This is a genomic window from Sulfurovum sp. AR (assembly GCF_000296775.1).
Taxonomy (GTDB): Bacteria; Campylobacterota; Campylobacteria; order Campylobacterales; family Sulfurovaceae; genus Sulfurovum; species Sulfurovum xiamenensis.
Genome location: NZ_AJLE01000003.1, coordinates 1 through 55,888, shown reverse-complemented (window position 1 = coordinate 55,888; position 55,888 = coordinate 1). Strand labels below are relative to the sequence as shown.

Annotated in this window: 63 protein-coding genes (1 of these 63 cut by a window edge); 26 read left to right on the top strand and 37 right to left on the bottom strand. The window is 38.5% G+C overall.

Translation table 11 applies throughout. The features are described from left to right. Together SULAR_RS03535 and SULAR_RS03530 are read left to right on the top strand one after the other, a co-directional pair. Positions 1-534: the 3' portion of a slipin family protein gene (locus SULAR_RS03535; protein ID WP_008243043.1), read on the top strand. Its footprint begins 228 nt before the window's first position; 534 of the gene's 762 nt are visible here — the last part of the coding sequence; its start codon lies off the left edge, out of view; its stop codon occupies positions 532-534. Between the two features lie 151 nt (positions 535-685). After that, positions 686-1,399 (top strand): alpha/beta hydrolase, encoded by a 714-nt coding sequence (locus SULAR_RS03530; RefSeq protein ID WP_188084876.1) that lies wholly within the window; start codon positions 686-688, stop codon positions 1,397-1,399. A gap of 36 nt (positions 1,400-1,435) precedes the next feature. Here SULAR_RS03530 and SULAR_RS03525 read toward each other — a convergent pair whose 3' ends face one another. Next, complete coding sequence (locus tag SULAR_RS03525; RefSeq protein WP_008243039.1) at positions 1,436-3,889, bottom strand: DJ-1/PfpI/YhbO family deglycase/protease; 2,454 nt, start codon at positions 3,887-3,889, stop codon at positions 1,436-1,438. Between the two features lie 139 nt (positions 3,890-4,028). Between SULAR_RS03525 and SULAR_RS03520 the strand changes: the two genes are divergently transcribed. The 3 genes from SULAR_RS03520 (at position 4,029) to SULAR_RS03510 (ending at position 6,124) form a co-directional block, all read left to right on the top strand. Next, a complete protein-coding gene (locus tag SULAR_RS03520; RefSeq protein WP_008243038.1) occupies positions 4,029-4,466 on the top strand; it encodes an Hsp20/alpha crystallin family protein in 438 nt (145 codons plus the stop codon). Between the two features lie 124 nt (positions 4,467-4,590). Continuing rightward, positions 4,591-5,148 carry a CDP-alcohol phosphatidyltransferase family protein gene (locus SULAR_RS03515; protein WP_008243036.1) on the top strand — a complete coding sequence of 186 codons (558 nt, stop codon included), beginning with the start codon at positions 4,591-4,593 and terminating at the stop codon, positions 5,146-5,148. A gap of 25 nt (positions 5,149-5,173) precedes the next feature. Then, a complete protein-coding gene (locus SULAR_RS03510; protein WP_008243035.1) occupies positions 5,174-6,124 on the top strand; it encodes an MBL fold metallo-hydrolase in 951 nt (316 codons plus the stop codon). Positions 6,125-6,147: 23 nt separating this feature from the next. On the opposite strand, the gene SULAR_RS03505 is transcribed toward SULAR_RS03510, so the two are convergent. The 4 genes from SULAR_RS03505 to SULAR_RS03490 all read right to left on the bottom strand — a co-directional run bounded on the left by SULAR_RS03505 (position 6,148) and on the right by SULAR_RS03490 (position 8,542). Continuing rightward, positions 6,148-6,912 (bottom strand): RMD1 family protein, encoded by a 765-nt coding sequence (locus SULAR_RS03505; protein WP_008243032.1) that lies wholly within the window; start codon positions 6,910-6,912, stop codon positions 6,148-6,150. A gap of 72 nt (positions 6,913-6,984) precedes the next feature. Further along, on the bottom strand, positions 6,985-7,818 hold the full coding sequence (locus SULAR_RS03500) for a thioredoxin fold domain-containing protein (protein ID WP_008243031.1): 834 nt from the start codon (positions 7,816-7,818) through the stop codon (positions 6,985-6,987). Continuing rightward, positions 7,815-8,012: a hypothetical protein gene (locus tag SULAR_RS03495; protein WP_008243029.1), complete on the bottom strand. Its 198-nt coding sequence runs from the start codon at positions 8,010-8,012 to the stop codon at positions 7,815-7,817. Before SULAR_RS03495 ends, SULAR_RS03500 begins: the two co-directional genes overlap by 4 nt. Beyond that, positions 8,009-8,542: a carboxymuconolactone decarboxylase family protein gene (locus SULAR_RS03490; protein ID WP_008243027.1), complete on the bottom strand. Its 534-nt coding sequence runs from the start codon at positions 8,540-8,542 to the stop codon at positions 8,009-8,011. Before SULAR_RS03490 ends, SULAR_RS03495 begins: the two co-directional genes overlap by 4 nt. Positions 8,543-8,647: 105 nt before the next feature. Between SULAR_RS03490 and SULAR_RS03485 the strand changes: the two genes are divergently transcribed. Continuing rightward, positions 8,648-9,325 (top strand): MerR family transcriptional regulator, encoded by a 678-nt coding sequence (locus tag SULAR_RS03485; protein WP_008243026.1) that lies wholly within the window; start codon positions 8,648-8,650, stop codon positions 9,323-9,325. A 28-nt stretch (positions 9,326-9,353) separates the two neighbouring features. Here the strand turns inward: SULAR_RS03485 and SULAR_RS03480 are convergent, their stop codons facing one another. Further along, positions 9,354-10,121: an endonuclease/exonuclease/phosphatase family protein gene (locus tag SULAR_RS03480; protein WP_038000050.1), complete on the bottom strand. Its 768-nt coding sequence runs from the start codon at positions 10,119-10,121 to the stop codon at positions 9,354-9,356. 103 nt (positions 10,122-10,224) lie between these two features. On the opposite strand from SULAR_RS03480, the gene ppsA reads away from it, so the two are divergent. Continuing rightward, positions 10,225-12,636 carry a phosphoenolpyruvate synthase gene (gene ppsA / locus SULAR_RS03475; protein WP_008243024.1) on the top strand — a complete coding sequence of 804 codons (2,412 nt, stop codon included), beginning with the start codon at positions 10,225-10,227 and terminating at the stop codon, positions 12,634-12,636. Positions 12,637-12,649: 13 nt separating this feature from the next. Here ppsA and SULAR_RS03470 read toward each other — a convergent pair whose 3' ends face one another. Both SULAR_RS03470 and mgtE read right to left on the bottom strand, forming a co-directional pair. Beyond that, positions 12,650-13,813 (bottom strand): calcium:proton antiporter, encoded by a 1,164-nt coding sequence (locus SULAR_RS03470; protein ID WP_008243023.1) that lies wholly within the window; start codon positions 13,811-13,813, stop codon positions 12,650-12,652. A 12-nt stretch (positions 13,814-13,825) separates the two neighbouring features. After that, complete coding sequence (mgtE, locus tag SULAR_RS03465) at positions 13,826-15,187, bottom strand: magnesium transporter (RefSeq protein WP_008243019.1); 1,362 nt, start codon at positions 15,185-15,187, stop codon at positions 13,826-13,828. Between the two features lie 297 nt (positions 15,188-15,484). Between mgtE and SULAR_RS03460 the strand changes: the two genes are divergently transcribed. Further along, on the top strand, positions 15,485-16,885 hold the full coding sequence (locus tag SULAR_RS03460; protein WP_008243017.1) for an MBL fold metallo-hydrolase RNA specificity domain-containing protein: 1,401 nt from the start codon (positions 15,485-15,487) through the stop codon (positions 16,883-16,885). A 57-nt stretch (positions 16,886-16,942) separates the two neighbouring features. Here the strand turns inward: SULAR_RS03460 and SULAR_RS11225 are convergent, their stop codons facing one another. After that, positions 16,943-17,089, bottom strand: a complete 147-nt coding sequence (locus tag SULAR_RS11225; RefSeq protein WP_008243014.1) for a hypothetical protein — start codon at positions 17,087-17,089, stop codon at positions 16,943-16,945. Positions 17,090-17,190: 101 nt separating this feature from the next. Then, positions 17,191-18,366, bottom strand: a complete 1,176-nt coding sequence (gene nhaA, locus SULAR_RS03455) for a Na+/H+ antiporter NhaA (protein WP_008243013.1) — start codon at positions 18,364-18,366, stop codon at positions 17,191-17,193. 123 nt (positions 18,367-18,489) lie between these two features. On the opposite strand from nhaA, the gene SULAR_RS03450 reads away from it, so the two are divergent. The 6 genes from SULAR_RS03450 to SULAR_RS03425 all read left to right on the top strand — a co-directional run bounded on the left by SULAR_RS03450 (position 18,490) and on the right by SULAR_RS03425 (position 22,202). After that, a complete protein-coding gene (locus tag SULAR_RS03450) occupies positions 18,490-18,684 on the top strand; it encodes a hypothetical protein (RefSeq protein ID WP_008243010.1) in 195 nt (64 codons plus the stop codon). Between the two features lie 4 nt (positions 18,685-18,688). Beyond that, positions 18,689-18,880 carry a hypothetical protein gene (locus tag SULAR_RS03445; RefSeq protein WP_038000063.1) on the top strand — a complete coding sequence of 64 codons (192 nt, stop codon included), beginning with the start codon at positions 18,689-18,691 and terminating at the stop codon, positions 18,878-18,880. A gap of 60 nt (positions 18,881-18,940) precedes the next feature. After that, on the top strand, positions 18,941-19,372 hold the full coding sequence (locus SULAR_RS03440; RefSeq protein WP_008243005.1) for a DoxX family protein: 432 nt from the start codon (positions 18,941-18,943) through the stop codon (positions 19,370-19,372). Then, the gene (locus SULAR_RS03435) at positions 19,373-21,103 is read left to right on the top strand and encodes an FMN-binding glutamate synthase family protein (RefSeq protein ID WP_008243003.1); all 1,731 of its coding nucleotides are present in this window, start codon (positions 19,373-19,375) and stop codon (positions 21,101-21,103) included. It begins immediately after the preceding gene. A gap of 100 nt (positions 21,104-21,203) precedes the next feature. Then, positions 21,204-21,773 (top strand): DUF2202 domain-containing protein, encoded by a 570-nt coding sequence (locus SULAR_RS03430; RefSeq protein ID WP_008243001.1) that lies wholly within the window; start codon positions 21,204-21,206, stop codon positions 21,771-21,773. Positions 21,774-21,779: 6 nt separating this feature from the next. Next, positions 21,780-22,202, top strand: coding sequence for a hypothetical protein (locus tag SULAR_RS03425; protein ID WP_155993749.1), 423 nt, complete (start codon positions 21,780-21,782; stop codon positions 22,200-22,202). A 9-nt stretch (positions 22,203-22,211) separates the two neighbouring features. Here the strand turns inward: SULAR_RS03425 and SULAR_RS03420 are convergent, their stop codons facing one another. Continuing rightward, positions 22,212-23,378 carry a HAMP domain-containing sensor histidine kinase gene (locus SULAR_RS03420; RefSeq protein WP_008242997.1) on the bottom strand — a complete coding sequence of 389 codons (1,167 nt, stop codon included), beginning with the start codon at positions 23,376-23,378 and terminating at the stop codon, positions 22,212-22,214. After that, the gene (locus SULAR_RS03415; protein ID WP_008242995.1) at positions 23,378-24,052 is read right to left on the bottom strand and encodes a response regulator transcription factor; all 675 of its coding nucleotides are present in this window, start codon (positions 24,050-24,052) and stop codon (positions 23,378-23,380) included. Before SULAR_RS03415 ends, SULAR_RS03420 begins: the two co-directional genes overlap by 1 nt. Positions 24,053-24,161: 109 nt before the next feature. On the opposite strand from SULAR_RS03415, the gene SULAR_RS10865 reads away from it, so the two are divergent. Both SULAR_RS10865 and SULAR_RS03410 read left to right on the top strand, forming a co-directional pair. Continuing rightward, on the top strand, positions 24,162-24,548 hold the full coding sequence (locus SULAR_RS10865) for a hypothetical protein (RefSeq protein WP_008242993.1): 387 nt from the start codon (positions 24,162-24,164) through the stop codon (positions 24,546-24,548). An 83-nt stretch (positions 24,549-24,631) separates the two neighbouring features. Continuing rightward, on the top strand, positions 24,632-24,895 hold the full coding sequence (locus SULAR_RS03410) for a hypothetical protein (protein WP_008242990.1): 264 nt from the start codon (positions 24,632-24,634) through the stop codon (positions 24,893-24,895). Between the two features lie 97 nt (positions 24,896-24,992). Here SULAR_RS03410 and SULAR_RS03405 read toward each other — a convergent pair whose 3' ends face one another. Further along, a complete protein-coding gene (locus tag SULAR_RS03405; protein WP_008242988.1) occupies positions 24,993-25,298 on the bottom strand; it encodes a c-type cytochrome in 306 nt (101 codons plus the stop codon). A 140-nt stretch (positions 25,299-25,438) separates the two neighbouring features. Between SULAR_RS03405 and SULAR_RS03400 the strand changes: the two genes are divergently transcribed. From SULAR_RS03400 to mrtJ, 3 genes are all read left to right on the top strand, one after another. After that, positions 25,439-26,722 (top strand): hypothetical protein, encoded by a 1,284-nt coding sequence (locus SULAR_RS03400; protein WP_008242986.1) that lies wholly within the window; start codon positions 25,439-25,441, stop codon positions 26,720-26,722. Between the two features lie 82 nt (positions 26,723-26,804). After that, positions 26,805-28,700, top strand: a complete 1,896-nt coding sequence (locus SULAR_RS03395) for a choice-of-anchor F family protein (protein ID WP_008242984.1) — start codon at positions 26,805-26,807, stop codon at positions 28,698-28,700. 8 nt (positions 28,701-28,708) lie between these two features. Then, on the top strand, positions 28,709-29,137 hold the full coding sequence (mrtJ, locus tag SULAR_RS03390; protein WP_008242982.1) for a JDVT-CTERM system glutamic-type intramembrane protease: 429 nt from the start codon (positions 28,709-28,711) through the stop codon (positions 29,135-29,137). A 1-nt stretch (position 29,138) separates the two neighbouring features. Here the strand turns inward: mrtJ and SULAR_RS03385 are convergent, their stop codons facing one another. The 12 genes from SULAR_RS03385 to SULAR_RS03330 form a co-directional block, all read right to left on the bottom strand. Further along, positions 29,139-29,399 carry a hypothetical protein gene (locus SULAR_RS03385; RefSeq protein ID WP_008242980.1) on the bottom strand — a complete coding sequence of 87 codons (261 nt, stop codon included), beginning with the start codon at positions 29,397-29,399 and terminating at the stop codon, positions 29,139-29,141. A gap of 8 nt (positions 29,400-29,407) precedes the next feature. Beyond that, positions 29,408-29,797: a fluoride efflux transporter CrcB gene (gene crcB, locus SULAR_RS03380; protein WP_008242978.1), complete on the bottom strand. Its 390-nt coding sequence runs from the start codon at positions 29,795-29,797 to the stop codon at positions 29,408-29,410. Next, positions 29,763-30,473 (bottom strand): 1-acyl-sn-glycerol-3-phosphate acyltransferase, encoded by a 711-nt coding sequence (locus SULAR_RS03375; RefSeq protein ID WP_008242975.1) that lies wholly within the window; start codon positions 30,471-30,473, stop codon positions 29,763-29,765. The genes crcB and SULAR_RS03375 overlap by 35 nt, the downstream gene beginning before the upstream one ends. Then, positions 30,451-31,494, bottom strand: a complete 1,044-nt coding sequence (locus tag SULAR_RS03370) for a hypothetical protein (protein ID WP_008242973.1) — start codon at positions 31,492-31,494, stop codon at positions 30,451-30,453. The genes SULAR_RS03375 and SULAR_RS03370 overlap by 23 nt, the downstream gene beginning before the upstream one ends. Then, positions 31,494-32,165 carry a phosphoribosylformylglycinamidine synthase subunit PurQ gene (gene purQ / locus SULAR_RS03365; protein ID WP_008242971.1) on the bottom strand — a complete coding sequence of 224 codons (672 nt, stop codon included), beginning with the start codon at positions 32,163-32,165 and terminating at the stop codon, positions 31,494-31,496. The genes SULAR_RS03370 and purQ overlap by 1 nt, the downstream gene beginning before the upstream one ends. A gap of 1 nt (position 32,166) precedes the next feature. Next, a complete protein-coding gene (gene purS / locus SULAR_RS03360; protein ID WP_008242969.1) occupies positions 32,167-32,406 on the bottom strand; it encodes a phosphoribosylformylglycinamidine synthase subunit PurS in 240 nt (79 codons plus the stop codon). A 9-nt stretch (positions 32,407-32,415) separates the two neighbouring features. After that, positions 32,416-33,129, bottom strand: a complete 714-nt coding sequence (purC, locus tag SULAR_RS03355) for a phosphoribosylaminoimidazolesuccinocarboxamide synthase (RefSeq protein ID WP_008242967.1) — start codon at positions 33,127-33,129, stop codon at positions 32,416-32,418. Beyond that, entirely contained in the window at positions 33,129-34,487 is a 1,359-nt protein-coding gene (locus SULAR_RS03350; protein ID WP_008242964.1) for a S41 family peptidase, read from the bottom strand. The genes purC and SULAR_RS03350 overlap by 1 nt, the downstream gene beginning before the upstream one ends. A gap of 125 nt (positions 34,488-34,612) precedes the next feature. Then, positions 34,613-35,380 carry a transglutaminase family protein gene (locus SULAR_RS03345; RefSeq protein WP_238536353.1) on the bottom strand — a complete coding sequence of 256 codons (768 nt, stop codon included), beginning with the start codon at positions 35,378-35,380 and terminating at the stop codon, positions 34,613-34,615. 20 nt (positions 35,381-35,400) lie between these two features. Further along, positions 35,401-36,537 carry a DUF3488 domain-containing protein gene (locus SULAR_RS03340; protein WP_081501829.1) on the bottom strand — a complete coding sequence of 379 codons (1,137 nt, stop codon included), beginning with the start codon at positions 36,535-36,537 and terminating at the stop codon, positions 35,401-35,403. Continuing rightward, entirely contained in the window at positions 36,506-37,375 is an 870-nt protein-coding gene (locus tag SULAR_RS03335) for a DUF58 domain-containing protein (protein ID WP_008242958.1), read from the bottom strand. Before SULAR_RS03335 ends, SULAR_RS03340 begins: the two co-directional genes overlap by 32 nt. Further along, positions 37,341-38,264 (bottom strand): MoxR family ATPase, encoded by a 924-nt coding sequence (locus SULAR_RS03330; RefSeq protein ID WP_008242956.1) that lies wholly within the window; start codon positions 38,262-38,264, stop codon positions 37,341-37,343. The genes SULAR_RS03335 and SULAR_RS03330 overlap by 35 nt, the downstream gene beginning before the upstream one ends. Positions 38,265-38,498: 234 nt before the next feature. Here SULAR_RS03330 and SULAR_RS03325 point away from each other — a divergent pair, with 234 nt between their 5' ends. Continuing rightward, positions 38,499-41,072 carry an ATP-dependent Clp protease ATP-binding subunit gene (locus SULAR_RS03325; RefSeq protein WP_008242954.1) on the top strand — a complete coding sequence of 858 codons (2,574 nt, stop codon included), beginning with the start codon at positions 38,499-38,501 and terminating at the stop codon, positions 41,070-41,072. A gap of 81 nt (positions 41,073-41,153) precedes the next feature. On the opposite strand, the gene mltG is transcribed toward SULAR_RS03325, so the two are convergent. Continuing rightward, entirely contained in the window at positions 41,154-42,167 is a 1,014-nt protein-coding gene (gene mltG / locus SULAR_RS03320) for an endolytic transglycosylase MltG (RefSeq protein ID WP_008242953.1), read from the bottom strand. Between the two features lie 136 nt (positions 42,168-42,303). On the opposite strand from mltG, the gene SULAR_RS03315 reads away from it, so the two are divergent. Further along, positions 42,304-42,882: a class I SAM-dependent methyltransferase gene (locus SULAR_RS03315; RefSeq protein ID WP_008242952.1), complete on the top strand. Its 579-nt coding sequence runs from the start codon at positions 42,304-42,306 to the stop codon at positions 42,880-42,882. A gap of 12 nt (positions 42,883-42,894) precedes the next feature. On the opposite strand, the gene SULAR_RS03310 is transcribed toward SULAR_RS03315, so the two are convergent. The 3 genes from SULAR_RS03310 to SULAR_RS03300 are packed head-to-tail and all read right to left on the bottom strand — an operon-like array spanning position 42,895 to position 44,032. Then, positions 42,895-43,341 carry a YaiI/YqxD family protein gene (locus tag SULAR_RS03310; RefSeq protein WP_008242950.1) on the bottom strand — a complete coding sequence of 149 codons (447 nt, stop codon included), beginning with the start codon at positions 43,339-43,341 and terminating at the stop codon, positions 42,895-42,897. Beyond that, on the bottom strand, positions 43,338-43,532 hold the full coding sequence (locus SULAR_RS03305; protein ID WP_008242948.1) for a YwbE family protein: 195 nt from the start codon (positions 43,530-43,532) through the stop codon (positions 43,338-43,340). The genes SULAR_RS03310 and SULAR_RS03305 overlap by 4 nt, the downstream gene beginning before the upstream one ends. A 2-nt stretch (positions 43,533-43,534) precedes the next feature. After that, complete coding sequence (locus tag SULAR_RS03300) at positions 43,535-44,032, bottom strand: hypothetical protein (protein WP_008242947.1); 498 nt, start codon at positions 44,030-44,032, stop codon at positions 43,535-43,537. Between the two features lie 79 nt (positions 44,033-44,111). On the opposite strand from SULAR_RS03300, the gene SULAR_RS03295 reads away from it, so the two are divergent. Further along, on the top strand, positions 44,112-44,765 hold the full coding sequence (locus tag SULAR_RS03295) for a TrmH family RNA methyltransferase (RefSeq protein WP_008242945.1): 654 nt from the start codon (positions 44,112-44,114) through the stop codon (positions 44,763-44,765). A 56-nt stretch (positions 44,766-44,821) separates the two neighbouring features. Continuing rightward, positions 44,822-45,640 (top strand): hypothetical protein, encoded by an 819-nt coding sequence (locus tag SULAR_RS11220; RefSeq protein ID WP_008242943.1) that lies wholly within the window; start codon positions 44,822-44,824, stop codon positions 45,638-45,640. A gap of 68 nt (positions 45,641-45,708) precedes the next feature. On the opposite strand, the gene SULAR_RS03285 is transcribed toward SULAR_RS11220, so the two are convergent. The 3 genes from SULAR_RS03285 to upp all read right to left on the bottom strand — a co-directional run bounded on the left by SULAR_RS03285 (position 45,709) and on the right by upp (position 48,051). Then, positions 45,709-46,017, bottom strand: coding sequence for a hypothetical protein (locus tag SULAR_RS03285; protein ID WP_008242941.1), 309 nt, complete (start codon positions 46,015-46,017; stop codon positions 45,709-45,711). Further along, positions 46,017-47,222, bottom strand: coding sequence for a molybdopterin-dependent oxidoreductase (locus SULAR_RS03280; RefSeq protein WP_008242939.1), 1,206 nt, complete (start codon positions 47,220-47,222; stop codon positions 46,017-46,019). Before SULAR_RS03280 ends, SULAR_RS03285 begins: the two co-directional genes overlap by 1 nt. 205 nt (positions 47,223-47,427) lie before the next feature. Further along, on the bottom strand, positions 47,428-48,051 hold the full coding sequence (gene upp, locus SULAR_RS03275; protein ID WP_008242938.1) for a uracil phosphoribosyltransferase: 624 nt from the start codon (positions 48,049-48,051) through the stop codon (positions 47,428-47,430). Positions 48,052-48,172: 121 nt separating this feature from the next. On the opposite strand from upp, the gene SULAR_RS03270 reads away from it, so the two are divergent. Further along, positions 48,173-49,519: an AAA family ATPase gene (locus SULAR_RS03270; RefSeq protein ID WP_008242937.1), complete on the top strand. Its 1,347-nt coding sequence runs from the start codon at positions 48,173-48,175 to the stop codon at positions 49,517-49,519. A 22-nt stretch (positions 49,520-49,541) separates the two neighbouring features. Here the strand turns inward: SULAR_RS03270 and SULAR_RS03265 are convergent, their stop codons facing one another. Continuing rightward, on the bottom strand, positions 49,542-50,201 hold the full coding sequence (locus tag SULAR_RS03265; RefSeq protein ID WP_008242935.1) for a DUF2459 domain-containing protein: 660 nt from the start codon (positions 50,199-50,201) through the stop codon (positions 49,542-49,544). 119 nt (positions 50,202-50,320) lie between these two features. On the opposite strand from SULAR_RS03265, the gene SULAR_RS03260 reads away from it, so the two are divergent. Next, positions 50,321-51,520, top strand: a complete 1,200-nt coding sequence (locus SULAR_RS03260; RefSeq protein WP_008242934.1) for a cation:proton antiporter — start codon at positions 50,321-50,323, stop codon at positions 51,518-51,520. A 52-nt stretch (positions 51,521-51,572) separates the two neighbouring features. Here SULAR_RS03260 and SULAR_RS03255 read toward each other — a convergent pair whose 3' ends face one another. Then, positions 51,573-53,201 carry an inorganic phosphate transporter gene (locus SULAR_RS03255; RefSeq protein ID WP_008242933.1) on the bottom strand — a complete coding sequence of 543 codons (1,629 nt, stop codon included), beginning with the start codon at positions 53,199-53,201 and terminating at the stop codon, positions 51,573-51,575. Positions 53,202-53,387: 186 nt separating this feature from the next. Between SULAR_RS03255 and SULAR_RS11105 the strand changes: the two genes are divergently transcribed. Further along, the gene (locus SULAR_RS11105; protein ID WP_155993745.1) at positions 53,388-53,528 is read left to right on the top strand and encodes a hypothetical protein; all 141 of its coding nucleotides are present in this window, start codon (positions 53,388-53,390) and stop codon (positions 53,526-53,528) included. 50 nt (positions 53,529-53,578) lie between these two features. Here SULAR_RS11105 and SULAR_RS03250 read toward each other — a convergent pair whose 3' ends face one another. From SULAR_RS03250 to carB, 3 genes are all read right to left on the bottom strand, one after another. After that, a complete protein-coding gene (locus SULAR_RS03250; RefSeq protein WP_008242931.1) occupies positions 53,579-53,944 on the bottom strand; it encodes an HIT family protein in 366 nt (121 codons plus the stop codon). Next, on the bottom strand, positions 53,944-54,375 hold the full coding sequence (locus SULAR_RS03245) for a Sua5/YciO/YrdC/YwlC family protein (protein WP_008242929.1): 432 nt from the start codon (positions 54,373-54,375) through the stop codon (positions 53,944-53,946). Before SULAR_RS03245 ends, SULAR_RS03250 begins: the two co-directional genes overlap by 1 nt. 1 nt (position 54,376) lies before the next feature. After that, on the bottom strand, positions 54,377-55,888 hold a 1,512-nt coding region (gene carB / locus SULAR_RS03240; RefSeq protein WP_008242927.1), incomplete at its 5' end, for a carbamoyl-phosphate synthase large subunit.

The window sequence follows — 55,888 nt, the reverse complement described above, 5'->3', positions numbered from 1 at the left end:
ATTTCTCATGACAATGTTTCTGTGAATGTCAATGCTGTCGTCTACTTTCGTGTGGTTGATCCTGAAAAAGCGATCATACAGGTGGAGAATTTTTATGCTGCAACCAGCCAGCTTGCCCAGACGACTCTACGTTCCGTCTTGGGTCGACATGAACTTGATGAAATGCTTGCAGAACGTGAACAGTTGAACTATGATATACAGGAGATATTGGATAAACAGACTGATACTTGGGGTATCAAGATATCCAATGTCGAGATCAAGCATGTAGACCTTAATGAAAGCATGGTACGTGCTATTGCGAAACAGGCGGAAGCGGAACGGGAACGTCGTGCAAAAGTGATCAATGCAAAAGGAGAACTTGAAGCAAGTAAGAATCTTGTTGAAGCAGCTAAAATTCTCAGTGATAATCCACATGGAATACAGTTGCGTTATCTGCAGACTCTGAGTGATATATCCAATGACAAGACCAATACAGTGGTCTTTCCTTTCCCCTCTGATTTTCAGCAGTTTATGAAGGGGATCGTAAAAGAGTAACTGATGCAATGTTTATTGATGGCTGATTTTGTTCTTTAACAAAGGTTGCTATTCATGAATACAATTGGGATGGTACAGTATGATGGAGAAGACAATAAAGGGTAGAAAAATGCTTTCATTTATAGCTGTATTGGGAATCTTTTACGTGCTAATGTGTTTTTTACTTTTTGTCTTTCAGCGCCAGATAATTTACTTGCCGAGCACTGAGGTAAGTGTTCCGGATGTAGCATATACTCTACTAGATACAGGTGAAATGCGTATCAAGGTATGGACACTTAACCCAGGTAAGGAGAAAGCGCTTATCTACTTTGGAGGCAATGCTGAGAACGTTGCATATAACATTGATGATTTTCGAAGCATTTTTGCCGACCGTACAGTTTACCTCGTCAACTACCGTGGTTATGGAGGGAGTAGTGGATCCCCATATGAAGGGGGTCTCTACAGTGATGCATTAGCCGTTTACGATCATTTTATTAAACTCCATAGTACAATTTCGACTATGGGTAGAAGTATCGGAGGGGCTGTAGCAACATACTTGGCTTCCAAACGCAATATAGATAAGCTGATCCTTGTGACACCTTTTGATAGTGCAGTCAATGTAGGTAAAAAAATTTATGGATTTTTCCCTATTGATCTCATCATCAAAGAACGTTTGGATTCGGTCGGAAGAGCTGCTGATATCACCACAGATACACTGATCATAGCAGCGGGAAATGATAGGGTTATCCCTTATGAGAATACCCAGAATTTTATCCACTCTTTTAATAAAACAGAGGTTGAAACTGTGACACTCAGCAATGTAGGGCATAATACTGTACACCTACACCCTGATTATAAAGAGACCATTGCATCGTTCATAAGATAGTTTTTAATTTTTAGTACAGGTTGGATTTGTAAATATCTATTTTATGGTCTTGCTATTGGAAAAAGTGTTCCAGTCAATAGACGGCATCTTTTCAAGACGTGCTTCATATTGCTCTTTTGTAATACCCTCATACGGCATTTGTTTGTAAGATCCTTTGTACGAATGCGGAAGCATAGAGACCGACTTGATTAGTGGTACAAATTCTCTTAACATATCATCGATCTGATCTCCCTCTCTGTTTGGATCAAAATAGATCGTACAACTCACCATATTATCGCTCCATTCTCTCTGTAACATGGCTAAGATGGAAAACTGCTCCCATGCTGAAACAAGGGTCGCATTTCTTGTTTTCCCATGATCAACAGGAAATTCGAAAACAGTTGTATTGGTACTATAATGATCCTCTTCATACGTTACCCCTGCCTCTTTGAGTATATGACAGATAGGTGAAGTGTTACCTACACGTATACGGCGTATGGCATACTGAAATGTCGGGAAGTGCATCCCTGAACTACATCCGACCAATTGGCTGATTGTTCCAGAGGGTTTCACTGTTGTCACTCTGGTGGATACAGGAATACCTGCTTCTTCTGCCAATGCCTGATTGACAGAACGTACAAGGTTGTACCCTTTTTTCAGTCTAGAGGTCAAATCGGCTATACCATCTCTATCAAGCATATCTGCAATACCGGAAATACTGACACCGATCCGACGGTTTCGTGAAATGACCGTATTGGTTTCAGGACGATGTGTCATAAGCAACGAGACTGTTGAAGCGTAAAACGTTGCATACTCCAATGCTTGATAAAAATCATCTTCGTTCACACATCGTGATGGAAAGACTTCAGAGAGATTACAGAGTTCAAAACTCTCTAAAGCAATTTCAGAGCAGGGGTTTGCCAGCGATGCAGAGTCTTTGGACTCCTCACCGTAACGTGCATATTTTTGAACATTCATCAGGTTCATGATACCTGGTTCCCCATTCTCTCGAATATGTTCAGCGATCACCGAAAGCTTTTCAAGATCCTCTGTTTTAGTGAGTACGACCGTATTGTTTGAGACCCATCCGATCTCAGCACGTTCCGGGTTTTTTCTATAATCCTTCAATTCCAGAAAACTTGTGTCATCGACCGATCCCAGTGCTATTTCCGCACTTCTTCGTACATTCCCTGCCACAACACAGACACCGATCGCATTCATCACATCAGCCACACAGCGAGTATTATCGATCTTTCCCTGACAATAATTGTCCAAATAGTTTTCAATACGTTGATGTAACACTTGTAACGGAGCAGGGCCGGATGCAGTACCACCAAATCCACGGATCGGTGATCCCTCAGGACGTATCAGACTGTAATCAAAAGAAAACCATGGTGCTTTTTTTGTATAGCTCTCTATCAAGAGTTTGACGGATTCTGCCCAACCCTCTCTACTGTCCGGAATGGCATAGGTACTTGGAGTATTTTTATCTGGTATGGAAACATTTTTTCCCTGCCATGCAGTATTAAAACCGACGCCGACCCCGCACATGAGCATATCCATGGTCCATTCTGCTGCGAGCGAAAGATTTGTTGTATCCACGGCACCACAATTGTTTAATGCCGCACCTCCACGTTCATAAATATACTCTGTACCCATGATCCAAAGACCTCTTCCTGGTGGAAGCCACTTCATATCGAACATGGAAAGCGCAAGTTTTTGAGCATATTTTTGCCATTTTACTTCATCCCAGAATAAAGCGTTTGAAAGGTAATGATCTTTGCGTACTGTCATCACACCATTGATCACACGTATGACAGTATCTGCCCAATGTTCCTTAGAACCGTCAGATTTGATCCTGCTGTAGGTACGGTAGTAGACTGCCTCACCAAAGCCGCCAAAGCCGAACTTCGCTTTTTTGTCAAAGAGTCTCTTGCAAAACGTTTTTTCCAGCGTGAACCGCTCTTTGATGACTTTTTGGGAGTGGGCCGTTTTTTTATTTTTTGATGCAAGATATAAATACTCTTTAATTGCTTGCATAAACGCATTGAGGTCCGAAGGCTGCCTCGAAGTGATCAGGTTTCTATCGATGACTACTTTCTCATCTTTATAGATGGCACCAGCATCTTCAAGTTCTTTTGCAATGCTTTTATAACCTGTTGCAACTCTTCCTTCCATGATACCAGCTGAAATGAGTATCTGGGGACCATGGCAGATAGCTGCAACCAGTTTATCATGGTCAAAAAAGTATCGTGCTATTTCTAATGCCTTTTCTTCTTGACGTATCAAAGAGGGACTTTTACCTCCAGGAAGGATCAATATGTCATACTGCTTGGGATCTACCTCATTGAGGGTTACTGTGGCATAGACATTAAATCCATGTTTTCCTATAATAGCACCTTTTTTGGTAGAGGCTATGTCTACATGTATACCTAGTTCCCCAAGAGATTGATAGGGTATTTTCAACTCAGAGTCTTCAAAAAGATCTGCACTGATGATCAAAGCTTTCATACTTTTCTCCTCACAAAATAAAGTGACAGGTTAAAAGAAGTATAACATATTACAGTGTCTAAATGATTAGTATTGATTGACAAACATATTAAAAAGTTATATACTAATTAAACAACATCTAATACACTAAGGAGCAACAATGTTATTAACGAAATTTGACCCTATGAGAGATTTTAGAGATTTAGAAGAGAGAATGGCAAGTGCATTCAGATTGCCTGAAATCGGTAGCGAACTTTCAAATGTTTCCGGTTTTACGCCATCTGTGAATACAAGAGAAGGAGACTATGCCTATCATGTAGAGGTTGATCTTCCTGGTGTTAAAAAAGATGATATACATGTTGATCTCAAAGATAATGTTCTGACGATTTCGGGTGAGAGAAAAACCAAAAAAGAGGTGAAAGAGAAAGATTATTATAAGAAGGAGAGCTCTTATGGTAAGTTTCAAAGAAGTTTTACACTGCCTGATAACACAGATGCTGAAAATATAGAAGCAAATTGCAAGGATGGTGTACTGGAAGTAGTGATTCCGAAAGTAGAGAGAAGTAAAAAAGAGGCTAAGAAGATAAAAATAAAGTAATCTTTACGATGAAGAGGTAGTCTCCTCTTCATTAACTATTTAATGTCATGTTTGCATACCTCACAGTTCAATTATTCACTTTCCCTAAGAATATCTGTATCATATGATCAATAGGAGCTTTATCATGTTACGAAATATTCCTAATATATTAAGTCTATTCCGTATCATTGCAGCACCTTTTTTACTGCTTGCAGGCTGGTTGGGAATGGTAAATCTCTTTTATATTCTTTTTGGACTGATGCTGCTTTCAGATGCACTTGACGGCATCATTGCAAGAGTGTTGGACCAAACAAGTGAATTAGGTGCAAGACTGGACAGTTATGGTGATATTTTAACCTATCTATCTACGCCTTTGGCAGTCTGGTGGCTTTGGCCGGACCTTATCAAGAAGGAGATATACTATATCATCGCGGCGATCATCATATATGTACTGCCTTCAGTATTTTCACTGATAAAATTTGGAAAGCTGGCAAGTTATCATACATGGATCACAAAATTTTCAGCTGTAATGATGAGTATAGGTGTGGTTATTCTACTTGGATTTGGTCATAATATTCTGTTTCATTTAGCAGTCTATTTTTTGGTGATTGAAATGATAGAAAATATTCTCATAACGATGATACTTCCTAAACAGTATACTGATGTCCACTCTCTCTGGCATGCCTGGAAAAAAAGAAATTGATGGCTATGGAATAAAGGAGGATATGTTGCAACTAACATTTTTAGGTACCAGTGCAGGTAAACCTACCAAAGAGAGAAATGTCTCTGCAGTGGGATTAGAGTTTGAACAGGACAACAAGTGGTATCTATTTGATTGTGGTGAAGCAACACAACATCAGATTCTTAGAAGCAGGCTTTCTATTGGGAAACTTGATACGATCTTCATTACCCATATGCACGGAGATCATTACTATGGCCTTCCCGGGCTGTTGAGCTCTAAAAAACTTGATACTGCTTTCAGACCTCTTACTGTATACGGCCCTACAGGTATCAAAAAATTTCTTGAGTGTGTAATTGATGTCTCCTTTGAAAATCTTGGATATGAACTAAACATCATAGAGTTTAAAGCAGAAGAGCGTATTCATTTTGATAAATTTTCATTGAAAATCTTAGCACTTGAACACTCCATAGAAAGTTTTGCTTTTTATATTAAAGAGAATGATATTACCAACAAACTCAATGAAGAAAAATTGAGATCGATCGGCCTGGAACCTTCGCCATTGTATGGTGAGCTGCAAAGAGGTCAGAGTATTACATTTCAACGTAAAAAACTAGAGCCTAAGGAGTACATGCTTTCACCTATAAGAGGAAGATCATTGATTATCGCTGGTGATAACAGTAAGCCGGATATTTTGGGCAGTTATCTTGAAGAGATTGATCTTTTAGTACATGAGTGTACATATACACAAGAGGATTATGATCATCTTCAGGTAAAAGTCTTGCATACGACCGCAAAAGAACTTGGTAATGCCGTCCAAAAGAGTCGTGTTAAAAATCTGATCGCATCACATATCAATCCAAGATATAACAACAATAGTACTAAGAGTGTTGAAGTGCTTTATAGTGAGATAAAAGAGTATTACAAAGGCAGCCTTTTCATTGCCAATGATTTAGATGTGTATCGATTATTTCGAGATGGAATGGTTGAAAAATTATAGATACCCATGTGATATGTCTATGATTAGTTAAAATCATTTAAGATAAATAATACAATTTCAAATGCAATCAAAATGATGATGATCCATTCTAAAGTACTACTGTGTTTATGATTTTGTTCATCTGCAAGAATGGCCAATACCTCCTGCATTACATTCATTTTTCTATTAAGAATTTCGATACGTGGTTGAAGTTCAAGATACTTTCTCATACTTTGATAATAAATATCCAGTTCAGGATACTCCCAGAAAAACTCCGGTGTATCTAAAAGTTCAAAATGTAAATAGATGTTCGATTTTGTAATAAAAAGACGGCCTCTCTCTTTGGCTATTTCCCGTCTGCTCATATTGACACGACCATTTTCAGCAAGATCCAAAGGAATATGCTCAGTGAGTTCCAGGGCTTTTTTTATGGAATCTTCAAAGCTCCCCAGCATGATAGATTGCTCAATGGCATAGGATATGGAAAGCTTTTTTAATTCATCATCAGAATCGATATAGATAGTGTCTAATTCAATTTTAACAGGCTGGATCGGAGAAATGTGATACTTGTAGTCTTCTAAGATCTTGATCGCACCGATCGAAGAACTGATCGTTTTCAGAAAGTATTCTTCATCGTCAAAATCCCAGAATATGACCACACCATATTCAAACAAAAAACAAAGATCGTTGTCTTTTTCGATGATGAGCACATCTTTTAAAAGTTTTGCGCGAAACGTACCAACCACTTCTTTCCTGATCAGATCAAAATCAAAACCATCGGTAAATTTATATGCTTTTATAATCCCCATCTATCGGTCCTTTACAGTTTCTAAAGTATATTATAGAATAAAAATGCCTGATATCACTAAAGTACACATATTTTATTTTGCTACATTGTCCGATCTTAGTATGTAGGTAAATTCATCCTTATTGTTGTAACCGATCACATTTTTATAGCTTTTTTGCGTTTGATGGTCTATGAAATGTATAATAGGTGTAAATCCTGTATCAAATTCTTTTGGAAACGGATCTTTCTCTTTATTGAGAATGAGAGGGATATAATTTTTTTGTACGATCTCATTGATCTCATTTTTAAGCAGGACTCTTTGCTCAAATTTACGACACCAGGGACAGAAATTCGATACCAGAACAAGCATGATGTTTTTTTGCAGTTTTTTTGACTTTTTGACCGCTTCATCATAATTAGTTTCATAATGCATTTCAGATGCAAAATTCTCTTCATTGATCACTACTTTTGAGATCTTTTTATTCTCTTCCAGATATTGTTCCGAGAACTTTAAAAGCATCGTATCAAAGGTATCTTCAAATGCATCTTCCGGGTCATTACCATCTTTCAATACAAAATGTCCCATATCCTGATAGGTCAGGGCAAATGTTTTCTCATGGTTGTCCAAACGTTTTACTTCTTCTCCGATAAGCAGTTGAATATTGACCATGGTACTTCCATTGATCGGTGTTTCGTTGACCAGTACAGCTAAGGATCTTGGGTCATAACCCTTGATGTCGATATTAAGATCATCAGTCATTGTCTGTAGGCTTTCCATGATCATACTTTTATATGATTTTGGAATGGTTTTACCGGATATTTCTACCACCAAATAGACTTTTTTGACACCCGACAACGTAAATATTGTTGATGCGTTCAATAGGATATTGGTAAAAAATACCAAGAGAAGGATTTTTTTTAATTTCATGAAGGTTTACTCACTTTATTGGCTCTGTAATGTATTGTTTTTGTTTTTGGATTTTCCGGACCTCTAAAGGCAGTATCCTTCTCATCCCAGTTCAATTTTTTTGCCTGTTCTTCATACGGCGCCCCAATGAGATAAAAAATGAAATCCCATATTCCAATGAAAAATTTCTTTATAAACCTGAATACATTTTTCATGACTCTCCTAACCCAAATACATTTGAAAGGGTGTTAATATAGTTAAAATAGCCTGTAATAGAAACAGCTTCAAGGATCTGTATGTCACTGTATCCATATGCTTTCAGTGCATCTATTTCTGATTTAAGAATTTTATAGTTTTCTTTTCCTGAGGCTTTGATACAAAAGTTCAATAAAGCTTTCTCACTCTCTGGAACATTCATAGCATCTACTCCATGAAGCACTTCTTCTATACGATCTTCAGACATACCAAGCATTTTTGCAATGCCTTTATGGACATCTACACACATTTTACAGCCGTTCTCTAAAGAAATAAGCAGTGCGATGGATTCTTTCGTATCATAAGAGAGAGTTGTCTCATCCAGCAGGTATTTCTGGATCATTCCATCGGTTGCAAAATAGATTTTTTCATTTAAAGCCAAGAGCTTAAATATATCACCCAGTTGTCCAGTCTTCTCCAGTATAGGTTGTGCTCTTTTTTGAATCTCAGGAGACATGTCTTCAAATTCGGGTAATTGTATGTGTGCCATTTCTTTCCTTGATGTAATGAGTGTCTAAAACGTAAAGTTTAACTTAACGTTTTTAATTATATGCTATAATTCTTTAAATTAAAGTTAAACGTAAAAGGCTAAGAAATGGAATATAAAATATCTGAACTTGTTGCAAAGACAGGTGTACCTAAGTCAACCATTTTGTATTACATTAGAGAAGGCTTACTTCCAGAAGCAAATAAGATCAAATCAAATGTGCATCGCTACAATGATCAACATATAGAACTTATCCAGTATATCAAATATATGCAAGAAGAGATAGGTAGCAGTAATGAACAGATCAGATTTGCTCTGCAGAACCAAAATCAGTCTCTATCCACTTCAGCAACCATGCTGCAGCCATTGATGAATACACTCAGTGATATTCCTTCAGATGCGAAGCATTTTACCAAAGAAGAGTTTATTGAGCATTATAATGTGGATGCAACGCTTTTAGAAACACTTTTAAACGATGGTATAGTATTACCTATACATGAAGATGATTATACAGACAGAGAGGCAAGTATGGTCAAGCTGGTAACGTATTTTAAAGAAGTGGGTGTGGACCACAATGTGCTAAAGGCATATGTAGATCATGCCAAGGCACTCAGTGAACTTGAATATCAAATGCAAGCCAAGCTCTGCAGTGTACGTGATGATGAGAACTTTTCAACACTTTGGAAGATCATGTTTGACACGTTATTTAATGCCAAGCCCTATCTTTTTAACCGTAATACCTATCAGGTTTTACTCAATGCAGTGAAGAGTGAAGTGAAAGAATAATGCTTATGCTTCAATTTTCACAATACAGCTATAAGTGTTTGCTGAATCTTGCAAACAAAGGATGGTGATCAGAAAGCTTATGGTTTCTTTCTATACTCTGTTCAACCAGTGCAATACCCCTGTAAAAAATAAAATCCAAATGATTTCGCATAAAAGACTTCACCCTGTCACTTGTTGAAAATGGTACAGGATCAAAATTTAGGTCTTTCATTTTGGTGTGTAGGAATTTCATTCTCCTTTTATTCCAGGAGTTGAAATCACCGGCAATGATCATTGGACCATCATAATCATCGATGATCTGAATCATGTTGTCTATCTCTCTGTAGTAGTGTTTGTTTTCTCTAAAATTGATCGCATGAAGATTTAAGATCCATAAAGGAGAACCGTCTGCAAAAGCGTGCTTGGTCAAAAGCAGACTTTTATGTGGACCGAAGATGAGCTCTTTACCATGTGACAGGAAAGGCTTACTGTACTCTGCTCTACACTTACTTGCTGTTAAGACACCATAAAAAGTAGAACCTTTTTCCAAATTTGCCGCAGCACTGAATGTGAGACTTGGAAGATTGAGTTCTGTATCATGTTTAAAATCAGCTTCCTGAAACAAATAGAAGTCAACCGGTTTCTTTTTTGAAAATTCTTCAATATAGTTACTGAAGGAAAAAGTATCATTGTTCTTATGCACATTCCAGCAAAGCACACTAAATTTATCTGGCACAGTATCATCACACACGGTATGTGAATAACTGTGATGATAGAGTGATGGTTTGACGATCAGGGATTTTAATTGGCTTAGCATAAAATAATTATAGCATAAATGGTGTCTATTTATTTGCATTATTATGACATCTTAAAGTTGACAGAATGGTTCATTAAGAGTAGAATAAAAAAAAGGATAGCTTATGTCTCAGTATATTAAATGGTTTAATGAGCTTGGTATAGAAGATGTGGATCTGGTCGGTGGTAAAAATGCTTCACTGGGTGAGATGTATCAAAATCTTATGCAGGAAGGTATCCGTATCCCTAATGGTTTTGCGATCACTGCGGATGCCTATCGTTTTGTGCTAGAGCGTAATGACGCATGGGGACAACTACATACACTACTGGATGATCTTGACCCCGATGATGTTACGCAGTTACAGGAAAGAGGAAAGTGTTGTCGGGAGATCATCAATAACTGTACGCTACCTGATGAGATGATCGACCAGATAGATCAAGCCTATCAAGCACTGAAAGAAGAATATGGTGACGATGTAAGTCTTGCGGTGAGAAGCTCGGCAACGGCTGAAGACTCTCCAGAAGCATCCTTTGCGGGACAAAATGAAAGTTATCTGAACATTCAGGGTTTGGATGCCTTATTGGATGCCTATAAGCGCTGCCTGGCTTCAAATTTTACAGACCGTTCCATACATTATAAATTTGTTCATGGATTTGATAACATGAAAGTGTATCTCAGTGTCGTTGTGATGAAAATGGTTAGAAGTGACATTGGTGAGAGCGGTGTCATGTTTTCCATAGATTCAGAAACAGGATTTAAAGATGTTGTTTTCATCAATGCAGCGTACGGTTTAGGTGAGAACATTGTCCAGGGAAGTATCGCTCCTGACAGTTTTTATGTTCATAAACCGACATTCAAAAAAGGATATCGTGCCGTTTTAAGACGAAAACTTGGAAGTAAAGCACTTAAAATGATCTTTTCAGAGGGAATCAATCAGGATAATCTTGCCGTAGAGTATACGAAGAATATAGATACGCCTAAAGAAGAAAAAGAGAAGTTTTGTATCACTGATGAAGATGTACTTCTTCTGGCTGATTATGCCATAAAGATCGAAGAACATTATTCGAAACAGGCAGGATATCAGAAACCGATGGATATGGAGTGGGCAAAAGACGGTGTGGATGGACATATCTATATCGTGCAGGCACGCCCGGAAACTGTGGAATCCCGAAAAGAAGATCGAGTGCTTGAAATGTACCGATTAAAGGAACAGAGTAAAGTTTTACTGACAGGCCAGGCCATAGGTACGAAAATAGGTGCAGGAAAGGTATGTAAGATCGTTGATCCAAGCAACCTGAAAGATTTTAAAGTAGGTGATGTCCTGGTTGCAGAAACGACCAGTCCTGATTGGGAACCTGTTATGAAGATCGCTTCGGCCATTGTGACAAACACGGGTGGAAGAACCTGTCATGCAGCTATCGTCTCGAGAGAATTAGGGAAACCTGCGATTGTAGGAGTTGAAAATGCTGTAGAGACGTTAGTGGATGGCCAAGAGATCACAGTAAGTTGTGCAGAGGGTGAAACCGGTTTGATCCATGAGGGGATCTTGGATTATGAGGTCATTAAAACAGATCTTAGTACACTACCGAAGACCAAGACACAGATCATGATGAACCTTGGTAATCCGGACATGGCATTTACATTGGCTTCACTGCCTGTGGATGGCATAGGCCTGGCACGCATGGAGTTCATTATCAATACATCCATCAAAGTACATCCGATGGCACTGATACATCCTGAAAAGATCGATGAGACCACAGATAGAAAGATCGGTCAACTCACAACCGGATATGACAACCCTGAATCCTATTTTGTAAAAGTACTCTCTGAAGGTGTTGCGAGCATTGCATCAGCAGTCTATCCTAACCCCTGTGTCGTGAGAATGAGCGACTTTAAAACCAATGAATATGCTTCATTGCTTGGAGGAGAGTTCTTTGAAATGGATGAAGCCAATCCAATGATCGGTTTTCGCGGTGCATCACGCTATACACATCCAAACTATGAAGAGGGCTTTGCCCTGGAGTGTGCAGCTATGAAACATGTCAGAGAAGAGATGGGTTTTGATAATGTCATTTTGATGATCCCTTTTTGCCGTAGAGTAGAAGAGGGACAAAGGGTATTGGATGCCATGGAAAAATATGGTCTGAAACGTGGTGAAAATGGTTTAAAGATCTACGTTATGTGTGAGATACCCAACAATGTGATACAGATCGATGCATTTAGTAAACTTTTTGATGGATTCAGCATTGGTTCGAATGACTTAACCCAATTGACACTCGGGGTTGACCGGGATTCCGAGGTAGTCGCTTTTGATTATGATGAACGTGATCCTGGGGTGATGAAGATGATAGAAATGGCAGTGGAGGGTGCAAAACGTAATGACCGACATAGCGGTATTTGTGGACAAGGACCTTCAGATTACCCTGAGATGGCAGAAGCTTTAGTTAAAATGGGTATAGAGTCTATCAGTTTGAATCCTGATACTGTCCTACAAACGATTGTACATATCAGTGAATTGGAATCAAAGCATCTCTAGCTGCTTTGGTAGGTCAGTAATAGGCTGCTATGATCGCATAACAGACAAAGAACATCAAGTGAGAGAGTCCTTCGAAGTAGTTGGTCTGACCCTCTTCTGTACTTTTCCATGCAAGAATAATGGTCATGATCAGTGCACCGATCTGCAGAGGGTTAAAATCAAGAAAGAGATTTATCCCACTGATGTGGGCAAGTCCGAGTAAAATGGGTACAGTGAGTAAGATCGAGACGACAGATGCCCCCATCGCGATATTGACCACCCTTTGGATCTGGTCATTTTTAGCTGCTTTAACAGCGGTTGCAATTTCAGGTGCAACAGCAATGATCGCAATGATCAAACCGGCAAGTCCAGCGGATATCCCAAAATCTTTTGCCATCTTGATACCATCCGTTGCAAACACTTCTGCACCGATAGAAATGATAGCGATCAGTACAAAGATGGTAATGAAATTTCCTATATTGTTAAATCTTTCAAAAATATAAACACTGGCTACTTCTTCTACCTCTTTACCTTCTTCTTGCCGTTTTCTCAGTCTGAACATCCTGCTTCTTGCTGTTGCTTTGAAGAAGTGTGTATGGGTTCTTGTCTGAAAAATAAAAATAATAATATAAAAAAATATCAAGGCTACCGCAATGATCATACTCACCTCTTTGAGTACGGATTCGTTATGCTCAGTCTGATTGAGCAGGCTTGGTACAAGTAGTGCAAGGGCGGTAACCAATAGTATAGTGGTGTAGGTACTGGAAGTTTCTTTGTTGTGTTCCTGCTCCGTAAATTTCAATCCACCGATAAATACTGCAAGCCCTAAGAGTACATTCATATCTACGATCACAGCCGAGATAATACCGCCTTTGACAGTCTCTACCACTTTTGGATCATGTAAGGCTTGAAGTAAAATGATGTAGAGAAGTATGATCTCAACGATAACCGCACTGAATGTCAGGACAAAACTGGCATAGGGTTCTTCAAGTCTCTGAGAAAGTATTTCAGCAACTTCTGAAACCGTTAATGAGAGTGTAGCAATACCCAATGCTGCAAAAGAAGTAGCCAGATAACTATTTCCATATTGATGTAGAATGATCGCTGCAACTATAGCGATCAAACCTACGATAATATCCCAATAGTCTTCTATATATTCTTCAAAATGTATCTTTTTCATTGTGTCTGTTGTATCCATAACTCTTCTCTTTTATAATAAAATAATAGTTGCAAGTCCAAGAAAGCTGAAGAATCCAACTACATCTGTTACTGTTGTTAAAAGAACGGTAGATCCTATGGCCGGGTCTACACCGAATTTTTTGAGCGTCAAGGGAATCACTGCACCGAAGAATCCGGCAGACAAAAGATTCACTATCATCGCCATACCTATGACGATACCGAGCATAGGCATTTGGAACCAGATGTAAGCAATCAAGCCCATGGTCACAGCATACACAACACCATTCATCAATGAGATGAAAACCTCTTTATAGATCGTTTTTTTTGCCTCATCTGCTTCTATATCTCCGAGTGCCATCTGTCTTACTGTAACTGTCAGTGTTTGTGTCCCGGCATTGCCTCCCATAGAAGCAACGATAGGCATTAAAATGGCGAGTGCAACCAGGGATTGAAGTGTTGCATCAAAAAGTCCGATAACCAAAGAGGCGGCAATAGCCGTTAAAAGGTTAAGCCCCAGCCAAAGTCCTCTTGATCGGCCGATCTTCCAGATACTCTCCTCTTGTTCGGCTGTATCATTAACACCGGCAAGGTTATAGATCTGTTCTGTTGCACCTTCTTCAATGATATCATAGATATCATCTGCAGTGATACGACCCATGAGGATACCTCTTTGATTCACTACGGCGATCACACTGAGGTCATAGTTGGCAACCGTTTCGATCACATTTTTTATTTCCTCATGCGGGTCAACAGAAATAGTGATCTTTCCTTCTTCTATGACATCCCTGTAGAGCTCTTTGGGTCCATGAAGAATAAGATCTTCCAGAGGTATCATACCGACGAACTTTCTCTTATTTGAAACAACAAATACATGATGTACATTGTCGATCTCTCTGTTTGCTTTCATCTTTTTGAGACGGAGTATTGAAGCGCCAATGGTTTCATCCAGATGCGCTTCAAAGACTTCTGTTTGCATATAAGAACCGGCTTCATGGTCTTCATATGATATGAGTTCTTCGATGGTATCCCTGTCCTCATCTGAGAGATTGGACATAATGGCATCTGCTTTCTCTTCATCTACTTCTTCAATATGCTGTATCAAGACCGCGGCATCATCCGTATCGAGTGATTCAGTCAGTTTCGCAAGTTTTTTAGGACCATAATTGGTATAGAGTTCTTCTTGGAATGATTTTGGTAATTCTACGAGTACTTCTGCCAAAAGTGTACTCGGTAGTTTATTTAAAGATGCAGTATAGAGATCATTGTCAACTTCCCTGATCTCAATGAGTAGATCAGCGATATCAAAAGGGTGTACCCCAATGTCAATACCTTCATTATAGTGATGTATATGTTGCTCTAATGTATCTAATTTTTGTAAAATTTCTTCATTCATTGATATTTTCTTTCTAGCGTAAGTGGAGTGCACCTATGTATCCTTGATGTACCTTTATGATCGCTTTAACGCGTATAAACTATATGATTATAGCTTAGTATCAGTTATATTTTTGCTTATTATAAGGCTATAAAAAAGAGATATAACACTTCTTCAATTTCTCTTTTTTCAGATATCCCAATTTCATAAGAGATATAAAATATATGTATATATAGTAAAGAATTTATCTATTGCTACCTAAGCTCAAATCAATATTTCAGAAAGTAAAATAAATATAGATAATATAAAGGAATAATTATGGCAACAGTAACTTCACATGGTGCGGCTAAAGTAGTAACCGGCTCCTGTCATTTGCTTGCGATCGAGCACGGACCTCGTATACTTATTGATTGTGGTATGTTTCAAGGACCTGAAGAGGACCGAAACTATTCTGCATTTGGTTTTGATCCATCCGAGATAGATTATCTTCTTATCACACATGCGCACCTTGACCATGTAGGACGTATCCCTAAACTGGTCAAAGAAGGGTTCAGAGGTGTGATCTATGCAACGGAAGCCACACGTGATATTGCTGAAATTATACTCCTTGACAGTGCCAAGATCATGAAAGAGGATTTTGAGACCAATTATAGGAAAGCACAGCGAAAAGGAAAAGAAGACGAGGTCATGGCACCTTTGTATGATGAAGATGATGTGGAAGCAGCATTTGATCTTGCTTGGGAATATCCGGAGTATGATAACACGGTTACCATTCTGGATTCTCTTAAGGTGACCTATCGTAATGCAGGACATATACTTGGTGCCGCATTCATAGAGATCACCTATAAGGAAGACAGTGTAGAGCAGACCATTGTATTTTCCGGAGATATAGGCAATGATAAGAATTTGGTCATGGAAAATCTAGCAAAGTGTCCCTATGCGAATTATCTCTATGTAGAATCTACCTATGGTGACCGTAACCATAAAGATCTGGATGCGAGTATCGTAGAGTTCAAACGTGTGATCATCGATACCTTGCGTGATTGGGGTAATGTATTGATTCCTTCATTTGCTGTGGAGCGTACACAAGAGATATTGATCATTTTAAAAGAGATGCATGACAGAAAAGAATTGCCCCATTGCAAGATCTTTTTAGACAGCCCTATGGCTACACGTGCCACTGAAGTCTATAACAACTACAGTGGTCTTCTCAGTGAGAAGTGTCAGGAGTACAAAAAAAGAGATGGAACGGTGTTTGATTTTGAAAGTCTTATTTATACACCCGATGTAGAAGGATCTAGAGCCATTAATGAAGTAGATACCCGTGCCATTATCATAGCAGGGAGTGGTATGTGTACGGGAGGAAGGATCATACATCACTTTAAAAATCGTCTTTGGAATCCTAAAAATGCCGTGATATTCGTAGGATATCAGGCGATTGGAACGTTGGGACGTCATATCGTTGATGGTGCACGATGGGTCAAGATATTTAATGAGGATATCTTGATCAAAGCAAGTGTGCATACGATCAACGGATTTTCAGCACATGCAGACCAGGAGGGGATTATCAAATGGATATCACAGATGGAGGATCTCTATCGTATCTATCTTATACATGGAGAAGAGGATAAACAGACTATATTACGAAGTGTTATTGAAAATGCGCTAGATAAAAAAGCACATATTGTAGAACCTGAAGAAGTGATCTACCTAGGATAATATTTGGTTCTTCCCCCGCTCATCTGTAAAGTGAACGAGGCGAAGCATCAGGGACTCTTATTTTTTCTTTTTTGCTACTTTCTCTGCTTTTTCTTTTTTCTTATAGTCTTTTATATGCTTTTTAACTTCTTGTTTTAGCTCTTTCTTGAGCATGCTGTCCATTTGTTTTTTAATGTACTTTTTAATTTGTTTCTTCTCAATCATACTTTCTCCTTTAATATGTATAGGCTATGTCTAATCATAACCTTTTTATATGATAGGACAAAAAGACTTTAATATCTATAAAACCTTTTCTCTTTTCATGATTATGATTTAGCTGTAGTCAGACGTAAGATAAGATATCCTACGATAGCTGAAAGGAATGACCCAAGAAGAATGGCCAACTTGTCTGCATAGTGATAGATCTGTGTATCATTATAGGCTAGGGTATCGACAAAGAGACTCATGGTAAAACCTATACCTGTGAGGACACTGACCCCATACAGCATGATCCAGTTACTCTCTTTGGGTAAAGATGCAAGTCCCATTTTTATAGCTAACCATGAGAAACCGAATACACCCACCTGTTTACCGATAAAAAGACCAAGCATGATTCCCAGTGGTACCGTACCGGCCATCTCTTCTATGGAGATGCCTTTGAGATCCACTCCTGCATTCACAAAAGCAAAGAGAGGCAAGATCATATAGACCACCCAGTTATGAAGATCATATTCCATCTCTTTTGCCATGGAGAAGTCGTTTCCTTCTTTATCTTTAGAGGAGAGAGGGATCATAAAGGCAAGTGCTACACCGGCAAGTGTGGCATGTACACCTGATTTGAGCACGGAGACCCACAGAATGATACCCACAACCATATAGGCTGATTTAATGGCTATATTCATACGGTTCATTACAAAAAGTACAAAAAGTGCGATCGCTGCAATAGTAATAGAAGTCGTTGACAGCTCACTGGTGTAAAAGAATGCAATGATCAAAATGGCACCCAAGTCATCGATAATAGCCAATGCCATCAAAAATACTTTTAAAGAGACAGGAACCCTTTTCCCCAGTAAAGATAGAATACCTAAGGCGAATGCTATATCTGTAGCAGTAGGGATCGCCCACCCATTCATAGAAAAATCTTCACCTCTATTGAATGCGATGAAAATTAAAGCAGGTACGAGCATACCACCCAGTGCAGCGATACCCGGCAAAGTGATCTGTGAGAGTGAAGAGAGATGACCTTCTCTCACTTCACGTTTAATTTCAAGACCTATAACGAGAAAGAATACGGCCATGAGTCCGTCATTGACCCATAAAAGGAGCGGTTTGGCTATCTGGAGATCACCAAAGCGTATTTCAACCGGCGTATGTAAAAAACTTGTATAGAATGATGACATAAAAGAATTTTGCAGCAGCAATGCCAGAATAGTGGCAATGATCAGTAAAATCCCTGCGGATGATTCTTTTTTGATGAAATCCTGAAGAAACTGTGTGAACATGATTTTTAACCCTTTGTTATCAATTGGATTATTCTAGCTAAAATTTACTAATCAAAATAAATAGTTGGTTAATATTGACAATTATATGAGAATGAACTAGAATAAGAACAAAGGAGTTATGAGATGAAAAAGAATATAGTAGAAGTCATAGAGCATGTGCAAAAATCAACTGAAGTATCTGAAGAGAATAAACCATTGATCTTAGAGAAACTCAAAGAGTGGAAAGAAGAGGATGATGCTATTGCAGAGGTCTCTGTACGGTTTGAAAACTGGTGGATGGAGATGGAACCTATCTTTGCTGAACTGGGTTGGATATAAATTGGTGGAAATATATACACAATATACCTATGAAAAAAGATGGCAGAAAACCAGTGAAAAAGATGCACTTCGTATGATAGCAGAAGAGATGCCTGAAACAGATCCGGAGTCTACTTTAAAGTATATCATCTCGCAGATTGAAAAGGGAAAGATCATTACATTGGGTGAGTGCCGATTTAGTTCTAAGCCCATATAATATATTATAGTATATTATATTATTTTATAAATATGTGTTTTAATCTTAAAGGAGGGATCTATGAAAAATTTTATGAGTGAGGTCGCTGTTCTTTTTTCGTATCCTAAAAACCTTATAATATTAGCTATCAGACTGATCCTGTCCTATGGATTTGCTACACCGGCTTTACTTAAGATCAATAATCTGGAAGATACGGTAACATGGTTTGACAGTATGTCTATACCTTTACCCTTTGTATCAACATATCTTGTTTCAAGTATCGAAACCATGGGCATTATCCTTTTATCTTTGGGATTGTTTACACGTTATATTTCTTTATTGTTGTCGTGTGTGATGATAGGTGCGATATTTTTTGTTCATATAGACAATGGATTCTCTGTTGCAGATAATGGATTCGAGATACCACTTTACTATCTGCTCTTTCTACTCTTTCTTGCCTTTTTTGGTGCAGGAAAATATAGTTTAGACAGAGTATTTTTCAAGGATCAGTAGATGACTAAAGAAGACCTGTTCTCATATTTTCCTCTCTTTTCAGCAGACTGGGGAGTATTTATAAAAATTCTACTTTTTTTATTGATACTAGTACTTATCAATATCGCAATTTATGATAGATTTATACAAAGAAAAAATCAACTTCTTATTAATTTCCCTCTTATAGGACGCATGCGATATCTTTTTTATATGCTGCGGAACCCAATGCGTCAATATTTTGGTGATGAGACATTTTATGATTCTTTTGAAAAAATTGATTGGATCAATAAAGTGTCACATGGAGAAAACCCTTATTTGTCTTTTTCTCCTTCAAATCCTTACGGTAATCAAAAATCACTTTTTAGACATGCCAATTTTGTCAATGAACTGCATGAAGTACAAGCTGAATTTTCTGTACGATTTGGTGAAAATAGAAAAATACCCTTTGAGAGTAAAAGTATCATAGGCAGATCAGCTATGAGTGATGGGGCGGTATCACCGGAGGGAACACGCGCTTATGCACGTGGTGCTTTTAATGGACAGTTCCCTATTAATACGGGTGAGGGTGGTTTGACTTCTAACTTCCTTGCCACACTCAACCTCAAGGATTGTGAAAGTTCTTATCTTGAGATGAAAGAGGGCACATGGTTCGCTAAGTCTATCTATAGAATAATGAGATTCTTTACCAACAGAGAAGTGTCTCAACGCCTTTATAGACGTATGGTCGTACGACAAATAGATAGAGGGTCTTTTATATTTGATAGAACCAGATTGGTCTATTTTCGTATTAATTGGCATAGTCCCTTAGAGTCATTTCCCGAATCCATATCAGAAGGTATACCGGATATTACGTTCCAGATGGGAAGCGGCCTGTACGGTGTAAGAGATGAGGAGGGGAATTTCAGTGATGACCTTTACCAAAAAGTGATGCGTTTCTGTCGTATGACCGAAGTAAAACTGGCACAGGGGGCAAAACAGACAGGAGGTAAGCTTCTTGCAACAAAGGTCAGTGATGATATCGCATACTATAGAGGCGTTCCTGCACACAAAGACCTGGTAAGCCCTAACCGTTTTCCTTATGCTACCGATATGGAGACATTTTTTGACTTTATTGAACGTTTACAGAAACTATCAGGTAAACCGGTAGGTTTTAAGATCGTTATCTCATCACGAGAGAATTTTGAGACCTATGCGAAAGCGCTGAAAAAAAGAGTCTCAGAGGGGAAAGATATTGCTGATTTCATTACCATAGATGGTGGGGATGGTGGTTCTGCAACTGCACCCTTGGAGATGATGAGTAAAATAGGTCTACCGATACGTGAAGCACTCCTTATAGTCAATCAAGTGCTCAACGAGTATGAACTCAGAGAGCATATTAAGATCATAGCGAGTGAGAAGGTACTGACACCTGATGATGTCGTTGATCTGCTTTGTCATGGTGCTGATTTTATCAATATTGCCAGAGGTTTTATGATCGCAGCAGGTTGTATACGTGCGAGAGAGTGTAGTGGTGCAAACGGTAGAGACTGTCCTGTCGGGCTTAATACCATGAATGAAGCCAAAAGAAGTAAATATCTTGTCATTGAAAAATCAAAGCACATCGCATTCTATCATCATCAACTCCTTCATGGTGTACGTACACTGCTTGCCGTAATGGGTAAGAGACACATCGATGAGCTCAGTATGGATGATGTTATACTGCGTTCTATCAAAAAAGAGACGAATCAACCCTACTGTTCAACTAAAGTATAAATACTTCCTCTTTATAAAGTGTGATATCTTGTTTCACACTTTCTTCATACTTCTATTTTATACTGCTTTCGTAATTAATACATATTCTAAAAGGATTAACATGAATAAGAATACTATTAAAGATAGAAGAAGTTTTTTAACTAAAATGTTGGTTGCAGGTGCAAGTGGTGTAACATTGCTTTCATCTTCAGCTTATGCAAAAAAAGAGACTACGGATACTACTGTGGTATTGACTGAAGATCAAAAAGATATGCTCTTCTATATATACCAGGAAGAAAAGGTAGCCAGAGATGTATATATTACTTTAGGTAATATCTATACAGATGAAAATACTTTTGCATCGATTCAGGTATCAGAACAGAGACATATGGATTCGGCAAGAGAACTTTGTGAAAAATACGGTGTGGATACTTCAGGTGTAGATGAAGATGCAGTAGGAAGCTTTGTATTGCCTGTACTTCAAGAACTCTATGATACCTGTGTGGGTGAAGGTGAAGAATCACTTCTTGATGCACTCAAAATAGGCGAATTGATCGAATATACTGACATAGAAGATCTGGAACATGCGGCTGAAGGTATGCCAGAAGATGTAGTCTCTGTATTTGAAAGCCTTAAAGAAGGTAGTTTAAGTCACCTTGATGCATTTCAGGCAGCGATTGAAAGAGTATAATCAATGATGTTAAAAAACAGTAGCAAGACGTACTCACTGTTAGAGCCTAAAGATATACTCAGTGTTTACTATACATCATTATATAGTGGTGATCTCTCAACGGTCAAAGAGTTGATGACACCAGAGTCATATATGATGACTCTGGAAACGTTTGGTTTAAGATTATCATTGAGAGACCCAGAGTTCAAGTCACATTTAAAAGTGATAGGAAAAGATGCAGATGCATTGAGTGAAGTCGAACATAAACTCTCTTATGATCTTATTTCCAGAAAAAAGTCGCCTGTGATCGAAATGAAGTCTGTATCATGGAACGGTGAAGAACGACAGACCATTAACTATACAGAAGATGGTAAAATAAAGAAACTCTATTTTTCAAAAGAGAAAGATGGCTGGAAGATCAACTACTATGCCGGACGTAAAGTCGCGTAAATACACATCTTATTTATTAAATTTTTGTTCTGGCCATACCAGTCTAAATGTACTTCCTTTTTTAGGCTCTGACTCCAGTTCGATCTTTATATGATACTCTTTACAGATCTGATTCACTATATCCAATCCCACACCAAATCCGCCATGTAAACTGTTCGTGGATTTAAAACGATCAAAGATACTTTTTTGATCTTCTTTTGAAATACCGATGCCATTATCTTTTACAGAAAAATAGTTCTCAGTCAAACTTACTTCGATCTCACCGTTTTTTTTAGAGAACTTTATCGCATTTGAGAGAAGGTTGTCTATAAGCAAGATAAGTTTTCGTTGATCCATATAGATCGTCTTGGGTTGTAATGCAGTGCTGACCTTTAGCCCTTTAAACTGTATGAGTGTATCCATATACTTGATTCTTTCAAGGATCACCTCTTTGACATCTATTGGTGTGTCTTCATACTCTATATAGTCATGGAAAGAAGCAAAAGAGAGGTCTCGGTAAAGACTGGAGAGGGTTTTGGTTGCGATATCTATACGATCAAGTGAGCGAATCTGTTTTGCATCGAGATTGTGTTTGTCCATATGTTCATAGCTCATGAGTATCGTACTGATGGGAGTATTCATCTCATGGGTGGCATCTTTCATGAATTTGGTGAGAGAGGCGATGGATCTTTTGATGGGAGATAACATGATCTTGGCCAAGAGAAGTGCGACAAAAAGTATAAAAATAAATCCATAAAAAGCTATGAGAGTGATCTCTTCAAGGATCTCATTTAACTGTTGTATATCAAGAGGTTTCTTGATCACTATGTATTTAACATCAAGATACTCTTTGTAGAGTGTCTCTACAAGATAGTATTCGTCATCATCGGCATAGAAGAGTTTGGAAAAATCAATATCATCCATGAATGTGGAAGCTAGGAGTTCTCTTTTGTTATCATAGAGTGCGATGTCATACCCTTCTTCATAAAAAGTGAATTGCTCACTTTTGTTCATATGGTAGTATTCCAACTGTGCATTGATACTTCTCGCTTTGTATCGCATTTCCAAATGCATCTTCTCGATCAAAGCATTCTTACGGTCTATATAATTAAGATACCCCACCCATGTGGCTAAAATACTGAGTGACCCCAGGTAGACAACCATGAAAATAATGACACTTTTGGTACTAGCCTTCATCAGTCTGAAGTTTCCATTTCAAACCTGTAACCAAGACCTCTAAGGTTCTGTATCATATCTTTGGTCAGGTGTTTTCTAAGATTTTTTATATGTGCCCTTAGAGATTCAGCTGAGGCTGTTTCATCATAGTCCCAGAGTACATCATACAGACTTTCAAATGTGACGACCTCATTGGGATGTTTCAAAAAGTGTTTAAGCAGTTTAAGTTCTTTTTGTGGCAGAGAAACACTCTCTCCACCTGTATGGAGTAATTCCGTATCTATATCAAAAGTGATATCTTTATCTATCTGTATCATGTTAGAACGTTTTTGTGCAAAAGAACGCTTCTGGATGTTTTTAATACGTAAAAGAAGTTCGGCAAGTTCGAAAGGTTTTTTGAGGTAATCATCTGCACCGCTTTCAAAGCCTTGTGATACATCCTCTATGTCATTGAGAGATGTGACAAATATCGTAGGGGTGGCATCACCATTGTCTCGCAGTGTTTTCAATAGATCAAAACCTTTGATCGCAGGCACATTGACATCGAAGATATAGAGGTCATACTGTGTCTCATAGGCTCTATTCAGTGCTTCTTCCCCATCATAGACAAGGTCTAGATCAAAATCATTGTCTTCAAGATACTCTGACATGATATCGGCCAAACCTATATCATCTTCCAATAATAAAATTTTCATCGGCACTCCTGATATTTACTATGATTATAACATACTCAGGAAAAGAGTTTTTCATACTTCTTTCATACTTTTTTACTATAATAAACAAAAATTGAGTAAGGTGCTAATGATGAAATGTAAATATATACTTCCTACACTTTGTATATTTGGCGCCATGTCACTTCATGCAGAGGAGAAAGGATTAGGGAATATCCTTCAACAGGCAGGTCAGAAGAAAGCACTGACCAAACCTGAGCCTCAAAAGAAACCTTCTAAAAAGAAGAAACGTTTTGTATTTAAAGATGAATATAAATCAAATGGTATAGGATCTGGAAATGAAGCTGCGGCCGAAAAAAAATCAGAAAGTTATGACTATGACAACAGATCAAGATTTAAATTCAAATTCAATGATGGTTCGGCACAGGGTAACTTCATGAGTGGATATGGTGGTAATTCAGGCATGGGAGGATCCATGGGTGGTGGATCAGGTAGCGGTGGCGGAGGAGGTCGAAGATAGACCTCTTTTACTTCATAGACGCTTCACACTCTTATCCTATACTTTGAATGTAACACATAATATTTACATTTAAAGGATCTACTATGAAAAAAACTTTATTAACATTGGGTGCTGTAGCACTTTTAGCCACACCTTCTTTAGTTGCTGCAGAGGACAGTTTACAGCAACATCTTAGAATGGAACAAAAACTTCAACAACAGTATCAAAAAAGACTCAAAGACGGTAGTGGTGAAAAAAACCAATATAAATATCAATATCAAAACCAGTATGAGTATAAAGGTACAAATTCAAATAGATCGAATATGGGCTCGATGGGTGGACAAAGAGGTGGTGGCGGTCGTCACTAAAAAAGGGCTATTTAAATAGCACCTAGCACCTCTTCTATAGATAATATTTGACGGGTATCTGTGACTCACAGGATACCCTTACTCCTTCACATACTTCTTATTTTAGGCCATGAATATAGGTAGCAACTTCATGAAGCTCTTCTTTAGTGTGATTTTTCATAAAAGTTTCTTTTATACTTTTAACAAAGGGCAGTGCCTTTCTTTCGCCTGACGCATAGCTGATGAGTGCTTTTTCTATCTCTTCGACTGGCATCTCTTTGATCGCTTTAGAAGTTCCCATTGCCTTCATATCTCCATTCACACCGTGGCAGCTAGCACATTTTTGTACATAAATTGTATGAGTGGGTGATGCAGAAAGAAAGCTTACTGCAAAAAGTGATACTCCTATTTTTATGAACGACATACTATTCCCCTTTCAACTAATTTGGCTTTATTATATACATATATCGTTTGAATTAAGGTTATCTATCTTGTTTATTGAGAATCATTTATGCTAGAATTAAATAAATAGTATAAGACTATTTTTAAAGGAAGGGAGTAAAAATGAAGAAAATGAATAAACAGAGTTTGGTAGCAGTCGGGCTACTTGGATTCATCAGTTTGACAACTGAAGTAATGGCTATGCCTATGTTTGCTACACAGACAGGTATGGACTGTACGGCATGTCATATACAACACATAGAAAGACTCAATAAATTTGGTAGAAAGTTTTTGGCTTCAGGTATGACCATGAGCCAGAAGTTCACAGATGCAAACAGTAGCGGTTCGGATATCAATCCATCTGTGATGTTCAAGTCTATTTACGAAAAGACAGATAATAAACCGAGTGAATCTGGAGTGGTCAAAGCTACTACGGTAACCAATGACGGTATTTTATCTGTACCTAGAACAGCTGCATTGTTTGTGGGGGGAAGGGTGACAAATAATTTTGGAGCTCTTGTCAACCTCTCTTACAAATCTCAGAATGATAATTCCATTTCAGGTAAAATGGTTTATGCACAAGAGATAGAAGATGGATACATGGGATTAGCAGCGTACTCTACAGCTGATTTTGGTCCATTCTCCGGTATGGAGATCTATAATTCAGGTCTTTATAAACCGTTTAGAACGTTTGACATAAGAAGACTCTCCAATGCACTACAGGCAACAGAGATTGGCACAGGTGCTGCAACAGGACTACAAGCCTACTTTGATAAGGACGGTGCACTGGCAGATGGTGATCATGTGTTTGCAACCGTGGGTATGTATGCTCAGGGGCAAGATAATAACCAAATGGATCTTACAAGTAATATGATTCCTTTTGCTAGAATCGCATATGAATACCCTCTAGGTAGTTATAATGTTATCTTAGGTGGATTTATTATTAAAGGTGGGGAGACTGTATCTAGTACGAGTTCTCTCAGCATAGAGCGTGAGACCTATGGAATGGACTTCATGGTAGAGGGTTACATCGGTGATAAAAGTGCTACTTTAACGATGAGTAAAGTCTTTAAAAATGAAGTGACCTATACAGGTATAGGTGCTGGTAGCTCTAAAGATCTAGATAATATTGATAATGAAGCATTCTCTGTAGGAGGTGAAGTCAATCTTGCTCCAGGTTTTGGTGTGAAACTTGCGTACCTTACAATGAATGATCTTTATGCTTATTCTAATACAAAACACATCAATGTAAAAGATTTGGATAATGCCATCACCGTTGGAATGGACTATTCGTTCAAGTACTACCTACCTATGAAGCTGACGGTAGAGCATAGCTGGGCAAAACCGTCAAGATCAGATATAGAAGACTATAGAGATTTCCTCATTAGTTTCAATATGCTGTTTTAAGAAAATAAATATAATTTAACATTGAGTTAACATTTATTGAGTACAATAGAATGTATAGTAAAAATATCGGGGAGATAAAATCATGAAAAAAAACTATAAAAATAAAATTTTAGGTATGAGTGTAGCGGCAGCGATGCTGCTTGGGTCAAGTGTATATGCAGGTAAAATCATCGGTGCAACACCAGGTGATACTGTTTTTGATAGTACACAATTTGGTTATGGTGGATGGAGCTTGGATAATGTTGTAGTCAATATAACTAGTGATAGTGATTTTAGTGATATTATTTATGGAGACATTTTACAGGCGAGTGCAGTATATCCAGAGATGGACGATACTATGAGTTTTGAATCTATAATTAGCACAGGTGGTGAAGTAAGGGGAAAATTGCATGGTAAAGATTGGCCTGTAGGTGAACCTGCAGGAATAAAAGTCATTAATGATGACACTGGAACAAAACATGGTAAACCATCAAATTGTATCATGACGACTTCTTATTTGGATGAGTATAATACGGGAACAGGTGAGAGTGGATATTTGGATACAACTGCTGACGCAGGCCCTGTTCCTACTATCTGTTCAAGTGGGTTTCAAACCCATAAACGTTTTAAAATAAACCTCCAGCCAACTACTGTGAACAAAGATCTGCTAGGAAAGTATATAGCAGGATATGGTAACCCAGTTGATATAGTATTTAAACTTGATCCTAACGATCCTGATGCTGAAAATGTAGTTCGATACCAAGTTTTTTCAAAGATTAATAACTATACAGGTGCGCGTCTAGCAGGATATAAAGTTGAAGTATTAAAGTATGGACTTCTAGGTGTTCCTACTACGGATCCGAATCTAACACTTTCATTAGGTATCGGTGAAGGTGATATAGCATCAAGAGATTATAATATTTTTCTCCCTGATGAGTTTGCAAACTTTGCACATGGTTTATGGGGGCCAATAGAAGAGGGTCATTTTGATGAGATAGGATTCTTTGATATTGATAGAGCTTATTATCCATCTACTTTGGGTGAAGGTAACTATAGTATATATAATACAGCTCCATTAGCTGGTGATACAGGTAGTGTACCTGGAGGAAATTACCCTCAACTCTTTGGTGACTGGATACATTCTGAGTGGGCACCATATGGTATCTTCTATGATGATGACAATGATCCTAGCACAGATGCTGATTTAATGGCATTCTGGGGTGTACCTCCTGGAACAAATTTACCTGTAGATTGGTATAAAGGTATGGCTGACAATTGGGCACCAGTGGATGATGTGGACCTTCAACAGTGGGCACTTAATCCTTTATATAGCGTAGGAAAAATTGAAGACGTATTGAATCTTGGGCTAAATTATATTATAAATGTTGGGGCAAAGAGTGCTATAGGTGATACATTTATCTTACGTATTACACCGTATGTAGATAGTAATCAAACAGCACCTATACACACAACTGTGCCACCTGCATTACCTGTATTCAGTTCGGAAGGAAATATTACAATTGTACCTGAACCAACGTTTACTGCAGGTACAACATTAAGAGTGGCTGTTGCCGATACTGATCTTAATACGGATCCAACGAAAGAAGAAAACTTAACTGTTGTTGTAAAAAGTAGTTTAGGTGGAGAAGAAAGTGTTCTATTGATAGAAAGAGATGCAAACAGTTCATTATTTATAGGATCATTAGAAACAGAAACTGTGGCTATAGATAATAATGGTATCCTGGCAGTGCAAGATGGTACAGTTGTAACTGCGTATTATACCGATGTAAGATACGGTGCTGATGGTGTCGAGCAAAACTTGACAGCAGAGACAACGGCAGAGATAACCCCAGTCACACCACCTGCAGATGTTATAAACCCAAGCAGTGGTGGTGGAGGTTGTACATACAACCCTGACAGCAAGAACTTTGACATGATGTTCCTAGTGATGATGGCTCTGGGATTACTCTATCCTTTCAGAAGAAGATTTATTAAATAGTCTTCTTTGTGAATAAAATACATATTCATTTAGGAGCGGCTGTCCTGGCTGCTCCTCTGTTTATCCTTCTTTATAACACTCTATTTCAACATCAAATATTTGATATTGATCTACTAGACTTCGATACTCGATCTCTATTTTTTCTGATCATTATTTATCCGGTAGTGGAGGAGTTGGCTTTTCGTGGAGTGATCCAGGAGTTCATTGCTTCAAAGACGAAACAGTATCCATCTCTTTTTTACATATCAGTTGCTAACTTCATAACATCTCTACTATTTGTTGCGATGCATTTCGTACATCATACACCGTTATGGGCAATGCTTGTTTTTGTACCTTCTTTGGTCTTCGGGTATTTTAAAGAGCAGTATGGACACATTGGGGCTAGTATCTTTCTTCACATGTTCTATAATGCGTGCTCTTTATTTTTGATATTGTAGGCTAGATGCACATAGCCTGTTTGATCTTCTCTTGATTAAGTTTCTTAATGAGCTTTGTTGAGAGTTCACCGTAACGTTCTTCATCAAGATTGAGATCAGCTTGTATCTCTGATTGTGGCACTTCATCTGCCCATGATCTTAAGAGTTTGAACTCTTTTTTAGTCAGTTTGACCTTGAGTACTTCTAACAGCTCTTCTGGCTCTTTAAGCGGGTATACAAGCTTTTTAATGTGTTTTTCTATCTCTTCGTTTAGTGTTGACAATGTTTTTCCTATTTTGAAATTTGTAGTATGAGAAGGTATCCTATACCTGCAAGCAGTATGGTACCAAAAAGGTTAAGAGCGATGTTGGCAAAGGCATGCAGATAATGACCGGCTTCAAGTAAGAAGAAGCTCTCTATAGCAAAGGTAGAGTATGTGGTCAGTGCACCGAGTATCCCTGTCACCAAAAAGGTTTTAACATGGGGAGTGAGTGAAGTGTTTAGATGGAAGTAAGCAAAAAGCATACCTATGATCAGACTTCCTATAAAATTGACTGCCAATGTCCCTAAGGGAAGTGCATGTACAAAATGCTTATTGACCGCTCCGTTGATCAGAAGTCTCAGTGTTGCCCCTATGGCACCACCGCTAGCGACTGCAATGATTGTTGCTAAACTCGTCATCTATAACCTTTTGCATATTTTCTCTCAGTGTATCAAACCACTCTTTGTCATTACTATCTACATTGAAACTAGGTAAAAAAGTATATTTTACAGTCCCACTGTGTGCTGTTCGGATATGTTCATTTAAGACCCATTTACTGCCTGTGATAACGATGGGTTGTATACGCAGTCCCAGCTTCTCTGCTATGATCTTTGTTCCCGGTTTAAAAGGAAGTAGGGGTTGTGTATTTGTTCTTGTTCCTTCTGGGAATATCGCTACAGGACGATGTAATACTTCCTTAGACTCTTTTACATCTTTGATGAGTTTTATGAGTCCTGCTTTGTTTTGGCGATCCAGTGAGATCATCTCTCCATGACGTAAAAGATTACCGAACCATGGTGTTTCAAAAAGCTCTTTCTTCGCAACCCAGCGTAAATGGTTGTTCTGTAAAGCTTCAAGGCCGATGATATCGACGATCCCCTGGTGGTTCATGACATACATATCTGCAGTAGTATCCATCGTACCTTCCTGGGCCAATCTACCACCCATCATAAAAAGCGTCAAACGGTTGATGTGATGCACAATGGTACTTTTATACTTGCCAAAGAGCATCAGAGCAGGTATCATAAAAACAGCGGTATTAAATGAGATGACAAATGCACCCCAGTAAAACCTAATTGTCGCAAAGATCTTCATTTTTGACCCATCCGATGATACCTTCTTTGTATTCCACTTTTTTAAAGCCTTCGCGTTCACTCAACAGCATCGTGTCAAGTTTCTGGTCTATCTTCGTACTGACAGTACTGGTCTGTGTAGGTAAAATATAAATCGGGGCACCCTGTTTTACACATATTTTTTTATGGGGAATATAAAACGTCAAAAGGGTGATAAGAGAAACAACACCAAAGACCAGATAGAAGAAATCTCTTCTAAATAAGAACATAATGAAAAAGAAACCGACCAAAAACATAAATGTATACTTTTTCAGCTTTTCAAAACTGTCTTCTTTAGGATTGAGATCAGACTGTGTCGTGACTGAAGCATCGATCACTTCCACAGGCACTTCTAAAAACTCATACTGTTTTTTGATCGTGTTGAAATAAGTGAATTTAAGCACTTTTTCTTCTACAGGAAGTACTACATAAAATTCTGCTTCAACCTTTGCAAAATCACGCTTGATATTTTCTATACCGGACTCTTGCACTTTATCCAGCCTCATATCTTCAAGATTGGCTTCAAAGGCTTCTATGGAGAGGGTGACTATATGACTCTTCTCATCATAGTTCGAGACTTGTGAATTTTTGATCTTCATATCTGCAGCTAGTACCTGAGAGAAGTCTTCACGTTGTTCAAGAGATTGTATATAGACTGTATTAGGTGGAAGTGATTCTTCTCCACTCTCAGAGGATATAAACAGTCTAGGAATACGTATGTCATCATTTGAAGCTTTAAAATAGAAGGAATAGAAGCTGTCAGGACCATTCTGAATACTGAGTGGTTTTTCAAAAAGAGGCTGTATTTCACTTGATCTGTCAAAAGTAAATTGAGGTTTACTTTCAGTATCTTTACCAGGAGCGATGATCGTTACTGCGAAGAGTTGATTATTATATACCTTTTTGGGCATATAACTGTATTTAAATTCGTTCTGTGCACTTAGCAGGGTAGTATAGGCTACTATGAGGGCTATAAAGAGCCATACAGAACGTAAGTGTTGCATTATGCTTCAAAACCTTGAAGCATACGTACACCATCCTCACTTCCGAGTATAGCTTCTAAAGCACGTTCAGGGTGAGGCATAAGACCAAATACATTCTTGGCTTCATTACATACACCTGCAATGGATGTTACAGAACCATTGACCACTACTGGATTACCGTTCTCATCTGAGTAACGAAGAAGGATCTGTCCATTTGCTTCAAGCTTTTTGAACCCATCCTCATCGATATAATAGTTACCATCAGCATGAGCGATAGGAATGTTCAATACTTCACCTTTCTCACATTTGTTTAAAAATGCATTGTCATTGTTAATGACACAAAGTGTTTGGTGTTTAGAGATGAAGTGAAGATTGTTATTACGTTTTAATGCACCAGGAAGAAGTCCTGCTTCTGTAAGGATCTGGAAACCATTACAGATACCAAGTACTTTTCCTCCTGCATCTGCATACGCTGACACTGCTTTCATGACCGGTGAAAATCTGGCAATAGACCCTGAACGTAGATAGTCACCATAAGAGAATCCACCAGGTACAACCACAAGATCGATATCTTCTGGAAGTTCTTTACTTTCATGCCATACAAGCTCTGTAGTATGTCCTAACTTTTCAAAAGCATACTGTGTATCAAACTCGCAGTTTGTTCCGGGAAATCTTAATACTGCTACTTTCATATTAGTTTATCTCTATTGTATAGTCTTCAATAACAGTATTAGCAAGAAGTGTCTCACACATCTCTTTTACTTCAGCTTCAGCTGTCGCTCTATCTTCAGTCTCAAGGTTAATGATGATCTGTTTACCGATACGTACATCATTTACTCCGGCAAAACCTAAAGAGTCAAGCGCATGATGTGCTGCTTTACCTTGTGGATCTAAAACACCCTCTTTTAAAAATACGTTTACTACTGCTGTCATTACTATTCCTTATCTGTTTTTTATTCTGTCTAATACTTGTTTGTAGGCTTCAGTGAGTCCGCCCAAACCTTGTCTAAATCTGTCTTTGTCGAGCTTTTCATCTGTTTTGGCATCCCATAGTCTAAAGTTGTCCGGACTTAGCTCATCGATAAGGATGATATTGCCATCTTTATCTCTACCAAATTCGATCTTGAAGTCTACAACTTTAATGTCAAGACCGGCGTAAAAATCTACGAGCAGGGTATTGATCCTTCTTGCCATGAAACGAATGTAATCAAGTTCAGATGCATCATTGACCAAATTTAAAATAAGACAGTGTTGGTCATTTAATTTTGGATCTCCAAGTGCATCATTCTTATAGTCAAATTCCACCAGTGTGAAAGGAAGTACTGTTTTGTCTTTAATGCCAAGGTTTTTACTAAGACTACCTGTAGCAATATTTCTTACGATCACTTCGATCTTGATCACTTCTGCAGCCTTATGCAGCATGTTATTCTCATCAATGGTATCTACATAGTGGGTAGGGATACCTTTTTCATCCAGATATTTGAAGAGTTCTGTCGATATTTGGTTGTTAAGGGCACCTTTGCCTTCTTCTGATGATTTTTTTTCACCATTAAATGCAGTCAGGCTGTCTTTAAATTCGGAAATAAGAAGATTTTCATCCTCTGTTTTCCAGATTTTCTTTGCCTTACCTTCATACAAAAGTTCAGTCTTTGGCATTATATTTTTCCTTTATTTGTGATGATCAAAGCTTTCAAGATGTCTACAGCACTTTTGAGTTGTAGATCTTTATAGATCTGTTCTTCAGTGATGATCGTATCATCTGTCTTGGTTGCATTGTTGTCTGTATTTGCCTTGGTTGTCGATGATGTGTTATTGTTAATCTCTATCTTCTCGAGTTCACTCTGTAAGTGTTTTTTGAGATCTTTTTCCTTAAGCATGACAGAGTCTTCAATAAAATCTATTTTTCCAAGAGGTACAGAAATGTCTGGTGTAACACCCACAGCTTGTATGGTACGTCCACTTGGAAGGTAGTAACGTGCAACTGTAAGCTTTAATGCTTCATCCGCACCTACAGGCATTACAACTTGTACAGACCCCTTTCCAAATGTTTTTTCTCCAACAAGCACAGAACGATCTAGATCCTGAAGCGCCCCAGATACGATCTCAGAAGCAGATGCGGAGCCTCCATTGATGAGTATGACCAGAGGTGTATCTTTGTCTGTATCTTTCTTGGTCGCTCTATACTCGATATTTTCGCTGGCCACTTTTCCTTTTTGGCTGACGATCACACCCTCATCAACAAAAAGGTCTGTAAGTCCGACAGCCTGGTCAAGGAGTCCACCAGGATTATTTCTTAGATCCAGGATGATACCCTTGGTATTTTTATGCTCTTTGATAGCGTCTTTTACACCTTGTACTACTTTTTGGTCAAAAGAAGTAACATGGATATAGAGTAGATCATTTTCTATGGTCTTTGCATAGACAGACTGAATTTTAATGATATCTCTAGTGATCTTCACTTCAAGAGGTTTCGCTTCCCCTTTACGGATGATCGTTAAGATCAAAGAGGTTTTAGGCTTCCCTCTCATCAATTTTACCGACTCATCGATACTCATGCCGATAGTGGCTGTGTCATTGATCTTTAAAATGATATCACCGGCTTTGATTCCCGCTTTATCTGCAGGTGTGTCACTGATAGGGGCAATAACGGTCAGTGCACCGTCTTTCATACCTATGGAGATCCCTAAACCTCCAAATTCACCTTTCGTCTGGACAGAGAGGTCTTTAAACTCTTTAGTGTCCATAAAAGAAGAGTGAGAGTCGAGATTGGCCATAAGTCCTTTTAGTGCTTTATCTACGAGGTCTGTGGTATTGATATCATCCACATATTGGCTCTCGATCACATTAAGAATTTGTGTAAATTTGATGTAGGCTTCCAGCTTTTCCTTGGCGGTAGAAGGTGCATAGGTTTTTGCAGCAGTATCTTTGGCTTGGGCGAAAGATCCGAACATGTATGCGACAGTCAAAGTGCTTACAAGTCCCGCAACAATAACTTTTTTGCTTTTCTTAATCATTAAGGTGGTGTCTCCCTATGAGAATTGGTTTATAATTTTATTTAAAATCATCTAAGAGGTTGCTTTGAATCCTCTGTATTACTATACTTAAGGAAGGTTAACCATTTTTTTAAGAGACACGATCTCTAAGAAGAGAGACTCTTTTTGACCATACGTTTTAATTGCTTCATTGTAGCAGATGAAGTGTCACCGCCATAAGAGATAAGTTCATAACAGTTATCCACCTCTTTTAGTGCACTTTTTTCCGGATGATCTTTCATGTATCTTAAGAAGTACTGGTGCATGGTTTCATCTTTTTGTCTAATGTAGCCTTCTTTCTTGAGCTTCTTTAAAAGAGGCTCGAGTATACATAGTACTTTATGGGTACATCGGGGACGACGGAAATATAAAGAGATGCTAAAAGTGATCAAGACGAGGGCAAGTAAAGAGAATACAAAAAGTAAGACAAATCTGGGATTCTCTTTTGCGTATTGGATCAGTTGCAGTTGACGGATATGACTGTAGTAGAGTATCCATGTCTCTACTTGATACTTTATATACATGAGCTGGAGATTCACTCTTTCAAAGAATGTATTATTTGCACCGAGTATTTCTACTGTGTCGTCATCTATGGCTGATGCTGTACTGGTAGTTTCAAATCTCACCCAGTGTTCACCGATATAAAGTTCAGCCCAAGCATGAGCATCACGCTCCTTTACAGCCAGATAATTGTTAAAACTGTTGGCTTGGTCGGCTTTATACCCTGTAACGATGCGTGAAGGTATACCAGACATACGGGCCATTGTCACAAAAGAAGATGCAAAATGCACACAATATCCTAAACGCTTGTCAAATAAAAAACTGTCTGTGCTGTTATTAATATCAAGAGCCTTCGGTTTTAAACTGTAGGTCAAAGACTGGTTTTGAAAAAATTTTACAATGGCAGAAGCTCTTTTTTTAGGATTATTGTATTGTTTTTTATTTTTTGTGCATACTGGTATGTTTTGGGATTCCGTTTGATATCAAAATACGTTGAGGCATCAAGAGTATCTTGGTCTAAATCATCATGAAATGAAGGAGTTAACACAGAACGTGAAGAATAATGCATAGGAGCATTGATAGGCTTTTCAACGGTACTTATGAGATCTCTATCCATCTGCGAATCGTTTACAGGTCGTGCAGGCATATCCAACAGATAGATCCAGCGTTTTTGTGTAGGATACAGGGTCACTTTATAGTCTACTCTTTCTCCCTTTATAGGAACATAGCTTCTGTCTTCTCTTTTGATATAGTTGGGAAGCGCTTCCCAATGGTCTTTTTTATCCACATAAAGTATACTTCCTCTGAAATAGAGTTTATCAGAGGTGGGGACCTCTGTATCAAAGCCCACTTCCATGACAATCCGGTCTGAAGGAACGAGCAGGGCCTTGGAGTCTAAAAACATGGTACCATCATGTCCCATACGCTGTATATTTTCACCTTTAAAACCATAGTCCGCATGTTCAAATGAGATACGAGGAAAGAAGATAAAAAGCACAACCACCCAGGGCAGAGAATACATAAACATTACCATGCTTGCCCGGAAGCTCTCTAGCATATTACCTTCCATTCGGTGTGCCAGGATAAGCCAGAGCAGAAAGAAAATTTCGAATATGACATACGTAAGCATCATAAGACTATGAAAGAAAAATAAGGAGAGGGCCAAAAATAAAACAGGGGAGAGCAGTAGATAAAAGTTGATCTCTCTTGTGAGTCTTTGCATGGAAACAACAATGATCAAAATATAGACCAATAACTCAAGAAAAAGTTTCAAGCGTGAAAGACCCCTGAATGAGAAGAGACCATACAGTGATAGATAGAGTGCCAAAAGCCCCATCAAAAAGATAAAAAGTATCAGATATTTATCTGCAGGTGTTTTCTTGAAGAATAGCAATACCAACACCATGAAAGAGAAGATCAGCATAGGTACTTTGAGTATAAGCATCAAAGGCAATAAAACAATGATATAGGCAGTGTCTAAAAGTGCTAAAGGAGTGAGTTTAGTATCTTGCAAGCGTTTCAAGGATAACATCTGTACTCTCCTTTACTGAATTTAAGACTTTGTTTGGCATTTGTATCATAAAAGGCAGGTTTTGTTTTTCGCATTCCAGTACCCATAAACAGAGCTGAGATAAGCGTGCTTCATCATCTGTGGCTGCTGTGTAAAAGTTAAAAACCAGTTTAGGTGTCTGTGTCTCTTTGCTGAAGACTTTGACTGCTATCTCTCCTTTTGCCACGGATGCCCAGTGGATATGGGAAAGTTTTTGTGACCCATCATAGGATCGTAAGCCGTCAAACTCTTTCTCTTCCCCATAATGGTTTTCTTCCTGTTGTAAAAAGGAATGCAAGGAGATACCTTTGGGTTCAGGGTAGGCTAATCCTTTGTAGGAATCATTTATTTTCAAGACCAAACGTACCGTAGAGAGTGGATACTTGCTTTCCAAATAGCCACCTTTATGGGTGAAAGTACCACGTTTTTCGGGTAAAACGGGCAGCTGTACAATTGTTGATGTGTCACCTTTTAGTGGTTCTAGCGGTATCGAGATATTTTCATGGCGGAGTATGACAGACCATGATGTTGTCTGTGAAGGATTGTATATCTGCATAGCAAGATGACCTTCTTGATGTGCAAATAGACGTCCGGAAGATAGATAAGATGCTTCTAGATGACCGAGGTTAAAGATCCCTATTGGCCCGGCACTAAATGCAAGAGAAAATGCGAAAAAAAGTGTAATATAGACAAGATTGAAATCATGCATATAGGCTTCTAAAAAAAGCCCGAAAAGCAAAACCACTACAACTACACTGTAGCGTGTGGCATGCTGGTCTATGCGTTTATATATCTGAGCGAATGTGCGTAAAGATTTCATCATGGATACGTTTGGCTGTGGTTGGACCCTCTTTAAACTTGAGGCGGTGTGTACATACAACGGCTGTCACTGCCTGCAGGTCATCAGCAGTCACGTAGTTACGACCTTGCAGCATTGCCCAAGATTTAGTCATAGCGGTCAAAGACAATGCTCCACGTGTAGAAAGACCATACTCAAATATGCCACTCTCTCTAGTATAAGCGATTATTTCCTGAAGAAAATCAAGCAGGGTTTCACTCAGTGTGACCTCTGAAGCCCGTTTCATATAGCTTTCTATCTGCTGGGGTGTCAATAAGGTATTAGATATAGATCTGCTGTGTCCTCTTTCACCTTTTAATATCTCTCTTTCTGATACGCTGTCCGGATAGCCAATCCCAAACGAACACATAAAACGATCTAGTTGAGAAGTTGGAAGAGGAAAAGTGCCTACCTCTTCCTGTGGATTTTGTGTCCCAATAACAAAAAAAGGCTTGGGTAGTGTATGGAGTGTTCCATCTATAGTGATGGACCCTTCTTCCATTGCTTGGAGAAGGGCAGATTGGGTTTTAGGCATGGAACGGTTTATCTCATCAGCTAAAAGAAAAGAGGTAAAGATAGGACCTTTTTTAAAGATGAAAGCGCCTTCTTTCTGGTTATAGTAGTTGACCCCAAGTATGTCTGAAGGAAGCATATCAGAGGTAAACTGTATACGACCAAAGTCCAGTCCTAAGACTTGAGAGAGATGTTTTGCCAGGGTTGTCTTTCCCACACCGGGGATATCTTCCAAAAGCAAATGCCCACCTGCAAAAAAAGTCGCCAATGATAAAGCGATCGTCTCTTTTTTACCCACCAAATGGGTCTCTATCGCATCTATAAGAGGAGTAAATTCTGAAGCAATTGTGTAATTCATGAGGATATCATAACGTAATTTACTTTGAAAAATTTTCTGATATATCAGAATTTCTATTGATCTATCTCAAATTGCAGAAGTATGTTTGCACAGATACTACACGTGAAACAAGTATATTATTATAATGAATACTATAGATAACACTATATAAATCATTTTATTGAATAAACTTGACAAGAAGTGACTAAAGGTTGTATAATAATTCAAATTTAAATCATTTTAAGGAGTTATTCTATGAGTATACTTGAAAAATTAACGAATCAAATGCAAGCTACCATCGAATCGGGGCTATCTTTAGCACTTCATAATAAAAACCAAGAAGTAGAACCTATTCATCTTATTTGGGCATTACTTACAAACAGCGGTTCCATTTTACATCAAGCCCTCAACAAAATGAATGCTGACAAAGCTGCCATAGAATTGGAAGCAAAAAGCATTGCAAACAAATTACCAACGGTTTCTTCTGTCACAAAAGAGAACATTAAATTATCACAAAACCTTGTACGATCATTGCAAAATGCAGAAGGTGTGATGACTGCGAACGGTGACCAGTATCTGGCAGTGGATGCATGGCTTATGGCCAATGCCGGTGAGAGTTTTATGAAAGAAACACTGGGTAAATATATTGATATGAATGAATATAAAAAGACACTTGAGAGCATCCGTGGGGGTAAACAGATAGACTCACAATCAGGTGATGAGACATTGGAAGCACTCTCACAATATGGTATTGACCTGAATCAAAAAGCACTGGATGGAGAGCTTGATCCTGTGATCGGTAGAGACGAAGAAGTACAGCGTATGATGCAGATATTGATTCGTAAAACGAAGAATAATCCTATCCTTATAGGTGAACCGGGTACTGGTAAAACGGCTATCGTAGAGGGACTGGCACAAAGAATCGTAAACAAAGAGGTACCGCTTAGTTTACAAAACATGCGTGTGATCTCACTTGATATGAGTAGACTGATAGCAGGTGCAAAGTATAGAGGTGAGTTTGAGGACAGGCTCAAAGCGATCGTGGATGAAGTCAAAGAAGCAGCCAATGTCATCCTGTTCATCGATGAGATTCATACGATCGTTGGTGCAGGGGCAAGTGAAGGAAGTATGGATGCTGCCAATATACTTAAACCGGCACTGGCAAGAGGTGAGCTTCATACGATAGGTGCAACAACACTGAAAGAGTACAGAAAGTACTTTGAAAAAGATGCGGCACTGCAAAGACGTTTTCAACCTGTTAAAGTGGATGAACCTAGTATCAATGAAGCATTACAGATCCTTAGAGGTATCAAAGATAAACTGGAAGCACATCATAATGTCAATATCACAGACTCTGCTTTGGTCGCAGCAGCCAAACTAAGTGATCGTTACATCACGGATAGGTTTTTACCGGACAAGGCTATTGACCTGATAGATGAAGCTGCTGCAGAGCTTAAAATGCAGATAGAGTCTGAACCTACAGATCTTGCTAAGTCTAAACGTGATATTTCAACACTACAGGTTGAAAAAGAGGCACTTAAGATGGAGGAGAGTGACAAAAACACTGCTCGTCTGGAAGAGATAGAAAAAGAGTTGGCTGATCTGGAAGAAAGACGTGTATCGCTTCAGAATCAATTTGACAATGAAAAAAATGTCTTTAATGAGATCGCTGAGATAAAATCAAATATAGATTCACTGAAAACGCAGGCAGAGCATGTCAAAAGAGAAGGTGATTTCAACAAAGCTGCAGAGATAGAGTATGGACAGATACCTGCAGAGAAAGAGAAACTTAAAAATCTTGAAGAGAAATGGACACAAATGATGTCTGAAGGTACACTGCTTAAAAACTCTGTGGATGAAGAGATGATCGCCAGCATTGTAAGCCGCTGGACAGGTATCTCTGTCAGCAAAATGCTGCAGGGTGAAAAAGAGAAGATCCTTGCGATAGAGAGTATTCTCAAAGAAGAGGTCGTAGGGCAGGAAGAAGCACTAAAGGCTGTTGCACGTGCTATTAAGCGTAACAAAGCAGGGCTGAGTGATATCAACCGTCCTATCGGTAGTTTCATGTTCCTTGGACCAACAGGTGTAGGTAAAACACAGGTCGCTAAAACGCTTGCAAAATTCCTGTTCGACTCTGAGAAGTCACTGATCCGTATCGATATGAGTGAATACATGGAGAAACATGCAGCCAGCAGACTTGTCGGTGCACCTCCTGGATATGTCGGTTATGAAGAGGGTGGACAGCTGACTGAAGCAGTAAGAAGAAAACCTTACTCAGTAGTACTCTTTGATGAGATAGAAAAAGCACACCCTGATGTCTTCAATACACTCTTGCAGGTACTGGATGACGGACGTTTGACAGACAACAAAGGTGTTACGGTCGACTTCAAGAATACGATCATCATCATGACCTCGAACATTGCATCAGACAAGATCATGACGATCACAGATAAAGAAGAGAGAAGAGCAGCGGTAAATGATGAACTGAAACGAAACTTCAAACCGGAGTTCCTTAACCGTCTGGATGACCAGGTGATCTTTAATCCTCTTGACCTTGATGCGATCACGAGCATTGTGGATATCTTATTTAAAAGTATCCAGACAAAACTCGCAGAGCGTGATATAACCATCACACTGACAGACAATGCCAAAGCATATATTGCCGAAGCCGGTTTCGACCCTGTCTATGGAGCTCGTCCGCTAAAAAGAGCACTCTATGAAGTGGTAGAGGACAGACTTGCAGAACTGATACTTGAAGATAAAGTGGTTGAAGGTTCATCTGCAAGTTTTGATGTTGCCGATGGAGAGATCGTCGTTCATATCTCTTAATCCACTTCAAGAAAGATATTTTTGGGTTATACCTATGTATAGGTATGGCCCTTCTTATGATCGTCAGTCATCATTCTATATTTAGAGGCTGGCTTTAAACTCTGTCTCTTTCTCCTTTTCCCTCTCTTTTTGATACTTTCTAAAAGCCCTGATATTATCCAAATGTTCGTCGTAAGTTACCGTAAAGTCATGTGTACCATTTTCGTTCAGCATAAAGAAAATATAGTCACTTTTTTTCGGTTTCATGGAAGCTTGCAGTGCGTCTAAAGTGACGGTACTGAGGGGGTGTGGCGGCAAGCCTTTATGTTTGTATGTATTATATTCACTTTCATCACTTTTGATACGTTCCGGTGTAACAACTGTATGAGCATATGGCCCATAGTTAAGTGTACCGTCCATCTGTAATCTCATACTTTTTTCAAGCCGGTTATAGATCACTGATGAGATCAGTGGCATCTCCTCAATAGAGTTACTCTCTTTTTGTATAATAGACGCGATGATATGGATAATTTTAAGCTCCAACCGTTCTGGTGTAGTGGTAAAATATTCTTTTACAAACGTGTTTAATGTTTGTCTGGATTTATAGAAAATATATTGCATTGTTGTATTTTCATCTGCTTTACGTGCAAGAGTGTAACGTTGAGCTAATATATCTGCTTCTTTGAAATGAGCAAGGGTATCGTATATCTGTAACAATTTATCCTGATCCAGTTTCATATCATTGGCAAGACGTGCAATAAGTTCCTCTTTCGTTTCACCGGCATATACCACGATATCCATGATTTCATCTGTTTTTTGTTGATAGAGGTGCTGGAAAAATAAAATACGTCCATATTCACTAGGTTCAACGCTATACCATCCTTCATCCGGCGTCTTTCTAAGTTTTAACATCAATTTGTCCAACCATGTGACTTCATAGCCGTTTGTTTTGAGTGTATGAATCACGTCATCTATGTTTGATGAGGATATATAGAATGTTTTAGTCCCTTCATTGACCGGAATGAAATTATAAGTAAGAGGAATGAGTAATAGAAGCATATAGATTTGAAAGTAAAGAACAAAATTTCTGTAAATATCTGAAAGTATCTTTTTCATAAATGCCTATGACTTCATTGATGTTTTTATTTGACCATTATATCAAAGTTGTATAATTTGGTATGGATATATGTCAAATTGTCATATATTATAATGTGTTATAGTGATGTAAAGTGTCTAAAAAGGAGAGATCTCCATGATTCCGTTTAATCATTTGGGTTGGATATTCAAATACATCGGACCAGCCATATATCCCCGTAAAATACGAGGGTCACTTTGCCGTTTTTTAATGCCACTTTCAAGATCTGCATCGGTATTGGACCTTGGTGCAGGGACTGGGATCATGAGTGAGTTTGCCTATGCTTGTAGACCTGATCTTCAATTTACCGCGGTGGATCCTGCTGAGGGTATGTTGAAATATTCTGCTGAATATATACAAACACACACAGCCTATGCGGAGCTACTCCCCTTTGATACCTTCAGTTTTGAAGCCATACTTATAGGAGAAGCGCTGCATCATTTTCAGGATGTTGATCAATCGATACAAGAGATGGTACGTGTGCTTCAAAACGGTGGAAGTGTTTTTATCTATGATTTTGATTCCAGTACCTTTATGGGTAAAATTCTTTGCAGGATAGAAAGATTGTTCGGAGAACCTGGTAACTTCTATCCACCTGAAGTCTTAAAGAAAAAATTTGAAAGTTATGGATTTACGGTTCATATTAGTCATTTTGGGTATCGTTATACTATTGTAGCACAACTGAGATCGATATAAAAATATATCAATCTATACATGTTTGGCTAAAAAGGCATTGAGCTGATTTGCAAAGGCATGTGCGTCTTTTGGACCAAATGCTTTGGGTCCGCTTGTCATCTCGCCGCTCTCTCTAATACTTTCCATTAGGTTTCTCATGGCCAGGTATTGTTTAATGTTATCTACACTGTAGAGTTCACCTCTGTGGTCTATGGCATGAGCCTCTTTACTGATGATCCTGTCAGCTAAAGGGATGTCGGCTGTGATGACAAGATCGCCCGCATCACATAATTCTACGATATGATGATCCGCCTCATCGGCACCCTGATCAACGATAATGTATTCGATGTGTTTAGATGTACCGATATGGATCTTTTTATTGGCTATGACCTTGGTGGATAGTGCCAGACGTTCTATACTGCGTAATATGATGGGTTTCAGAAGATTTGGAAAAGCATCTCCGTCGATGAAGAGTGTCATAGGATCTCTTTTACTCTGCCTACTTCACCGGTATTTAAACGTACTTTGATACCATGGGGATGGGTAGGGGAATTGGTGAGGATCTTTTGTACTTTACCATAGGTGAGTCTTCCTGTTCCCTGGTCTTCTTTCAATACCACTCCGACATCCAAGCCGTATTTGATCTTTTCTCTTTTTTGTCCACCTGTCATTTTTATCCTTTTGGTTCGTAGTTCAGTACTTTTTTTACGGTCTCTACTGAACAAAAGAAGAGTGAATCAAACAGAGGATTTAATTTTGTTTTATGTTCATCTATCGTATCAAAAGGCTGGAAGAAAAAACCCGGTCCATCTTCTTTATGGGCAGGTTTTACATGAAACACAATAGGTTTTAATGTACGTACAACATTGAGTATCTTTTTATAGCTCTTCGCATTTGGGTCCGGTAGAAAATTGTCTTGAGCACTCTCGTTGACACGTGCTTTAAGTAAGAGCTGGAGCTTGTCATTAAAGATAACTTTATTCCATTTGATCGTCCCTAGTTCCATATCGAATTGACTATTGCCTGCAGTAAGCGGATGGGGTTTTGTCTCTCTTATGGCTTCTAAGAGATGAAGAAAAAAGTTCTTTCCGCCAAAGTTGTTTGCACACTCTAAAAGCAGTTCATGGTAATGCTTTTTTTCTTCCTCTGTTAAAGTGTTGAAGTCGCACATAGCACTTCCTTATATTTTTTTGCAATTATACCTGAATTTACAGCGCCTATATATTTAGCTTGTATGGTTATAATTTGTTATGTTAAATGAAAAACGTATAACCCGTATTGATGATGTATTGAGTAAAAAACAACCTGACCTGCAAGTGATGCTGGATAATCTCCACAGTTCACAAAACCTTTCTGCTATTATACGTTCAGCTGATGCGGTGGGTGTCCTTGATATTTACTACGCTACAAAGGAAGATGCGAGTCTTCGTATTCATAAAACCATCACACAGGGTGCACACAGATGGACACACCGTTACCGTATGCATGATGATCATAAGGTGTCGTTTATAAAGGAAAAAAAGACGCAGGGTTTTCAAGTGGTAGTCACTCATCTTGAAGAGCAGGCGGTTTCTTTTAGAGAAATAGACTATACAAAACCTACACTACTTGTAATGGGAAATGAAAAAGAGGGTGTTTCATCTGAGATAGTAAAACTGGCTGATGAAATCATCATCATTCCGATGCAGGGTATGGTGCAAAGTCTCAATGTCTCAGTAGCCACAGGACTGATACTCTATGAAGCGCAAAGACAACGTGAGGAGGCCGGTAGATATGATACTTCTGCTCTAGACCGTAAGAAGAAGGAGAAGATAAAAGAAAGATGGATCTATCGGGATACCATTGTTCGAAAGAGTAAAGGTCTGATTCCTTTAGAATCTAATGAAGAAATTTTAGGTTTTTAATCTACACAATAGTTACACTTTTATATTCTATGATATACAAAAATGAAAGGATTTATATGTTAAATAAAACAAAATATTTAGGGCTGGTTACCGTAGCATCTTCCACCTTGTTCTTCTCCGGATGTACAACTTATCATTCAGGTTACTATGATTCCGGATATTACGACCCGGTGCCATACTCTAGTGTAAGAGTATCTCTTTCAAGTTACCCTTATCCCTACTATTATGGTGTACCTTACTACTATTACAGTGGAATCTACTATTATGGTGGATATTACAGTAATGGATATTATTATTTTGGTGATCGTAAATTCCTTCATGGACATTATTTCCATAAAGGGTATCGCTACCATAATAGACATCGTTATCGTGCGGTAGAGGGCAAATATGGATATTATAGAAGTAAAGCTGCCTACCAAAGGTCAAGTCACTATAGAAATCGTGATCGTAATCGCAACACTAATAGAGAATATACAAATACAAGAACAAATGTTAGAGATAATATAAGGACAAGGACCAGAGTCAACCAGAATGGTGAGCGTGTCAGAGTCAAGACTAGGGTCAACCAGAATGGCGAACGCGTTAGAGTCAAGACTAGAGTAAATCAGAATGGCGATCGTGTCAGAACGACAACTAGAGTGAAACAAGATGGAGATCGTGTTAGAACAAAGACCAGAGTAAACCAAAATGGAGAACACGTCAGAGTTAAAACTAGGGTCAATCAGAATGGTGAACGTGTCAGAACAAAGAGCAGAGTGAATCAGAATGGAGAGCGCGTTAGAACAAAGACGAGGGTAAACCAGGATGGAGAGCGTATTAGAACAAAGACGAAAACCAAAACAAATGAGTCAGAAACAAATAAAAATGACAGATAAATTAAGAAGAGAGTAAATAATATAGTTATGTAGAGAGATCCACCTCAATAAGAGGTGGTGTAATAAAATTATTCTAGTTTTCCATTTCCGTAATGTTCAAAAAGGTAATCTGTCGTTATTTTAGCGGCTGCTTCATCCATAGGTGCTTTAAAGTGTACAATCATTTTATCCACTTTACCACGCCAAAACTTCTTAGACTGTCTTCCCTGGTTTATAATATATCCAAAAGAGTGACACATAAGACAATGTGTCTGTATTGCATCGAATCCGTCACCCATTTTGATGGGGAAAGCAACATAAGGTACTTCTACTTTTTCGTTTACCTGTGCAAAAAGCGGTGATGCCAGCAGTGCTGCAATTAAAATCAATTTTTTCATTATACTACCTCCACAGTAACTTCATCGATACCGTTATATTTATATCCACCATGATTCCATTTGATATCTTTGGCAAATGGCTGTTCTTGTCCTATTTTATTGATCGCTTTAGCCATGATCGTTACTTTACCGAATGTAGTTGGCTTATATGGATATCTAAAGGCTCTATAAGCATAACGACCGAGTTTACCGTCATCAAGAATGGCTTTATCCCATGTCTTTCCACCATCTGTAGAAATGAGTACATCTTGTATACCATGACCATCATCCCACGCAACTCCACGTATTACGACATGAGACTTGTGAGATACCAATGAATCTTTTGTTGGATATCCGATCACAGACTTGACATTCATCTTTTTGATAGGCTTTGTCGTAGGGTATCTCTTTTCCGGTGTTTCTGATTCTGTTTCATTATCCGGTACACGATAAGCAACATCCATGAAGAAGAGTTTTTTATATTCATTGGTTACGGTGATGTTTGAAAGCATTTTTACCCATGAATCAGAGTAATACCCGGGAAGTACTAGTCTAAGAGGATAACCATTAAGGTATGGTAGGTCTTCACCGTTCATTTCGTACGCCAAGATCACGTGGTCATCAAGTTCACTGAGTTCAAGTTCACGTACAAATTCAGGTGTTTCATAATAAGCAGCTCTTTCAGAACCGTTAAACCCGATCCACTTTGCATCTCTTTCCAATCCTGCCAGGTGAAGAATATCTTTTAAACGAACACCTTTCCATGTTGCACAACCCATGGCACCTGAACCCCACTGGATACCACCAGCGATAGGTTTAAATGCAGAACGACTGTTACCACCACATTGAAGAACAGCGGTTACTTCTACCTGTTCAAACTTGGTTTTGAGGTCATTCAGTGAGATATGGAGCTCATTTTTTACAAGACCATTGACGTGGATCGTATAGGTATCTGGGTCAATATGAGTTGGGATATCTGGCATATGCCAACGAACAAAGAACTGATCATTTGGTGTAAGTGCAGAGGTAAATACATCTCTAGGTGTTTCCAATAAAGGTGGTCTGTCAGAATACATGATCAGTGGTCTTTTCTCTGGAAAAGCAACCGGTGATACTTTTCTGTTATCAATAGGTTGAGTTGTTACCCCTGCCTCTAATGTACTGGTACCTACAGCTGCAGCACCAGCAGTTACAATAGCTTTTTTAAAGAAATCTCTTCTTTCCATAACATACCTTTCAGTTTAGAAAATAAATTATATTTATTATAAATATAATTATGGGAGATTCTCTCTTAATAGATACTGAAAATAGGGGTTTTATAGGTGTAAATATGTTTTTTTCGTAAATATTAACTATTATCTGACATTTTATTATCAATCATATTTACTTATGAATAAGAATATATTGATAAATCTGATTTAGATAAATATTTTAGTTCATAGTATTATATGATCGATCTCCAGCATCTCCTAATCCTGGAATGATGAACTTATACTCATTTAGTTTTTTATCAATGTGTGCAATAAATACTTCTACGTTTGGATGTTTTTGTTTTAAAACTGCCATGCCCTCCGGAGAACCGATGATATTGAGTGAGATGATCTTTTTGGGTGATTTCCCTTCAATAACAGATATCGCATCACAGAGTGATCCAGCAGTCGCTACCATAGGATCGACAATAATAACAGTTTTCCCTTCACACTCGGGTATACGGTCATAATAGAGTATACTTTGATGGGTGTTTTCATCACGTTTCATAGCTAGAAACCCTGAAGATGCATTTGGAAAAAGTGCAGTAACAGATTCTATCATAGGAAGACCTGCACGTAAGATAGTGACAAAAATAATATCTTCTTCTTTAATAAATCCAAATGTTTCCTCACCTTGCCATGTAGTGACTGTTTGATCATAAAGCGTTTCATTCTTTAAGGCTTCGTAGACAAGAAGTCTAGATAATTCTTGGACGATATGTCGAAAACGCAATGCATCCGATTTCTTTTCTCGTAAATGATTCAATAAAGTTTTTGCAACAGGATTGGAGAGTTCATAGATCATAAGATACCTTTCACTTTAAATACTTTATTATAGCCAAACTCTATACTACTGAAACAATATATATGGTTTAGAGAAAGAGTTATGATAGAATTAGATGATATAGAGTGTACAAAGGTTAAAAATGTCAGCAAAAAAAACAAAAGATACACCAAAAATAAAGCAATCTAAAATTGGATTTGATGATATCGTAGGGCATAAGCATATCAAAGAACGTCTCAAGGGTATTATTAAGATCATTAAAAATCCGAAAATGCTTGAACGATTTGATACTCCCATTCCTAAAGGTCTACTGCTCTATGGTCCTGTAAGTGTAGGGAAGAGTATGCTTGCAAAAGCATTTGCAAAAGAGGCAGGAGTCCCTTATCTGGAGATATCAGGTTCAAAACTTTTTGAACTGGAGTATATCAAAGAGATATACGATATTGCCTCCAAAAATGCTCCCTGTATTGTGATACTAGAAGATATTGATATAAAAGGCATTATGCAGGGGGCGATCACCAATGTCTCTTTTTCAGATATTGCCAAGATACTAGAGTCCACAGATGAACGGGTTTTTACTTTTGCTACAGCTGAGAGCCTTGATGAGATTGATCCTATACTCACTTCACCACAAAAGCTTGATTTTTTATTGGAGGTTTTGGAACTGGACAAGGATGCCAGAAGATTTTTTATAGAAAAAATCTTGGAAAAACCCCATGACCCCAAAATAGATGTTGAACGAATTGTGCGTTATATCACCGGTATGAGTGCCTTGGAATTGGAAAGAATAGGGCGTATGGCAGCACTGAGTGTAGTAGAACAGGATAAAGAGCATATCACCGAAGAGATACTCATTGAACAGATAAATATTATCAAGTACGGGCATAAAGTTGAAAAGCAGATGGTTGAAACACTCGAAAAAGAACTTAAAATGACAGCCTATCATGAAGCAGCACATGCAGTGCTTTCAGTACTTCTTTTACCTCATATTAAAATTGAGCAAGTGACTATTTCACCACGAAGCAAGATGCTTGGTTTTGTCTCTTACAATGAGGAAGATCCACTATCAAATATCTCAAAGATAGACTTGTTCCATGATATTTGTGTTCTGCTATCTGGTCGTTTAGCAAAAGTGAAAAAAATGGGGGATGATCAGATGGACAGTGGAGCACAGAATGACCTTTCACAAGCCTCTTTACAAGCTTATGCCGCCATTACAACATTGGGAATGGATAAGGAACTGGGCTATATCAACCTTAATGCAATCAATACTTTAGACAATTACTTCCTGGAACAACAGATAGAAAAAAGATTTTTGCACTGGATGCATGTAGCAAAACAAAATGCAGAAAAGTTGGTAGAAACACACTGGGATAAGATAGAAACGTTGGCACTTAAGCTTATTGAACAGGAGATAGTAGAGAGTACAGAACTCGCTGAGATAGTCGGTGATGAAAAGATTACCTGTGAGATTCCGGACAGTTTATAAAAGAGTAGACATATAAGTACGACTAATTTTTATGCTCTTTTAATTGATACATGATGTTATCAGATGTAAATACAGAAAATATGTTTAGTGGGAAGCCGGAGGAACGGATTGCTTTTGCACTCCATACATTACAATTATTGAATAGATGGAACGATCCTTTTGCGCGATAGAATTTACTTGTGCCGTAGAGCCCTTTTCCCAATTTGATAGGCTGTCCCTGCTGGTTCAATGCAAAACTATCATAAATGACTTTTACCATTCTGGTAAAACCTGCTTGGGAGAGTTTTAATGGTACTACCTCTTTGTTGTGAAAATAGGTTACGGGATCTGTCTGGAATGCAGCGACATGAATCACTGAATCTGTAGGCCAAAAGAGTGCTCTTACACCCATCCAAAGCGTATTTGGATCCGTTTGATAATAGGTCTCATCTCCCCAACCTATCTCTAAATATCGAGCATATTTAAAATCATTAAAAGAATGCATATAAGGGACCGCATCTTGTTTTGGTACAACAATACCTGTGTGTATTCCATGATTGACAACATAAACTGTTTTATTATCAGTCCGTCCCGGATCCGGTGGATAAAATTCGCTGATAGGTTTAGTGCAACCGGTCAAGAGAGTAACAGAAAAAACTATCAAGCTTGCTAGTATGTTATATAGATAGCAGTTACACTTCATAAGAGACCTTTTTAAACCCTTTAATTAAAACACTATTATACCTTATTGAGATTTTCTCTTTATTCACACGATACACTCTTAATGGTATCGATTTTATATTATTTTCTGTACAATAAAGTATGGATGTACATAATTTTTTTCTCATACTTTTTTTAATATTGGTCACGGCAAGGATCCTGGGTGAACTCTTTGCCCGATTGGGCATACCTTCTGTACTGGGTGAGCTTAGTGCAGGTATACTTCTTGGTGTCTCAGGCTTTGGTCTTGTAGAGGTGAATGATGTACTCAAAATATTGGCCGAGATCGGTATTCTTCTTCTGCTTTTTGAAATCGGATTAGATACTGATATTGCACGTCTTAAGCAAGCAGGGGGCAAAGCGATCATTGTTGCACTGTTTGGTGCAGTGTTTCCCTTTACTGTTTCTGCATTCGTGGCCTACTATCTATTTGATTTGACACTGGTTGTCTCACTCTTTATCGGAGGTACACTGACAGCGACAAGTATAGGGATAACCATGAGGGTACTGAAAGATCTTCAAAAAGAACATTCTGAAGTTGCCCAGATCGTCATTGGTGCTGCAGTATTGGATGATATATTAGGTGTGATAGTGCTTGTTTTTATCTATGATTATGCAATCACACAAACATTAAGCCTGACAAATACCTTGAATACAACGGTATTTATCCTACTGTTTTTCTTGCTGGCTCCTGCTTTTGCACATTTTATCTCTCATTTTATGAGGAAATTTGATGAACATAAAAGAGTGCCTGGGTTCATACCGACGTTGATCATAGCACTTATAGCGCTTTTTGCTTATATGTCACATCTTTTTGGAGCTCCTGAAATTTTAGGTTCATTTGCTGCAGGTATAGCACTTTCAAGACGTTTCATACTTCCTTTTGGAATGGGGTTACAACATGATGAAGTATTTTTAGAGAAAGTAAAAATGGCTATAACGCCTATCGCACAGATGTTTACACCCATCTTTTTTGTGATGGTAGGGTTATCAATGAACTTAAAAGTGATTGACTTTACTTCTGTAAGATTTTGGAGTTTAGCATTTGTTTTCCTGGTGATCGCGATTATTGGAAAATATATAGGTGCTTTTTTACTCAGAGATACCAGTGCATTGAAGAAAGCATTGATCGGTATCTCTATGATCCCACGAGGAGAAGTAGGGCTGATATTTGCAGAAGTAGGGCGTGTAAATGATATACTGGATGATCAGATCTATGCTGTTTTGATCTTTGTCATCATTGTCACGACCATTGCTCCACCATTTTTACTGAAATGGCTTTTTAAATATGAGGAGAATTGATCTTGTCCGTGCTATGAGGGAGTTCGAGTTTGTTTTAATGGGAAAGTGAAGATTAAAGGACAATGCCTCTAATCATGAAAAAGATTGCTGCTGAAAGTACAGCTGAAGCTGGTACAGTTATCACCCAGGCAGCAATAATTTTCTTAACGGCATCTCTTTTGACATATTTGACTTTCTCTACACTCTTTATACGTTTTTTTGCCGCTTTGATCCGCTCTTCTTCCTGGTCAATTTTTTGATAAAGATCAACGATTCTTTCATAATCTGCTTTTGATTTATCTGTTTTCTCCTCTAATGTTATAAGTTCACTGCTATATGCTCTCAAAACTCTTTTTTCATCTTCTATATTGATCTGCTGTTTTTCAATTCGTTCTACTTGTCCAGTAGATTCAAGATATTCCCGTAAAAAACCTACACCAAATATACCACCAACTGCAATATGGGTTGAAGAGACAGGAAGACCTAACTGAGAAGCGATGATCACTGTAATAGCTGCAGCCATGGCTACGGAGAATGCTCTCATCTGATCTAGTTCGGTGATCTCGCTACCGACTGTTCTGATCAGTTTTGGTCCATACAGTGCAAGTCCAAGAGCAATACCAAGTGCGCCTACAGCCATCACCCATAAAGGTATACCAGCTTTAGCAGAAATTCCGCCTGTGATCACAGCATCATTGATCGCTGCCAATGGACCAATAGCATTGGCTACATCGTTTGCACCATGAGCAAAACTTAATAGTGCTGCTGCAAAGATCAATGGCACAGTGAAGAGTAAATTGATCGAATCTCTGGTGTTATGAAGATTGGTTGCTCTCTTTGCAACCGTTTTATTCATGATTATATACACGATTACAGCCACTATAAGTCCAAATATAGATGCGGTAAGGAAAGAAGGTGTTTTTTCATCCGGGAGAAAGACGAACATATCTACGATCGAAGGCCAGATCTTTTTGAGGCCTTTAAGTGTTAAATAAGTCATAAATGCCCAAGACATAATAGCTACAAAAATAGGTACCCATTTTCTGGCTGCGGCAACTTTGTCATTCTGAAATATGATCGTTTTTTTGATGGCATATAAAAATATTGCTGCAATGACTCCTCCAATCACCGGTGATATGATCCAAGAAGCAGCTATTTGACCCATAGTGCCCCATGACACTATCGTAAATCCTGCAGCAGCAATACCTGCTCCCATCACACCCCCTACGATAGAGTGGGTGGTTGATACAGGCGCTTTCATCATCGTTGCGAAGTTCAGCCATAGTGCTGCAGCCAGGAGCGCTGCAATCATCGCCCAAATAAAAGGATCAACATTGGTACCGAATGCATTGATGTCAATAATACCTTTTTTAATGGTCTTTACAACATCTCCACCGGCAATAAATGCACCAGCGCCCTCAAATATAGCTGCAATGACAATGGCACCACCCATGGTAAGTGCTTTTGAACCAACAGAAGGGCCTACATTGTTTGCAACGTCATTCGCACCGATGTTCATAGCCATATAGGCACCAAATAGTGCGGCGATAGCTAAAAACATATTATTTGGTATATGCCCTGAGCTTAAAAAACTATAGGTCAAAACCGCTACGAGAAAAAAGAGCGCAAAACCAAGTCTTATAAAATCAAAACCACTACTCTTGATTGCCGCTTTTTCCATTTTTTTGGCCATTCGTATCATATCTGTTTATCTCATCCTTTTCTCATAAGTGCATTCCCATAGTATACCCCTACTAATCTTAGTAGTGATCATAGAATAATCATATTTCTTCTGTTATATTTATTTAAAAATAGTTAAAAAGAATTTTATGTTATACTATTTTATAACCATAAGGTTTAATATAATAAAAAAGAGAGAGGAATGGTCATGGACATATTTAGTATAGTGGTAGGGGTTATTATCGGTGTAGTCGTTGGAATTTTTCTGGATGTAGATATGTTTTCAAAGAAAGCTGCAGATGAAGAAGTTAAATTTGATGATCATAGTCCGGAGAATGAGGGGAAATAAAAATTTGATAATCACTCGTCCAAACGCGTTTAGGGCGAGTATACTAGAAGTTATACTATAGCTTTAACCACGTTTTCACAAAATCTTTCAAAATCTGGTAACTTCAAACTACTTTCACGCTGTTTTGTACCCCACATAGGTTCAGGGAAAAAACTGTCCTCTTCAAAACGTGCCATGATATGCCAATGTACATGAGGCATATAATTACCAAAACTGGCAATATTTATTTTTTTAGGTTTGTAATACGAGAGCATCTCTTTTTCTATGATGTCTAAAAGGTTATATATTTCTAATTTTATCTCACTAGGCACTTCACTCATCTCTTTGTAAGCGTGTTGAGTAAATATCTTAAGCCAGGGGATCTCATTCTGTTCTACTTCAATCCTGATATTTTCATTTTTATATATTACTGACATTAACGTATCTTTCTTAGTGTTTTTTTCCCAAGCCTGTAAATACTTGAGGCCTGTCTGTTCTCTTGTATCGGTTCTATGATGACATCTGCCATCTTTCTGGCGAATGATTCATCATAGGCTTCATTACTTAGATTTGCTGAAGTCGTATAGGCCCATTTGAGACGGTCTAAGAGCAAGAGATGATGTTTGTCTTTTATCACACGGTAGGAATCTCCATCCGGCATGATAAAGGTTGTTTTTTTTGCTCTTCTGACTCTTTTTTTATGCTTTTGAGGTACACGGGTAAATGTTTTGAGCGTATCTAGTGAGTTGACAGCTTTAATATAATATTTGTGAGGAGGGCGTTGTTTGATCTGAGTGAGTTTGTCAGCATTTTGCGAGACAAAACCGATGGTCGTATCGGTTTGTGTCAAAAAAACTTTATTATTCATTTTAACTGAGATAATCTTGCAATGCTTTTGGCTCAAGTTCACCACTTGTCGACTTCAGTTCTTTGATAGCTGCTGCTGTTGCTTTTGCTGCGGCTAATGTAGTGAAATAGGCTACATGGTTAGCAAGAACCGATTGTCTAATGGTTTTGGCATCATCTTTACTTGCTTTGTTGTCTGAAGTATTGATCGCCAATGCTATCTCTTCATTTTTGATCATATCATCAATGTTCGGACGGCCTTCGGAGATCTTGAGAACTTTCGTGGAAGGAACTCCTGCTGCTTCCAATGCTGCATGTGTCCCCGATGTTGCAACGATATCAAATCCAAGGTCAATGAACATTTTACCGATCTCACCTGCTTGAGGTTTATCTATTTCCGTAAGTGAGATGAAAAGTTTACCTTCCAGAGGGATATTGTTCTTACTAGCAAACTGACTCTTTGCAAAAGACATACCGAAATTGTCACTGATCCCGATCACTTCACCCGTTGATTTCATCTCTGGTCCGAGGATAAGGTCTGATCCTGGCAGTTTATTGAATGGGAATACCGCTTCTTTTACAGCCACGTGGCCTTTAAGGTTTGGTTCCATGATCTTTTTATCGAAGTTGACGACATTGAATGTATCGTAGAACTTAAGTGCTTCTCTTAGGTCACCCTGGAGCATGACTCTTGTTGCTACTTTTGCCAATGGTACACCTGTAGCCTTTGATACAAACGGCACGGTTCTTGATGCTCTTGGATTGACTTCGATCAAGTAGATCTCACCTTTATGGATGGCATACTGTATATTCATAAGACCCACGACACCAAGACCAAGTGCGATCTTTGCAGTTTGCTCTTTTACTTCTTCTTGAAGCGCATCAGAGATAGATACCGGAGGAAGTGAACATGCCGAGTCACCCGAGTGAATACCTGCCTCTTCAATGTGTTGCATGATCGATCCGATATACACCTCTTCTCCGTCGCAGATCGCATCTACATCCAGTTCAATAGCACTGTCTAGGAATTTATCGATAAGGACTGGAGCATCGTTAGAGACACTTACAGCTTCATCCATATATTGTCTGAGTTCTGTATCAGAATAGACCGTACGCATACCACGTCCGCCAAGTACGAAACTAGGACGTACAAGCACAGGATAACCAATACGGTTTGCGATAGCCATCGCTTCATCTTTGGCAAATGCAGTACCGTTGTCAGGCTGTTTGAGTCCAAGGTCATTGATAAAAGTAGAGAACTGTTCTCTATCTTCGGCAAGGTCGATCACTTTCGCAGTCGTTCCTGAAATATTTGCACCGATTGCTGTAAGGTTCTTAGCCAGTTTCAGCGGTGTCTGTCCACCAAAGTGTACGATCACACCATCCGGTTTTTCAAGTTCGATAACACTTCTGACATGTTCAAAATCAATCGGTTCAAAGTAGAGAACATCAGACGTATCATAGTCAGTTGAAACGGTCTCTGGGTTACAGTTATACATGATCGATTTCATCCCCATGTCTTCGATGGCAAATGA

What these genes read in the sequence shown, in the direction of transcription:
- SULAR_RS03530 (WP_188084876.1), top strand. Translation starts at nt 686, where the DNA reads ATGTGTTTTTTACTTTTTGTCTTTCAGCGCCAGATAATTTACTTGCCG.
- SULAR_RS03525 (WP_008243039.1), bottom strand. Translation starts at nt 3,889, where the DNA reads ATGAAAGCTTTGATCATCAGTGCAGATCTTTTTGAAGACTCTGAGTTG.
- SULAR_RS03520 (WP_008243038.1), top strand. Translation starts at nt 4,029, where the DNA reads ATGTTATTAACGAAATTTGACCCTATGAGAGATTTTAGAGATTTAGAA.
- SULAR_RS03515 (WP_008243036.1), top strand. Translation starts at nt 4,591, where the DNA reads ATGTTACGAAATATTCCTAATATATTAAGTCTATTCCGTATCATTGCA.
- SULAR_RS03505 (WP_008243032.1), bottom strand. Translation starts at nt 6,912, where the DNA reads ATGGGGATTATAAAAGCATATAAATTTACCGATGGTTTTGATTTTGAT.
- SULAR_RS03500 (WP_008243031.1), bottom strand. Translation starts at nt 7,818, where the DNA reads ATGAAATTAAAAAAAATCCTTCTCTTGGTATTTTTTACCAATATCCTA.
- SULAR_RS03495 (WP_008243029.1), bottom strand. Translation starts at nt 8,012, where the DNA reads ATGAAAAATGTATTCAGGTTTATAAAGAAATTTTTCATTGGAATATGG.
- SULAR_RS03490 (WP_008243027.1), bottom strand. Translation starts at nt 8,542, where the DNA reads ATGGCACACATACAATTACCCGAATTTGAAGACATGTCTCCTGAGATT.
- SULAR_RS03485 (WP_008243026.1), top strand. Translation starts at nt 8,648, where the DNA reads ATGGAATATAAAATATCTGAACTTGTTGCAAAGACAGGTGTACCTAAG.
- SULAR_RS03480 (WP_038000050.1), bottom strand. Translation starts at nt 10,121, where the DNA reads ATGCTAAGCCAATTAAAATCCCTGATCGTCAAACCATCACTCTATCAT.
- ppsA (WP_008243024.1), top strand. Translation starts at nt 10,225, where the DNA reads ATGTCTCAGTATATTAAATGGTTTAATGAGCTTGGTATAGAAGATGTG.
- SULAR_RS03470 (WP_008243023.1), bottom strand. Translation starts at nt 13,813, where the DNA reads ATGGATACAACAGACACAATGAAAAAGATACATTTTGAAGAATATATA.
- mgtE (WP_008243019.1), bottom strand. Translation starts at nt 15,187, where the DNA reads ATGAATGAAGAAATTTTACAAAAATTAGATACATTAGAGCAACATATA.
- SULAR_RS03460 (WP_008243017.1), top strand. Translation starts at nt 15,485, where the DNA reads ATGGCAACAGTAACTTCACATGGTGCGGCTAAAGTAGTAACCGGCTCC.
- SULAR_RS11225 (WP_008243014.1), bottom strand. Translation starts at nt 17,089, where the DNA reads ATGATTGAGAAGAAACAAATTAAAAAGTACATTAAAAAACAAATGGAC.
- nhaA (WP_008243013.1), bottom strand. Translation starts at nt 18,366, where the DNA reads ATGTTCACACAGTTTCTTCAGGATTTCATCAAAAAAGAATCATCCGCA.
- SULAR_RS03450 (WP_008243010.1), top strand. Translation starts at nt 18,490, where the DNA reads ATGAAAAAGAATATAGTAGAAGTCATAGAGCATGTGCAAAAATCAACT.
- SULAR_RS03440 (WP_008243005.1), top strand. Translation starts at nt 18,941, where the DNA reads ATGAAAAATTTTATGAGTGAGGTCGCTGTTCTTTTTTCGTATCCTAAA.
- SULAR_RS03435 (WP_008243003.1), top strand. Translation starts at nt 19,373, where the DNA reads ATGACTAAAGAAGACCTGTTCTCATATTTTCCTCTCTTTTCAGCAGAC.
- SULAR_RS03430 (WP_008243001.1), top strand. Translation starts at nt 21,204, where the DNA reads ATGAATAAGAATACTATTAAAGATAGAAGAAGTTTTTTAACTAAAATG.
- SULAR_RS03425 (WP_155993749.1), top strand. Translation starts at nt 21,780, where the DNA reads ATGTTAAAAAACAGTAGCAAGACGTACTCACTGTTAGAGCCTAAAGAT.
- SULAR_RS03420 (WP_008242997.1), bottom strand. Translation starts at nt 23,378, where the DNA reads ATGAAGGCTAGTACCAAAAGTGTCATTATTTTCATGGTTGTCTACCTG.
- SULAR_RS03415 (WP_008242995.1), bottom strand. Translation starts at nt 24,052, where the DNA reads ATGAAAATTTTATTATTGGAAGATGATATAGGTTTGGCCGATATCATG.
- SULAR_RS10865 (WP_008242993.1), top strand. Translation starts at nt 24,162, where the DNA reads ATGAAATGTAAATATATACTTCCTACACTTTGTATATTTGGCGCCATG.
- SULAR_RS03410 (WP_008242990.1), top strand. Translation starts at nt 24,632, where the DNA reads ATGAAAAAAACTTTATTAACATTGGGTGCTGTAGCACTTTTAGCCACA.
- SULAR_RS03405 (WP_008242988.1), bottom strand. Translation starts at nt 25,298, where the DNA reads ATGTCGTTCATAAAAATAGGAGTATCACTTTTTGCAGTAAGCTTTCTT.
- SULAR_RS03400 (WP_008242986.1), top strand. Translation starts at nt 25,439, where the DNA reads ATGAAGAAAATGAATAAACAGAGTTTGGTAGCAGTCGGGCTACTTGGA.
- SULAR_RS03395 (WP_008242984.1), top strand. Translation starts at nt 26,805, where the DNA reads ATGAAAAAAAACTATAAAAATAAAATTTTAGGTATGAGTGTAGCGGCA.
- crcB (WP_008242978.1), bottom strand. Translation starts at nt 29,797, where the DNA reads ATGACGAGTTTAGCAACAATCATTGCAGTCGCTAGCGGTGGTGCCATA.
- SULAR_RS03375 (WP_008242975.1), bottom strand. Translation starts at nt 30,473, where the DNA reads ATGAAGATCTTTGCGACAATTAGGTTTTACTGGGGTGCATTTGTCATC.
- SULAR_RS03370 (WP_008242973.1), bottom strand. Translation starts at nt 31,494, where the DNA reads ATGCAACACTTACGTTCTGTATGGCTCTTTATAGCCCTCATAGTAGCC.
- purQ (WP_008242971.1), bottom strand. Translation starts at nt 32,165, where the DNA reads ATGAAAGTAGCAGTATTAAGATTTCCCGGAACAAACTGCGAGTTTGAT.
- purS (WP_008242969.1), bottom strand. Translation starts at nt 32,406, where the DNA reads ATGACAGCAGTAGTAAACGTATTTTTAAAAGAGGGTGTTTTAGATCCA.
- purC (WP_008242967.1), bottom strand. Translation starts at nt 33,129, where the DNA reads ATGCCAAAGACTGAACTTTTGTATGAAGGTAAGGCAAAGAAAATCTGG.
- SULAR_RS03350 (WP_008242964.1), bottom strand. Translation starts at nt 34,487, where the DNA reads ATGATTAAGAAAAGCAAAAAAGTTATTGTTGCGGGACTTGTAAGCACT.
- SULAR_RS03340 (WP_081501829.1), bottom strand. Translation starts at nt 36,537, where the DNA reads ATGTTATCCTTGAAACGCTTGCAAGATACTAAACTCACTCCTTTAGCA.
- SULAR_RS03335 (WP_008242958.1), bottom strand. Translation starts at nt 37,375, where the DNA reads ATGAAATCTTTACGCACATTCGCTCAGATATATAAACGCATAGACCAG.
- SULAR_RS03330 (WP_008242956.1), bottom strand. Translation starts at nt 38,264, where the DNA reads ATGAATTACACAATTGCTTCAGAATTTACTCCTCTTATAGATGCGATA.
- SULAR_RS03325 (WP_008242954.1), top strand. Translation starts at nt 38,499, where the DNA reads ATGAGTATACTTGAAAAATTAACGAATCAAATGCAAGCTACCATCGAA.
- mltG (WP_008242953.1), bottom strand. Translation starts at nt 42,167, where the DNA reads ATGAAAAAGATACTTTCAGATATTTACAGAAATTTTGTTCTTTACTTT.
- SULAR_RS03315 (WP_008242952.1), top strand. Translation starts at nt 42,304, where the DNA reads ATGATTCCGTTTAATCATTTGGGTTGGATATTCAAATACATCGGACCA.
- SULAR_RS03310 (WP_008242950.1), bottom strand. Translation starts at nt 43,341, where the DNA reads ATGACACTCTTCATCGACGGAGATGCTTTTCCAAATCTTCTGAAACCC.
- SULAR_RS03305 (WP_008242948.1), bottom strand. Translation starts at nt 43,532, where the DNA reads ATGACAGGTGGACAAAAAAGAGAAAAGATCAAATACGGCTTGGATGTC.
- SULAR_RS03300 (WP_008242947.1), bottom strand. Translation starts at nt 44,032, where the DNA reads ATGTGCGACTTCAACACTTTAACAGAGGAAGAAAAAAAGCATTACCAT.
- SULAR_RS03295 (WP_008242945.1), top strand. Translation starts at nt 44,112, where the DNA reads ATGTTAAATGAAAAACGTATAACCCGTATTGATGATGTATTGAGTAAA.
- SULAR_RS11220 (WP_008242943.1), top strand. Translation starts at nt 44,822, where the DNA reads ATGTTAAATAAAACAAAATATTTAGGGCTGGTTACCGTAGCATCTTCC.
- SULAR_RS03285 (WP_008242941.1), bottom strand. Translation starts at nt 46,017, where the DNA reads ATGAAAAAATTGATTTTAATTGCAGCACTGCTGGCATCACCGCTTTTT.
- SULAR_RS03280 (WP_008242939.1), bottom strand. Translation starts at nt 47,222, where the DNA reads ATGGAAAGAAGAGATTTCTTTAAAAAAGCTATTGTAACTGCTGGTGCT.
- upp (WP_008242938.1), bottom strand. Translation starts at nt 48,051, where the DNA reads ATGATCTATGAACTCTCCAATCCTGTTGCAAAAACTTTATTGAATCAT.
- SULAR_RS03270 (WP_008242937.1), top strand. Translation starts at nt 48,173, where the DNA reads ATGTCAGCAAAAAAAACAAAAGATACACCAAAAATAAAGCAATCTAAA.
- SULAR_RS03265 (WP_008242935.1), bottom strand. Translation starts at nt 50,201, where the DNA reads ATGAAGTGTAACTGCTATCTATATAACATACTAGCAAGCTTGATAGTT.
- SULAR_RS03260 (WP_008242934.1), top strand. Translation starts at nt 50,321, where the DNA reads ATGGATGTACATAATTTTTTTCTCATACTTTTTTTAATATTGGTCACG.
- SULAR_RS03255 (WP_008242933.1), bottom strand. Translation starts at nt 53,201, where the DNA reads ATGATACGAATGGCCAAAAAAATGGAAAAAGCGGCAATCAAGAGTAGT.
- SULAR_RS11105 (WP_155993745.1), top strand. Translation starts at nt 53,388, where the DNA reads ATGGACATATTTAGTATAGTGGTAGGGGTTATTATCGGTGTAGTCGTT.
- SULAR_RS03250 (WP_008242931.1), bottom strand. Translation starts at nt 53,944, where the DNA reads ATGTCAGTAATATATAAAAATGAAAATATCAGGATTGAAGTAGAACAG.
- SULAR_RS03245 (WP_008242929.1), bottom strand. Translation starts at nt 54,375, where the DNA reads ATGAATAATAAAGTTTTTTTGACACAAACCGATACGACCATCGGTTTT.